The 56,589-nt window shown below is 64.4% G+C and carries 54 protein-coding genes and 2 tRNA genes (2 of these 56 running past the window's edge); 42 read left to right on the top strand and 14 right to left on the bottom strand.

Annotated elements, in window-relative coordinates; translation table 11 throughout:
* The 4 genes from TK49_RS12575 to aroC all read left to right on the top strand — a co-directional run.
* A protein-coding gene (locus tag TK49_RS12575) for a CBS domain-containing protein (RefSeq protein WP_045787003.1) crosses the window boundary here: on the top strand, nt 1-263 show its 3' portion. The gene continues 193 nt to the left of window position 1, outside the view; only the last 263 of its 456 coding nucleotides appear in the window; the start codon falls outside the window, past its left edge; it ends in the stop codon at nt 261-263.
* Between the two features lie 82 nt (nt 264-345).
* Entirely contained in the window at nt 346-2,253 is a 1,908-nt protein-coding gene (locus tag TK49_RS12570; protein WP_045787002.1) for an MFS transporter, read from the top strand.
* Nucleotides 2,254-2,308: 55 nt separating this feature from the next.
* On the top strand, nt 2,309-2,725 hold the full coding sequence (locus TK49_RS12565; protein ID WP_045787001.1) for an FKBP-type peptidyl-prolyl cis-trans isomerase: 417 nt from the start codon (nt 2,309-2,311) through the stop codon (nt 2,723-2,725).
* A 72-nt stretch (nt 2,726-2,797) separates the two neighbouring features.
* Entirely contained in the window at nt 2,798-3,898 is a 1,101-nt protein-coding gene (gene aroC / locus TK49_RS12560; RefSeq protein WP_045787000.1) for a chorismate synthase, read from the top strand.
* A 64-nt stretch (nt 3,899-3,962) separates the two neighbouring features.
* Here the strand turns inward: aroC and TK49_RS12555 are convergent, their stop codons facing one another.
* On the bottom strand, nt 3,963-5,648 hold the full coding sequence (locus TK49_RS12555; RefSeq protein ID WP_045786999.1) for an electron transfer flavoprotein-ubiquinone oxidoreductase: 1,686 nt from the start codon (nt 5,646-5,648) through the stop codon (nt 3,963-3,965).
* A 222-nt stretch (nt 5,649-5,870) separates the two neighbouring features.
* On the opposite strand from TK49_RS12555, the gene TK49_RS12550 reads away from it, so the two are divergent.
* Nucleotides 5,871-6,656, top strand: coding sequence for an SDR family oxidoreductase (locus TK49_RS12550; protein WP_045787874.1), 786 nt, complete (start codon nt 5,871-5,873; stop codon nt 6,654-6,656).
* A 9-nt stretch (nt 6,657-6,665) separates the two neighbouring features.
* Here TK49_RS12550 and TK49_RS12545 read toward each other — a convergent pair whose 3' ends face one another.
* Nucleotides 6,666-7,211 (bottom strand): LuxR C-terminal-related transcriptional regulator, encoded by a 546-nt coding sequence (locus TK49_RS12545; protein ID WP_045786998.1) that lies wholly within the window; start codon nt 7,209-7,211, stop codon nt 6,666-6,668.
* A 152-nt stretch (nt 7,212-7,363) separates the two neighbouring features.
* Here TK49_RS12545 and TK49_RS12540 point away from each other — a divergent pair, with 152 nt between their 5' ends.
* The 15 genes from TK49_RS12540 (at nt 7,364) to TK49_RS12470 (ending at nt 21,472) form a co-directional block, all read left to right on the top strand.
* Entirely contained in the window at nt 7,364-8,065 is a 702-nt protein-coding gene (locus tag TK49_RS12540; protein WP_045786997.1) for a CoA transferase subunit A, read from the top strand.
* A 10-nt stretch (nt 8,066-8,075) separates the two neighbouring features.
* The gene (locus TK49_RS12535; protein ID WP_045786996.1) at nt 8,076-8,711 is read left to right on the top strand and encodes a 3-oxoacid CoA-transferase subunit B; all 636 of its coding nucleotides are present in this window, start codon (nt 8,076-8,078) and stop codon (nt 8,709-8,711) included.
* Nucleotides 8,712-8,724: 13 nt separating this feature from the next.
* A complete protein-coding gene (locus TK49_RS12530; RefSeq protein WP_045786995.1) occupies nt 8,725-9,504 on the top strand; it encodes a 3-hydroxybutyrate dehydrogenase in 780 nt (259 codons plus the stop codon).
* A 143-nt stretch (nt 9,505-9,647) separates the two neighbouring features.
* Nucleotides 9,648-10,517 carry an alpha/beta fold hydrolase gene (locus tag TK49_RS12525; protein WP_045786994.1) on the top strand — a complete coding sequence of 290 codons (870 nt, stop codon included), beginning with the start codon at nt 9,648-9,650 and terminating at the stop codon, nt 10,515-10,517.
* Nucleotides 10,518-10,548: 31 nt separating this feature from the next.
* Nucleotides 10,549-10,917: a RidA family protein gene (locus TK49_RS12520; protein ID WP_045786993.1), complete on the top strand. Its 369-nt coding sequence runs from the start codon at nt 10,549-10,551 to the stop codon at nt 10,915-10,917.
* Between the two features lie 27 nt (nt 10,918-10,944).
* Nucleotides 10,945-13,182: a RelA/SpoT family protein gene (locus TK49_RS12515; RefSeq protein WP_045786992.1), complete on the top strand. Its 2,238-nt coding sequence runs from the start codon at nt 10,945-10,947 to the stop codon at nt 13,180-13,182.
* A 22-nt stretch (nt 13,183-13,204) separates the two neighbouring features.
* Nucleotides 13,205-13,281: transfer RNA gene (locus TK49_RS12510), tRNA-Val, on the top strand.
* A 366-nt stretch (nt 13,282-13,647) separates the two neighbouring features.
* Nucleotides 13,648-15,555 carry a threonine--tRNA ligase gene (gene thrS, locus TK49_RS12505; RefSeq protein WP_045786991.1) on the top strand — a complete coding sequence of 636 codons (1,908 nt, stop codon included), beginning with the start codon at nt 13,648-13,650 and terminating at the stop codon, nt 15,553-15,555.
* A gap of 28 nt (nt 15,556-15,583) precedes the next feature.
* Nucleotides 15,584-16,120 carry a translation initiation factor IF-3 gene (infC, locus tag TK49_RS12500; protein ID WP_082062890.1) on the top strand — a complete coding sequence of 179 codons (537 nt, stop codon included), beginning with the start codon at nt 15,584-15,586 and terminating at the stop codon, nt 16,118-16,120.
* A gap of 167 nt (nt 16,121-16,287) precedes the next feature.
* Nucleotides 16,288-16,485 (top strand): 50S ribosomal protein L35, encoded by a 198-nt coding sequence (gene rpmI / locus TK49_RS12495; protein ID WP_004636003.1) that lies wholly within the window; start codon nt 16,288-16,290, stop codon nt 16,483-16,485.
* 25 nt (nt 16,486-16,510) lie between these two features.
* Nucleotides 16,511-16,867 (top strand): 50S ribosomal protein L20, encoded by a 357-nt coding sequence (gene rplT / locus TK49_RS12490; protein ID WP_039597500.1) that lies wholly within the window; start codon nt 16,511-16,513, stop codon nt 16,865-16,867.
* A gap of 140 nt (nt 16,868-17,007) precedes the next feature.
* Nucleotides 17,008-18,042: a phenylalanine--tRNA ligase subunit alpha gene (pheS, locus tag TK49_RS12485; protein ID WP_045786990.1), complete on the top strand. Its 1,035-nt coding sequence runs from the start codon at nt 17,008-17,010 to the stop codon at nt 18,040-18,042.
* A gap of 56 nt (nt 18,043-18,098) precedes the next feature.
* Entirely contained in the window at nt 18,099-20,528 is a 2,430-nt protein-coding gene (pheT, locus tag TK49_RS12480) for a phenylalanine--tRNA ligase subunit beta (RefSeq protein WP_045786989.1), read from the top strand.
* A gap of 74 nt (nt 20,529-20,602) precedes the next feature.
* A complete protein-coding gene (locus tag TK49_RS12475; protein WP_045786988.1) occupies nt 20,603-21,016 on the top strand; it encodes an integration host factor subunit alpha in 414 nt (137 codons plus the stop codon).
* Between the two features lie 33 nt (nt 21,017-21,049).
* Nucleotides 21,050-21,472, top strand: coding sequence for a MerR family transcriptional regulator (locus tag TK49_RS12470; protein ID WP_045786987.1), 423 nt, complete (start codon nt 21,050-21,052; stop codon nt 21,470-21,472).
* 89 nt (nt 21,473-21,561) lie between these two features.
* Here the strand turns inward: TK49_RS12470 and TK49_RS12465 are convergent.
* Both TK49_RS12465 and TK49_RS24960 read right to left on the bottom strand, forming a co-directional pair.
* A tRNA-Pro gene (locus tag TK49_RS12465) sits at nt 21,562-21,638 on the bottom strand.
* A gap of 36 nt (nt 21,639-21,674) precedes the next feature.
* Nucleotides 21,675-21,764, bottom strand: coding sequence for an AraC family transcriptional regulator (locus tag TK49_RS24960; protein ID WP_233902577.1), 90 nt, complete (start codon nt 21,762-21,764; stop codon nt 21,675-21,677).
* Here TK49_RS24960 and TK49_RS12460 point away from each other — a divergent pair.
* Nucleotides 21,753-21,995 carry a carboxymuconolactone decarboxylase family protein gene (locus TK49_RS12460; RefSeq protein WP_373271734.1) on the top strand — a complete coding sequence of 81 codons (243 nt, stop codon included), beginning with the start codon at nt 21,753-21,755 and terminating at the stop codon, nt 21,993-21,995. The two genes, TK49_RS24960 and TK49_RS12460, sit on opposite strands and share 12 nt — an antisense overlap.
* 15 nt (nt 21,996-22,010) lie before the next feature.
* On the opposite strand, the gene TK49_RS12455 is transcribed toward TK49_RS12460, so the two are convergent.
* Nucleotides 22,011-22,949 (bottom strand): aldose epimerase family protein, encoded by a 939-nt coding sequence (locus tag TK49_RS12455; RefSeq protein WP_045786986.1) that lies wholly within the window; start codon nt 22,947-22,949, stop codon nt 22,011-22,013.
* A gap of 314 nt (nt 22,950-23,263) precedes the next feature.
* Here TK49_RS12455 and TK49_RS12450 point away from each other — a divergent pair, with 314 nt between their 5' ends.
* From TK49_RS12450 to hpaI, 11 genes are all read left to right on the top strand, one after another.
* Nucleotides 23,264-23,641, top strand: a complete 378-nt coding sequence (locus tag TK49_RS12450) for a hypothetical protein (protein WP_045786985.1) — start codon at nt 23,264-23,266, stop codon at nt 23,639-23,641.
* A gap of 170 nt (nt 23,642-23,811) precedes the next feature.
* Entirely contained in the window at nt 23,812-24,879 is a 1,068-nt protein-coding gene (gene dinB, locus TK49_RS12445; RefSeq protein ID WP_045786984.1) for a DNA polymerase IV, read from the top strand.
* Nucleotides 24,880-25,069: 190 nt separating this feature from the next.
* Nucleotides 25,070-26,503 (top strand): branched-chain amino acid transporter BcaP, encoded by a 1,434-nt coding sequence (locus tag TK49_RS12440; protein WP_045786983.1) that lies wholly within the window; start codon nt 25,070-25,072, stop codon nt 26,501-26,503.
* 551 nt (nt 26,504-27,054) lie between these two features.
* Nucleotides 27,055-27,345, top strand: coding sequence for a DUF1488 family protein (locus TK49_RS12435; protein WP_045786982.1), 291 nt, complete (start codon nt 27,055-27,057; stop codon nt 27,343-27,345).
* 186 nt (nt 27,346-27,531) lie between these two features.
* Nucleotides 27,532-28,290 carry a fumarylacetoacetate hydrolase family protein gene (locus tag TK49_RS12430; RefSeq protein ID WP_045786981.1) on the top strand — a complete coding sequence of 253 codons (759 nt, stop codon included), beginning with the start codon at nt 27,532-27,534 and terminating at the stop codon, nt 28,288-28,290.
* Nucleotides 28,287-29,054: a fumarylacetoacetate hydrolase family protein gene (locus TK49_RS12425; RefSeq protein WP_045786980.1), complete on the top strand. Its 768-nt coding sequence runs from the start codon at nt 28,287-28,289 to the stop codon at nt 29,052-29,054. The genes TK49_RS12430 and TK49_RS12425 overlap by 4 nt, the downstream gene beginning before the upstream one ends.
* Complete coding sequence (gene hpaE / locus TK49_RS12420) at nt 29,051-30,532, top strand: 5-carboxymethyl-2-hydroxymuconate semialdehyde dehydrogenase (protein WP_045786979.1); 1,482 nt, start codon at nt 29,051-29,053, stop codon at nt 30,530-30,532. The genes TK49_RS12425 and hpaE overlap by 4 nt, the downstream gene beginning before the upstream one ends.
* A gap of 42 nt (nt 30,533-30,574) precedes the next feature.
* Complete coding sequence (gene hpaD / locus TK49_RS12415; protein WP_045786978.1) at nt 30,575-31,432, top strand: 3,4-dihydroxyphenylacetate 2,3-dioxygenase; 858 nt, start codon at nt 30,575-30,577, stop codon at nt 31,430-31,432.
* Nucleotides 31,433-31,442: 10 nt separating this feature from the next.
* Complete coding sequence (locus tag TK49_RS12410) at nt 31,443-31,832, top strand: 5-carboxymethyl-2-hydroxymuconate Delta-isomerase (protein WP_045786977.1); 390 nt, start codon at nt 31,443-31,445, stop codon at nt 31,830-31,832.
* 3 nt (nt 31,833-31,835) lie between these two features.
* Complete coding sequence (gene hpaH, locus TK49_RS12405; RefSeq protein ID WP_045786976.1) at nt 31,836-32,639, top strand: 2-oxo-hept-4-ene-1,7-dioate hydratase; 804 nt, start codon at nt 31,836-31,838, stop codon at nt 32,637-32,639.
* 19 nt (nt 32,640-32,658) lie between these two features.
* The gene (gene hpaI, locus TK49_RS12400) at nt 32,659-33,465 is read left to right on the top strand and encodes a 4-hydroxy-2-oxoheptanedioate aldolase (protein WP_045786975.1); all 807 of its coding nucleotides are present in this window, start codon (nt 32,659-32,661) and stop codon (nt 33,463-33,465) included.
* A gap of 6 nt (nt 33,466-33,471) precedes the next feature.
* On the opposite strand, the gene hpaR is transcribed toward hpaI, so the two are convergent.
* From hpaR to TK49_RS12370, 6 genes are all read right to left on the bottom strand, one after another.
* Nucleotides 33,472-33,936 carry a homoprotocatechuate degradation operon regulator HpaR gene (gene hpaR, locus TK49_RS12395; protein WP_045786974.1) on the bottom strand — a complete coding sequence of 155 codons (465 nt, stop codon included), beginning with the start codon at nt 33,934-33,936 and terminating at the stop codon, nt 33,472-33,474.
* 11 nt (nt 33,937-33,947) lie between these two features.
* Nucleotides 33,948-34,757: an exodeoxyribonuclease III gene (gene xth, locus TK49_RS12390; RefSeq protein WP_045786973.1), complete on the bottom strand. Its 810-nt coding sequence runs from the start codon at nt 34,755-34,757 to the stop codon at nt 33,948-33,950.
* 147 nt (nt 34,758-34,904) lie between these two features.
* Entirely contained in the window at nt 34,905-37,007 is a 2,103-nt protein-coding gene (locus TK49_RS12385; protein ID WP_045786972.1) for a M3 family metallopeptidase, read from the bottom strand.
* A gap of 93 nt (nt 37,008-37,100) precedes the next feature.
* A complete protein-coding gene (gene folD / locus TK49_RS12380; RefSeq protein ID WP_045786971.1) occupies nt 37,101-37,970 on the bottom strand; it encodes a bifunctional methylenetetrahydrofolate dehydrogenase/methenyltetrahydrofolate cyclohydrolase FolD in 870 nt (289 codons plus the stop codon).
* 73 nt (nt 37,971-38,043) lie between these two features.
* Entirely contained in the window at nt 38,044-38,679 is a 636-nt protein-coding gene (locus TK49_RS12375; protein WP_045786970.1) for a response regulator transcription factor, read from the bottom strand.
* 68 nt (nt 38,680-38,747) lie between these two features.
* On the bottom strand, nt 38,748-41,249 hold the full coding sequence (locus TK49_RS12370) for a PAS domain S-box protein (protein WP_099050663.1): 2,502 nt from the start codon (nt 41,247-41,249) through the stop codon (nt 38,748-38,750).
* 363 nt (nt 41,250-41,612) lie between these two features.
* On the opposite strand from TK49_RS12370, the gene aceE reads away from it, so the two are divergent.
* The 4 genes from aceE (at nt 41,613) to lpdA (ending at nt 48,620) form a co-directional block, all read left to right on the top strand.
* Nucleotides 41,613-44,303 carry a pyruvate dehydrogenase (acetyl-transferring), homodimeric type gene (gene aceE, locus TK49_RS12365; protein ID WP_045786968.1) on the top strand — a complete coding sequence of 897 codons (2,691 nt, stop codon included), beginning with the start codon at nt 41,613-41,615 and terminating at the stop codon, nt 44,301-44,303.
* 151 nt (nt 44,304-44,454) lie between these two features.
* A complete protein-coding gene (gene aceF, locus TK49_RS12360; RefSeq protein WP_045786967.1) occupies nt 44,455-46,116 on the top strand; it encodes a dihydrolipoyllysine-residue acetyltransferase in 1,662 nt (553 codons plus the stop codon).
* Between the two features lie 93 nt (nt 46,117-46,209).
* On the top strand, nt 46,210-46,782 hold the full coding sequence (locus TK49_RS12355) for an Ntn hydrolase family protein (protein ID WP_045786966.1): 573 nt from the start codon (nt 46,210-46,212) through the stop codon (nt 46,780-46,782).
* 56 nt (nt 46,783-46,838) lie between these two features.
* Nucleotides 46,839-48,620: a dihydrolipoyl dehydrogenase gene (gene lpdA / locus TK49_RS12350; RefSeq protein WP_045786965.1), complete on the top strand. Its 1,782-nt coding sequence runs from the start codon at nt 46,839-46,841 to the stop codon at nt 48,618-48,620.
* 106 nt (nt 48,621-48,726) lie between these two features.
* Here the strand turns inward: lpdA and TK49_RS12345 are convergent, their stop codons facing one another.
* Nucleotides 48,727-49,287, bottom strand: coding sequence for a hypothetical protein (locus tag TK49_RS12345; RefSeq protein ID WP_045786964.1), 561 nt, complete (start codon nt 49,285-49,287; stop codon nt 48,727-48,729).
* A gap of 330 nt (nt 49,288-49,617) precedes the next feature.
* The gene (locus tag TK49_RS12340; protein WP_045786963.1) at nt 49,618-50,196 is read right to left on the bottom strand and encodes a phasin family protein; all 579 of its coding nucleotides are present in this window, start codon (nt 50,194-50,196) and stop codon (nt 49,618-49,620) included.
* A gap of 401 nt (nt 50,197-50,597) precedes the next feature.
* On the opposite strand from TK49_RS12340, the gene TK49_RS12335 reads away from it, so the two are divergent.
* The 5 genes from TK49_RS12335 (at nt 50,598) to pbpG (ending at nt 55,320) form a co-directional block, all read left to right on the top strand.
* Complete coding sequence (locus TK49_RS12335) at nt 50,598-51,560, top strand: histone deacetylase family protein (RefSeq protein WP_257984042.1); 963 nt, start codon at nt 50,598-50,600, stop codon at nt 51,558-51,560.
* Nucleotides 51,557-52,474, top strand: coding sequence for a DMT family transporter (locus TK49_RS12330; RefSeq protein ID WP_045786961.1), 918 nt, complete (start codon nt 51,557-51,559; stop codon nt 52,472-52,474). Before TK49_RS12335 ends, TK49_RS12330 begins: the two co-directional genes overlap by 4 nt.
* 53 nt (nt 52,475-52,527) lie before the next feature.
* Nucleotides 52,528-52,971 carry an acyl-CoA thioesterase gene (locus TK49_RS12325; RefSeq protein WP_045786960.1) on the top strand — a complete coding sequence of 148 codons (444 nt, stop codon included), beginning with the start codon at nt 52,528-52,530 and terminating at the stop codon, nt 52,969-52,971.
* Nucleotides 52,972-52,985: 14 nt separating this feature from the next.
* Nucleotides 52,986-53,693, top strand: coding sequence for a nitroreductase (locus tag TK49_RS12320; protein ID WP_045786959.1), 708 nt, complete (start codon nt 52,986-52,988; stop codon nt 53,691-53,693).
* Between the two features lie 439 nt (nt 53,694-54,132).
* The gene (gene pbpG, locus TK49_RS12315; protein WP_045786958.1) at nt 54,133-55,320 is read left to right on the top strand and encodes a D-alanyl-D-alanine endopeptidase; all 1,188 of its coding nucleotides are present in this window, start codon (nt 54,133-54,135) and stop codon (nt 55,318-55,320) included.
* Nucleotides 55,321-55,393: 73 nt separating this feature from the next.
* Here pbpG and TK49_RS12310 read toward each other — a convergent pair whose 3' ends face one another.
* Nucleotides 55,394-56,191, bottom strand: coding sequence for an IclR family transcriptional regulator (locus TK49_RS12310; protein ID WP_045786957.1), 798 nt, complete (start codon nt 56,189-56,191; stop codon nt 55,394-55,396).
* A gap of 240 nt (nt 56,192-56,431) precedes the next feature.
* Between TK49_RS12310 and TK49_RS12305 the strand changes: the two genes are divergently transcribed.
* A protein-coding gene (locus TK49_RS12305; protein ID WP_045786956.1) for a (Fe-S)-binding protein crosses the window boundary here: on the top strand, nt 56,432-56,589 show its start. 568 nt of this gene lie beyond the right edge of the window; 158 of the gene's 726 nt are visible here — the first part of the coding sequence; the start codon lies at nt 56,432-56,434; its stop codon lies beyond the right edge, outside the window.

The raw sequence follows: 56,589 nt of genomic DNA, 5'->3' as shown, positions 1-56,589 counted from the left end.
CCGTCGGCGACGGCACCACCATCCGCAAGGTGATGGACGACCATCCCGTCACCTGCACCCCCGAAACCGAAGTCAACGAAGTGCGTCGCATCATGCTGGAGCACCATGTGCGCTACCTGCCGGTGCTCGACAGCCGCACGCTCATGGGCGTGATCTCGTTCTACGATGTGGCCAAGGCCGTGCTCGAAGACCAGAGCTTCGAGAACAGGATGCTCAAGGCGTACATTCGCGACTGGCCCGAAGAGAAGGCCAACGAAGACTGACCTGCCGTCTTTTTACTGCACACCGCTGAAACCCGCCCGCCGTTGCGAGCGGGTTTTTTGTTGAACTCCGAATCGTCTGTCGATGAGCCAATCGAGCCAGTTTTCACTGCTGCAGCAGCGTCGTTTTGCACCGTTCTTCTGGACCCAGTTCCTGGGTGCCATGAACGACAACGTCTTCAAGGTCGCGTTTTCCTCGCTGGTGACCTACCACGCCGCCTTGTTCGGCAACGCCGACCCGGCTTCCGCGGCGTTCCTCATTTCAGCCATCTTCATTGCGCCTTTCGTGCTGCTGTCGGCTACCAGCGGGCAGATTGCCGACCGCATGGACAAGGCGCGGCTGATCCGCCTGGTGAAGACGCTGGAAATCGCCATCATGGCGATCGGGTGTGCGGGCTTTGCGCTGCGCCACGTCGAACTGCTGTACCTGTGCACGTTCCTGATGGGCGTGCATTCGACGCTGTTCGGGCCGGTCAAGTACGCGTATCTGCCGCAGCATCTGCAATCGGCCGAACTGGTTGGCGGCAACGGGCTGGTCGAGATGGGCACCTTCGTCGCCATCCTCATCGGCACCATCGGCGGCGGTGAACTCGCCAACTACACGCGCCACGGCGAGCTGGTCGGCCCCCTGCTCACGGGCATCGCCTGCATGGTGATTGCCGTGGCGGGTTGGCTCACCGCGCGCGGCGTGCCGATGTCGCCGGCCTCGCAGCCGGATCTGCGCATCAACTGGAACCCGGTCTCCGAAACCTGGCGCAACCTCAGGCTGGCGAGCAACCAGCGTGCGGTGTTTCTGAGCCTGCTCGGCATCTCGTGGCTGTGGTTTGTCGGGGCGACTTTCCTGACATCGTTCTTTGCGTTTGCGCGCAATGTGCTCGGTGGCGACCAGAACGTCGTGACGCTGCTGCTGGCGGTGTTCTCGGTCGGCATCGGCCTGGGCTCGGTGCTGTGCGAAAAGCTCTCCGGGCGGACGGTCGAGATTGGCCTGGTGCCGTTCGGCTCCATCGGCATGACGGTGTTTGCGGTGGACCTGTATTTCGCCTCGCATGCCGAGGCCCTCGTTGCGCACGATGTGCTGACGGGCATTTCCGGCTTCCTGCAGGACCACCGCCACTGGCGCGTGCTGGCCGACCTGTTCCTCCTGGCGATGTTCGGCGGCTTCTACAGCGTGCCGTTGTATGCGCTGATCCAGAGCCGCTGCGAGCCGACGCACCGCGCCCGCATCATCGCCGCCAACAACATCCTCAATGCGCTGTTCATGATTGCTTCGGCAGTGCTGGCGATGGTGCTCACACGCGCCGGATTCACGATTCCGCAGCTGTTCCTCGTCACGGGCATCCTGAATGCCGTGGTGGCGATCTACATCTACACGCTGGTGCCGGAGTTCCTGATCCGCTTCGTGATGTGGCTGCTGATCCATACCGTCTACCGCGTGAAGGTGGAGGGCGCCGAGCGGATTCCCGATGAAGGGCCGTGTCTACTGGTGTGCAACCACGTGAGTTTCGTCGATGCAGTGGTGGTGGGCGCCTTCGTCCGCCGGCCCGTGCGTTTCGTGATGGACCATCGCATCTTCAAGGTGCCGGTGCTGTCGTGGTTCTTCCGCACCGTCAAGGCGATTCCGATTGCGCCCCAGCACGAAGATCCGCAGATGCTCCAGCGGGCGTACGACAGCATTGCGGCAGCGCTGGCCGAAGGCGAGGTCGTCTGCATTTTCCCCGAGGGCAAGATCACCGCCACGGGCGAAATCAACCCATTCAAGGAAGGCGTGCGCCGCATTGTGGAACGCACGCCGGTGCCGGTGGTGCCCATGGCGCTTCGCGGCCTGTGGGGCAGCTTTTTCTCGCGCAAGGGCGGGGCGGCGATGACGCGCCCATTCCGTCGCGGCATCCTCAATAAGCTGGAACTGTGCATTGGCGCACCGGTGCCGGCGCAGGCGGTATCGCCGGAAGGCCTGCAGCAAGCCGTGCTGGCATTGCGCGGCGAGCGGCGATAGCCGGGGCGCAATTCGCTACACTGCCGGCTCCCTCAATCTCTTTCGTTATCTGCTCATGAAACGCCTTTCCCTGCTCATGTGTGCTTCGTCGCTGGCCCTGGCTTCCGTTGCAGCGCAGGCTGCCGCGCCCGCGTCGAGTGAAACGCTGCCCTCCGGCGTGGTCGTCCAGACGCTGACCAAGGGCACCGGCCCGTCGCCCAAGGCCAGCGATACGGTCAAGGTGCACTACCGAGGCACGCTGACCGACGGCAAGGAGTTCGACAGCTCCTACAAGCGCGGGCAGCCGATCTCGTTTCCCCTGAACCGCGTGATCCCGTGCTGGACCGAAGGCGTGCAAAAGATGCAGGTGGGCGGCAAGGCCAAGCTGACGTGCCCGGCGGCCACGGCCTACGGCGAGCGCGGCGTGCCCGGCACGATTCCGCCCAACGCCACGCTGAACTTCGAGGTCGAGCTGCTGGGCATCGGCGGCTGATCGATCGGCTTACAATATCCGTTTTCCGATGTTTCGCGCCGCGGCAACCGCGGCGCTCTTCCGAGCACGATCATGTCTGGCAATACCCTGGGCCTGCTGTTTTCCGTCACTACCTTCGGCGAGTCGCATGGCCCTGCCATCGGCGCCGTCATCGACGGCTGCCCGCCCGGCATGGCGCTCAGCGCAGAAGACATCCAGCCCGACCTGGACCGCCGCAAGCCCGGCACGTCGCGCCACGTCACCCAGCGCAAGGAAGATGACGTGGTCGAAATTCTGTCCGGCGTGTACGAAGGCAAGACGACCGGCACGCCGATCTGCCTGCTGATCCGCAACACCGACCAGCGCAGCAAGGACTACAGCAACATCGCCGAGACCTTCCGCCCAGGCCACGCCGACTACACCTACTGGCACAAGTACGGCATCCGCGATCCGCGCGGCGGCGGCCGGTCTTCGGCACGGCTGACGGCCCCGGTGGTGGCCGCCGGTGCGGTGGCCAAGAAGTGGATGCGCGAGAAGTTTGGCGTGGAAATCCACGGCTTCATGTCGCAGCTGGGCGATATCCAGATCCCGTTCGTCGACTGGAACGAGGTGCCGAACAACCCGTTCTTCGCACCGAACGCCGACATCATCCCGGAGCTCGAAACGTACATGGATGCGCTGCGCAAGGACGGCGATTCCGTCGGCGCGCGCATTGAGGTTGTGGCGACCGGCGTGCCGGTCGGCTGGGGCGAGCCGCTGTTCGATCGCCTGGACGCCGACATCGCGCACGCCATGATGGGCCTGAACGCCGTGAAGGGCGTCGAGATCGGGGCAGGTTTCCATGCCGTGGCGCAGCGCGGTTCGGAGCACGGTGACGAGCTGACGCCGGACGGTTTCGTCGGCAACAACGCCGGCGGCATCCTCGGCGGGATTTCGACGGGGCAGGACATTTCGGTATCGCTTGCGATCAAGCCGACGTCGAGCATCCGCACGCCGCGTCGCTCGATCGACAAGGCAGGCGATCCCGCCGTGGTCGAGACCTTCGGCCGCCATGATCCGTGCGTCGGCATCCGCGCCACGCCGATCGCCGAAGCGCTGCTGGCGCTGGTGCTCATCGACCACGCGCTGCGCCATCGCGCGCAATGCGGCGATGTGTCGGTCCAGACGCCGGCCATTGCCGCGAAGGCGCCTTGAACCGTTCCGCGCGGGCAACAAAAAAGACGGCTTGAAGCCGTCTTTTTTGTTGGTGCGTCCTTCTTTACATCCCGACGTAGTTCGGGCCGCCACCGCCTTCCGGCGTCACCCACACGATATTCTGCGTCGGGTCCTTGATGTCGCAGGTCTTGCAGTGCACGCAGTTCTGCGCGTTGATCTGCAGGCGCTCCACGCCTTCGTCGTTCTTGACGAACTCGTACACGCCAGCCGGGCAGTAGCGTTGCTCGGGGCCTGCAAACTCCGGCAGGTTGATGCGCGTCGGAACGGTCGGGTCCTTCAGCGTCAGGTGCGCGGGCTGGTTCTCTTCGTGGTTGGTGTTGGAGATGAACACCGACGACAGGCGGTCGAACGTGATCTTGCCGTCCGGTTTCGGATACACGATCTTCTCGCACTCCGAGGCAGGCTTGAGCGACTGGTTGTCCGACTTCGTGCCGTGCAGCGTCCACGGCGGGCTGGCGACGCCGATCTTGGGCAGCAGCCATTGCTCGATGCCGGTCATGATCTTGCCCAGCGTCGGGCTCTTCTTGAACCACAGCTTGAAGTTGCGCGACTGGTCGAGTTCTTCCTTCAGCCAGCTCTTCTCGAACGCGGCCGGGTAGGCCGACAGCTCATCGCCCGAACGGCCGGCGGTCACGGCTTCGAATACGGCGTCGCCGCAGAGCATGCCGCTCTTGATGGCCGCGTGGCTGCCCTTGATGCGTGCGGCATTCAGGTAACCAGCGTCGCAGCCAACCAGCGCGCCGCCCGGGAATACCGTCTTGGGCAGAGCCTGCGGCGTGCCGTTGTTGATGGCGCGAGCGCCGTACCCGATGCGCTTGCCACCTTCGATGTGCGCGCGGATGGCCGGATGGGTCTTCCATCGCTGCATTTCTTCGAACGGGCTCATCCACGGGTTCTTGTAGTCAAGGCCGATGACGAAGCCCAGCGTGACCTTGTTGTCTTCCAGGTGGTACAGGAAGCCGCCGCCGAAGGTATCGTCTTCGATCGGCCAGCCGGCGGTGTGGACGACGAGGCCGGGCTTGGCCTTGGCCGGGTCGATTTCCCAGAGCTCCTTGATGCCGATGGCGAAGGTCTGCGGGTCTTTGCCGGCGTTGAGCTTGAATTTCTCCAGCAGCTGGCGGCCCAGGTGACCGCGCGCGCCCTCGGCGAAGATCGTGTACTTGCCGAGCAGCTCCATGCCCAGCTGGAAGTTCTCGGTCGGCTCGCCGTCTTTGCCGATGCCCATGTTGCCGGTGGCGACGCCGCGCACGGCGCCGTTGTCGTCGTACAGGACTTCAGCGGCGGCAAAGCCGGGGAAGATCTCCACGCCGAGCGCCTCGGCCTGCGTTGCCATCCACTTGACCACGTTCGACAGCGAGATCACGTAGCAGCCATCGTTGTGGAAGTTGCGCGGCACGAGCCAATCGGGCGTACGCTTGGCGTCGGTTTCGCTCAGGAAGAGCACGTCGTCGCCCGTGACCGGCTGGTTCAGCGGGGCGCCATCGGCTTTCCAGTTGGGCAGCAGTTCGGTGATGGCACGTGGGTCCATCACGGCGCCCGACAGGATGTGGGCACCCGGCTCCGAACCCTTTTCCAGCACGACGACGGACACATCCTTGCCCGTCCCGGCGGCCAGTTGCTTGATGCGGATCGCGGTCGCCAGGCCGGCAGGGCCGCCGCCGACGATCACGACGTCATACTCCATGGACTCTCGCGGGCCGTATTGTTCGAGGAGCTGCTGCTGGTTCATAGGTGTCTCTTCGCTGCTTGGGGACAGTTAGGGGCGTTTGCTTATTGGTATGACGGATTGCTGCATTAGAATTTTCCGCATTGTCCGGGAGGCGCCCGGATGCGGCAAGAGAAATTTCTGAACGATCGTTCGATTTTTGCTAAGCTGCGCGCAAATCACATTGCCGGCCCGCCGATTCATCAGGTCCGGCGCATGCAAACCAACAGACGGGGATCACGCATCATGGGTTTGTCGATCAATCTGGAAGGCAAGGTTGCGCTGATCACCGGCGCGTCGAGTGGCCTGGGAGCGCGCTTTGCGCACACGCTAGCCGCAGCCGGCGCCAAGGTCGTGCTGGCGTCGCGCCGCGTGGAGCGGTTGAAGGAGCTGCGCGCCGACATCGAATCCAAGGGCGGCAGCGCCCACGTCGTCCGCCTGGACGTGACGGATCCGGACAGTATCCGCGCGGCCATTGCACACGCCGAGACCGAAGCCGGCACGATCGACATCCTCGTCAACAATTCGGGCGTTTCGACCACGCAGCGGATGGTGGACGTGACGCCCGACGATTTCGATTTCATCTTCGACACCAACACGCGCGGCGCCTTCTTCGTGGCGCAGGAAACGGCCAAGCGCATGATCGCGCGGGCCAAGGGAGCGGAGAAGAACGGCTCGCCGCTGCCGCAATCGCGCATCGTCAACATCGCCTCCGTGGCGGGGCTGAAGGTGCTGTCGCAGATCGGTGTGTACTGCATGAGCAAGGCCGCCGTGGTCCACATGACCCGCGCCATGGCGCTGGAGTGGGGCCGCTACGGCATCAACACCAACGCCATCTGCCCGGGCTATATCGATACCGAGATCAACCATCACCACTGGGAAACCGAGGCCGGGCAGAAGCTCGTGCAGATGCTGCCGCGCAAGCGCGTTGGCAAGCCGGAAGACCTGGATGGGCTGATTCTGCTGCTGGCGTCCGACCAGTCTGACTTCATCAACGGCGCCGTCATCAACGCGGACGACGGCATGGTCTGAGCGGCCCGCTCAGTGCCCCATCAGCCGCTGCACGAGCTCCAGCGACGTGTTGGCGGCGTACTTCTTCATCAGGCGCGCGCGGTAGATTTCCACCGTGCGCGGGCTGATCTCCAGCTGCTTGCCGATCTGCTTGCTGGTTTTCCCTTCCACCAGCTGCGCGGCGATGTCGCGTTCGCGTGGCGTCAGGGCCGCGGTGACGGGGCGGTGCGAGGAAAGATCCTCGAAGGTCCAGATGCCTTCGCCCAGCGGCTTGGCGCGATCGAGCGCGCGGCCCGTGACGTGGCACCAGAACAGCTCGCCGTTGGCGCGCTTCATGATGCGCTCGTCTGAATAGCTGCCGCGCGCGTTCATGACCGGGATGATGCGCGCGCCGGTGCGCTCGTATTCATCGTGTGTCGGATAGAGCAGCTCAAACGATTGCCCGATCATCGCCGTGCGCGCGTGGCCGAAGATGCGCGCGGCCTCGTCGTTGACATCGAGCATGACGCGCTCGCGGGACATCACCATGCCCACCGGGGCAAGCTGGAATGCAGTCTGATAGTCGAGAGCGGGCATATGTATTCGTACGTATTGCTGCGTCGCGCGACGCTTGCGTATTCTCGCCAGATTGTATCGTTACTATTTTCCGGCGCTGCATCGCACAAACCCCAACTGGGCGATCGGTCAAAACCCTGCCGGATGTGTTGGACCACCAAGGAGAAGCACGCATGAACAAAATCTTCGCCAGCGCCAATGAGGCGCTCGCGGGCGTCGTCAAGGACGGCCAGACCATCGCCGTGGGCGGCTTCGGCCTGTGCGGCATTCCGGAAGCGCTGATCGCCGCGCTGCGCGACTCGGGCGTCAAGAATCTGACCTGCATCTCGAACAACGCGGGCGTCGATGGTTTTGGCCTCGGCCTGCTGCTGGAAACCCGCCAGATCAAGAAAATGATTTCGTCCTACGTGGGCGAGAACAAGGAGTTCGAGCGCCAGTACCTGGCCGGTGAACTCGAGCTCGAATTCACGCCGCAGGGGACGCTGGCCGAAAAGTTGCGCGCTGGCGGTGCGGGCATCCCGGCGTTCTTTACCAAGACCGGTGTCGGCACGATCGTGGCCGAGGGCAAGGAGCTGCGCGAGTTCGACGGCGAGACCTACGTCATGGAGCGCTCGCTCGTGCCGGATGTGTCGCTGGTCAAGGCGGCCGTGGCCGACAAGTCCGGCAATCTGCGCTTCAACCTGACCGCACGCAACTTCAACCCCGCTGCGGCCACGGCCGGCAAGATCTGCATCGTCGAAGTTGAAAAGATCGTGGAATTGGGCGAGCTTGCGCCGGACGACATCCACCTGCCTGGCATCTACGTGCACCGCATCGTGCTGAATGCCACGCCCGAGAAGCGCATCGAGAAGCGCACCATCCGCGCAGCCAACTAAGGAGACCGACATGGCCTGGACCCAAGACCAAATGGCGGCACGCGCTGCCCAGGAACTGCAAGACGGCTTCTACGTGAACCTCGGCATCGGCATCCCGACGCTGGTTGCCAACCATACCGGCGACAAGGAAGTCTGGCTGCAGAGCGAAAACGGCATGCTCGGCATCGGTCCGTTCCCCACCGAAGACGAAGTCGACGCCGACCTCATCAACGCCGGCAAGCAGACCGTGACCACGCTGCCCGGCAGCGCCATCTTCGGCAGCGACCAGAGCTTTGCGATGATCCGCGGCGGCAAGATCAATCTGTCGATTCTCGGCGCGATGCAGGTCAGCGAAACGGGTGATCTCGCCAACTGGATGATCCCGGGCAAGATGGTCAAGGGCATGGGCGGCGCGATGGACCTCGTGGCGGGTGTCAAGCGCGTGATCGTGCTAATGGAGCACACCGCCAAGAAGAAGGACGGCACCGAAGACCTGAAGATCCTGCCCAAGTGCACCTTGCCGCTGACCGGCGTGGGCGTGGTCGATCGCATCATTACGGACCTGGGCGTCATCGACGTGACGGAGCAGGGCCTGCGCCTGGTGGAAACCGCGCCGGGCGTGTCGCGCGAAGAGATCCAGGCCAAGACCGGCGTGAACCTGCTGTAATCCGGAGACCACGATGCTGCAAGGAAAAACCGCCCTCGTCACGGGCTCGACCAGCGGGATCGGCCTGGGCATCGCCTGCGCGCTGGCCGCGCAGGGTGCCAACATCATCATGAACGGCTTTGGCGATGTGGAAGCGCCCAAGGCCCAGATCGCGTCTGCAGGCAAGAACGCCATCCGCATCGGCTATCACGGCGCCGACATGAGCAAGCCGGCCGAGATCGAAGCGATGTTCGCCTATGCCGAAGCCGAGTTCGGCGGCGTGGACATCCTGGTCAACAACGCCGGCATCCAGTACGTGGCCAACGTGGAGGATTTCCCGGTCGAGCGCTGGGACGCCATCATCGCCATCAACCTGAGCTCGGCGTTCCACACCACACGGCTGGCCATCCCGGGCATGAAGCGCAAGAACTGGGGGCGCATCATCAACATCGCTTCGGCGCATGGCCTGGTGGCGTCGGCGCAGAAGTCTGCATACGTGGCGGCCAAGCACGGCATTGTCGGCTTGACCAAGTCGGTGGCGTTGGAGACGGCCCAGACCGGCATCACCTCCAACGCGATCTGCCCGGGCTGGGTGCTGACACCGCTGGTGCAGAAGCAGATCGACGCGCGTGCAGAGAAGGAGGGCATCCCTGCGCTGCAGGCCAAGAAGGAGCTGCTGATGGAAAAGCAGCCCTCGGGCGAGTTCGTCACGCCCGACCAGCTCGGCGCGCTGGCGGTGTTCCTCTGCAGCGACGCGGCCGAACAGGTGCGCGGCGTGGCCTGGAACATGGATGGCGGCTGGGTCGCGCAATAAGCGTTCCGGTGCGTTCAAGAAGCCTCGCCGCGGCGAGGCTTTTTTGTTGCCCGCGACCGCATGCGCTGTTGCGCCGCCGCATGCTCGCCGGGCCGCGTACAATCGGGCCTTGTTCTCCAGCCGTTCATGTGTAGGAGTTGTCCATGGCCGTTTTGCCGCGCCTTGCTTTCGTGCAGTGCCTGAGCCCGTCTGGCTTGCACCGGATGGCGTATCACGAGTGGGGCGACCAGCAGAATCCGCGCGTGCTGGTGTGCGTGCACGGCCTGACGCGCACCGGCCGCGATTTCGACGTGCTGGCGCGGGCGCTGTGCAACGACTATCGCGTCATCTGCCCCGACGTGGTGGGGCGCGGGCGTTCCGATTGGCTGGCTGATCCCAAAGGCTACGTGCTGCCGCAGTACGTATCCGACATGGTGACGTTGCTGGCGCGGCTCAATGTCGAATCGGTTGACTGGTTCGGCACGTCGATGGGCGGGCTGATCGGCATGGGCCTCGCGGGCCTGCCGAACTCGCCGATCCGCAAGCTGCTTCTGAACGATGTGGGGCCGCGTGTGACCGAGTCGTCGTTGGCGCGCATTGGCGACTACCTTGGTCTGAACGTCCGCTTCAAGACGTTCGACGAAGGGCTGGCGTATCTGAAGACCATCAGCGCGTCGTTCGGGCCGCACTCGCCGGAGCAATGGCGCGAACTCAATGCCGCGATTCTCAAGCCACAGGGCGGCGAATGGATCCTGCACTACGATCCGCGCCTGGCCGAGGCGTTCAAGAGCACGACGCCCGAGATGATCGCCGCCGGCGAGGCCATGCTGTGGAAGCTGTTCGAGGCGATTCCGGGTGACGTGATGGTCGTGCGCGGCGCGCAGTCCGACCTGCTCACGCGCGAAACCGTCGAAGCCATGATGCAGCGCGGAAAGCACGTGAACACGGTGGAGATTCCCGACGTCGGGCATGCGCCCACCTTCATCCAGCCGGACCAGGTGGCGATCGCCCGCAAGTTCTTCCTCGGTCAATGACCGTTTGTCTGAACCCGATTCGATTTGCAAGATGAGCACTGAACTGAAGCGTTACAACGTCGAGCATCGCTATTCCGACGCCGCGGTTTTCAACGGCGTCGTCTATGTGGCCGGCCAGGTGCCGGAGACCACGCTGGACGCCGGCATCGCTGAGCAGACGGCCGAGGTGCTCGCCATCATCGACCGCGTGCTGGCCGCCAATGGCAGCGACAAGACACGCATCCTGATGTGCCAGATCTTCCTGAAGGACATCACCGAGATTGGCGAGATGAATAAGGTGTGGGACCAGTGGGTCGCCGCCGATTCCAAGAATTCGCCGCCGCGCGCCACGGTGCAGGCCGCGCTGGCCAACCCGAAGTACCGCATCGAAATCGTCGTGACGGCTGCACAGAAGACCTGAGCCCGTCGCGTCACAGCAGGACGCATCATGGAGAACAAGACCGACCGGCCGGCCGAGGCGGCCGGGCAGGTGGCAACCTCGGCGGCAGAACAGGTTGCACGGGCGATCGAATACCTGGCGGCCAACGCGGGCGATCATGTGACGCTCACCGGCGAGCCGCTGGAGTCGCACGCGCGCGGCACCATTGCCGTACTCGAGGCGCTGCGTGTCGATACGCCGTCGCTGCAGGCGGCCGCGCTGTTCCTGTTGCCCACACTGGCCGTGGACGGCGAAAAAACGCTCGAGCCCGCATTCGGCGCCGAGGTGGCCAAGCTCGTGCACGATGTGCGGCAGTTGCTGCGCATCGGCGCAATCGCGGGCGTCGCCAGTCCCAACGATGCCAGCATCACGCGCAAGAATGAAGCCGAAGCGCGCCGGGCGCAGGTCGAGGCGCTGCGCAAGATGTTGCTCGCGTTTGCGCAGGACATCCGCGTGGTGCTGATCCGGCTGGCGTCGCGGCTGCAGTCGTTGCGCTGGCTGGCGCAGAACAAGCGCCCCGCGCCCGACGGCATGGCACGCGAGACGCTCGACGTCTACGCGCCGCTGGCCAACCGCCTCGGCATCTGGCAACTCAAGTGGGAGCTCGAAGACCTCGGCTTCCGCTTTGAAGACCCCGACACCTACAAGCGCATCGCGCGGCTGCTCGATGAAAAGCGCATCGAGCGCGAGAAGTTCATTGGCGAGGCCATTGCGAAGTTGCAGAAGACACTGCACGACGCCGGCATCCAGGCCGAGGTGAGCGGCCGGCCCAAGCACATCTACAGCATCTGGAAGAAGATGCGCGGCAAGGAGCTCGACTTTGCCGACCTGTACGACGTGCGCGCGTTTCGCGTGATCGTCGACGACATCAAGGAGTGCTACACGGTGCTCGGCTTCGTGCACCACATGTGGCAGCCGATCCCGAAGGAGTTCGATGACTACATCTCGCGCCCGAAGGCCAACGGCTACATGTCGCTGCACACGGTCGTGATCGGCGACGACGGCCGCGCGCTGGAGGTACAGATCCGCACGCGCGAGATGCATCACTTTGCGGAGTACGGCGTCGCCGCGCACTGGCGTTACAAGGAGGCCGGCAGCAAGGGCTACACCGGCCAGTTCTCGGCGAGCGAGCGCTACGACGAGAAGATCGCCTGGCTGCGCCAGCTCCTCGCCTGGAAGGATGATGCCGAGCACACCGTCGCGCATGAAGACTCTCCGTGGGAGCAGCTCAAGCACACCGAGCTGGACGACCACATCTACGTGCTGACGCCGCAGGCCCGCGTCATCGCCTTGCCGCAAGGCGCGACGCCGGTCGACTTTGCGTATTACCTGCACAGCGATCTGGGCCATCGTTGCCGGGGCGCGCGCGTCGATGGCGCCATGGTGCCGCTGAACACGCCGCTCAAGAACGGGCAGACGGTGGAGATCGTCACCGTCAAGCAGGGCGGGCCGTCACGTGACTGGCTCAACCCCGAGCTGCGCTATCTGGTGAGCAGCCGCGCCAAGACGAAGGTGCGCGCCTGGTTCAATGCGCTCGAGCTGGAAGAGACGCTGGCGCAGGGCCGCGCACTCATCGACAAGACGCTCCAGCGCGAAGGCAAGACGGCGGTCAACCTGGAGGACCTCGCGGCCAAGCTCGGCTTCAAGTCGCCGGATGACCTGTACGCCGTTGTCGCCAAGGACGAGCTGAGCCTGCGCCGCGTCGAGGCCGTCCTGCGCTCCGACGGCGCGCCGCCGCCTCTGCCGGTGGACGATGAGGCGTCGATCACCAAGAAGAGCAAGGCCACCAGCGTCGCGCGCGGCGCCAAGAGCGGGGTGCTCGTTGTTGGCGTGGATTCGCTGCTCACGCAGATGTCGCGCTGCTGCAAGCCCGCGCCGCCGGACCCGATCGTCGGGTTTGTCACGCGCGGGCGGGGCGTGTCGATCCACCGGCAGAGCTGTGCGACGTTCCAGCAGCTCGCCGCACGCGCGCCGGGGCGGGTGATCCAGACCGAGTGGGGCCAGCGCAGCGATTCGGTGTACCCGATCGATATCCACGTGGAGGCGCTGGACCGCCAGGGGCTGTTGCGCGATATCTCGGAAATCCTCTCGCGCGAGAAGATCAACGTGACAGGCGTGCGCACGCTCTCGAGCAAGGGCGTTGCCAAGATGCAGTTCACGGCCGAGGTGGCGGAGGCCACACAACTGCAGCGCGCCCTCACATTAATCGAGGAAGTTACGGGGGTATTGTCAGCGCGGCGAAAGTGATGGTATAGTTTCGTCTTTCGGCAGGCTCGTAGCTCAGCTGGTTAGAGCACCACCTTGACATGGTGGGGGTCGTTGGTTCGAGTCCAATCGAGCCTACCAACGCATTTAGCAGGACGCGTCGGGTAGGGTGTGCAAGCCGTCATCCCTCGGTTCGTTCCGTACAACTGCATACAAGGCGAAACATGATCCAGGCACCGCGAACTACCACCGCTTCGGAGCGACAGTAGTCAAGGTGCGGTTTTCGCCCTTTGCGGTCTGCCCAAGCGGTAGTCAGCGCAAATGAAAACGCGGCCTTGGCCGCGTTTTTTTTCGTCCGCGTTTTGGTGTCGTGCGCGGCGACCCGGCTGAAAGCGCTTCGAAGCACCCGATTCGACAACCTGCCACGCCACCCGGCGAGGCGCACCACAGAATGACGACCGCCGCGAGCCCTAAAAAGAGCGCGACGGTGACTCCACAGGAGCAAGCATGATCGCAATCACGTTGCCGGACGGTTCCCGGCGTGAGTTTCCGGGCCCCGTCACGGTCGCCGAAGTGGCGCAGAGCATCGGTGCGGGCCTGGCCAAGGCCGCATTGGCTGGCCGCGTGGACGGCCAGCTGGTCGACACGAGCTACACCATCGACCGCGACGCCAAGCTGGCCATCATCACCGACAAGGACGCCGACGGCATCGACGTGATTCGCCATTCGACCGCGCACTTGCTGGCCTACGCCGTCAAGGAGCTGTATCCCGACGCACAGGTCACGATCGGTCCGGTCATCGAAAACGGCTTCTACTACGACTTCGCCTACAAGCGTCCCTTCACGCCGGAAGATCTCGTCGCCATCGAAAAGAAGATGGCCGAGCTGGCCAAGAAGGACGAGAAGGTCACGCGTGAAGTCTGGAGCCGCGACGACGCCATCAAGCTGTTCGAAGGCATGGGCGAGAAGTACAAGGCCGAGATCATCGCGTCGATCCCGGAGGATCAGGAAATCGGCCTGTACCGCGAGGGCAACTTCGTCGACCTGTGCCGCGGCCCGCACGTGCCGTCCACCGGCAAGCTGAAGGTCTTCAAGCTCATGAAGGTGGCCGGGGCCTATTGGCGCGGCGACCACAACAACGAGATGCTCCAACGCATTTACGGCACGGCCTGGGCCAAGAAGGAGGACCAGGACGCCTACCTGCACATGCTGGAAGAGGCCGAAAAGCGTGACCACCGCAAGCTCGGCCGCGAACTCGACCTGTTCCACATCGACGAGTACTCGCCCGGCACGGTGTTCTGGCACCCCAAGGGCTGGACGCTGTGGCAGGAGGTCGAGCAGTACATGCGCCGCGTGTACCGCGAGAACGGCTACCAGGAAGTGAAGGGGCCGCAGATTCTCGACAAGTCGCTGTGGGAAAAGACCGGCCACTGGGACAAGTACCGCGAGAACATGTTCATCACGGAATCGGAAAAGCGCGAATACGCGCTCAAGCCGATGAACTGCCCCGGCCACATCCTCATCTACAAGCAGGGCATCAAGAGCTACCGCGATCTGCCGCTGCGCTTCGGCGAGTTCGGCGCGTGCCACCGCAACGAGCCCTCGGGCGGCCTGCACGGCATCATGCGCGTGCGCGGCTTCACGCAGGACGACGGCCATATCTTCTGCACGGAAGACATGATCCAGTCCGAAGTGACGGCCTTCACGACGCTGCTGCAGAAGGTCTACAAGGATTTCGGCTTTACCGAGATTCTGTACAAGTTGTCGACGCGCCCTGAAAAGCGCATCGGCTCCGACGAGAGCTGGGACCGTGCTGAGGCGGCCCTGGCTGAAGGTCTGCGTGCGTCCGGCTGCGAGTTCGAGTATTTGCCCGGCGAAGGGGCGTTCTACGGGCCGAAGATCGAATATGTGCTCAAAGATGCACTTGGTCGGCAATGGCAATGCGGCACGATCCAGGTCGACCCGAACCTGCCGGAGCGCCTGGACGCCGAGTTCGTCGGCGAGGATGGCGCGCGCCACCGCCCGATCATGCTGCACCGGGCCATCGTCGGCAGCCTCGAGCGCTTCATCGGTATCCTGATCGAGCAATACGCCGGCGCGCTGCCGACCTGGCTTTCGCCGGTGCAGGTGGCGGTGCTCGCCATCACCGATTCGCACGCCGAGTATGCACAATCCGTTGTGCAATCCCTGCAAAAACAAGGATTTAGGGCGATCGTCGATTTGCGGAACGAGAAGATTGGGTATAAAATCCGCGAGCATTCCATGCAGAAGGTCCCCTACCAGGTTGTGGTGGGCGACAAAGAGCGGGATGAAAATCAGGTGGCCGTGCGTGCCCGTGGCAACGTCGATCTAGGCTCCATGCCGCTGTCGGCGTTCGTTGAGCGACTGCAGAACGATCTCGCCAACAAGTCATGAGCTGGGCACGGCTTGTTTTTTTGCTTCTTTGAGGACATTCAACATCGCTACCGATAAATCTCACCGCATCAACCGCGAAATCACTGCGCCGGAAATCCGGCTGACCGGGGTTGAAGGGGAACAGATCGGCATCGTCAAGCTGCAGGAAGCTCTGCGCATGGCGGAAGAAAAGGACGTCGATCTGGTCGAGATCGCGCCGACTGCGCAGCCGCCAGTCTGCCGCCTGATGGACTATGGCAAGTTCAAGTATCAGGAGCAGAAGAAGGCCCACGAGGCCAAGCTGAAGCAGAAGGTCATCCAGGTGAAGGAAGTCAAATTCCGCCCGGGTACCGACGATGGTGACTACGACGTCAAGCTGCGCAACCTGAAGCGCTTCCTGGAAGACGGGGATCGCACCAAGATCACGCTGCGTTTCCGTGGCCGCGAAATGGCTCACCAGGAAATCGGCATGCGCATGCTCGAGCGCCTGAAGACTGACCTGGAGGAATTCGGTCAGGTCGAACAGATGCCGAAGATGGAAGGTCGCCAGGCCGTGATGATGTTGGCGCCCAAGAAGAAAAAGTAATGCAGTGGCGGCTGGACGATTCCGGCCGCGCTGAGCAGGTTCCTGACGGAAACGTCGGAAAACGCGATGGTCTGCAAAGCCCGTCGCGATACAACAAGTGAGTCCGGGTCATGCAAGTGTCGGCGCCAGCCGTCCACCTGGCTTCATGTCAAAAACGGAGTTGTTCCATGCCGAAGATGAAGACGAAGAAAAGCGCCTCCAAGCGCTTTACTGCCCGTCCTGGTGGCACGATCAAACGTGGCCAAGCCTTCAAGCGTCACATCCTGACCAAGAAGACCACCAAGAACAAGCGTCACCTGCGCGGTACCGAGGGCGTCCATGAGACGAACCTGAAGTCCGTTCGCGCAATGATGCCGTACGCCTAACCCCTGACTACGAAAGGAGAATTCCATGCCTCGAGTAAAACGTGGGGTCACAGCGCGGGCCCGTCACAAGAAGGTTATCAACGCTGCCAAGGGTTACCGCGGCCGCCGCAATAACGTCTATCGCATCGCCAAGCAGGCGGTCATGCGTGCTGGCCAGTACGCCTACCGCGATCGTCGCAACAAGAAGCGCGTGTTCCGCGCCCTCTGGATTGCACGTATCAACGCTGGCGCCCGCGAGCATGGTCTGACCTACAGCAAGTTCATGAACGGCCTGAAGAAGGCGTCCATCGAACTGGACCGCAAGGTGCTGTCGGACATGGCCATTCACGACAAGGTGGCATTTGCCGCCATCGTGAACCAGGTGAAAGCCAACGTCGCCTGAATTGGATTGGCCGGGCAGGCCGCTGGAATTGCCCAGCAGCGTGCCGGCTGGTCACCCTGACGGGGCTCTCACCGAGCCCCGTTTTTTATTCCGCGCATTCCGCGGACCGAATCCTCCGAATTCTTTTCGCTCGCCTTCCCATGTCACTGGATCTGGATCAAGTCGTCGCCGATGCCCAAAACGCGTTTGCCTCCGTGCAGGACAACGCCTCGCTGGAAAACGAGAAGGCGCGCTTTCTCGGCAAGTCCGGCGTGCTGACCGACTTGCTCAAGGGCCTCGGCAAGCTCGATCCGCAGACGCGCAAGACCGAAGGCGCGCGCATCAACCAGGCGAAAAGCCGCGTGGAAGAAGCGTTGAACGCGCGCCGGCAGGCCCTGGCCGATGCGCTCATGAACGCCCGCCTCGCGGCCGAGGCCATCGATGTGACGCTGCCCGGCCGCGACGTGGCCGAGGGCAGTCTGCACCCGGTGATGAACACTTGGGAGCGAGTCGCCAAGATTTTCGGTTCGATCGGTTTCGATGTGGCCGACGGCCCTGAAATCGAATCCGACTGGATGAACTTCACGGCGCTGAACAACCCGGACAACCATCCGGCGCGCTCGATGCAGGACACGTTCTACATCGACGGTCGCGACAGCGAAGACAAGCTCCTGCTGCTGCGCACCCATACGAGCCCGATGCAGGTGCGCTATGCCCGCATGCACGTCGAGAAGTACAAGCACCTCGACCGCATTCCGCCGATCAAGGTCATTGCGCCGGGGCGTACGTACCGCGTCGACAGCGACGCCACACACTCGCCGATGTTCCATCAGGTCGAAGGCCTCTGGATTGCAGACAACATCAGCTTTGCCGACCTGAAGGGCGTCTATACCGATTTCCTGCGCAACTTCTTCGAGCGCGACGACATCCAGGTGCGCTTCCGCCCGTCGTATTTCCCGTTTACCGAGCCGTCGGCCGAGATCGACATGGCATTCGGCAACGGTAAATGGCTGGAGATTTCCGGCTCCGGCCAGGTGCACCCGACCGTGGTGCGCAACATGGGCCTGGACCCCGAGCGCTACATCGGCTTCGCGTTCGGCTCCGGCCTGGAGCGCCTGACGATGCTGCGCTATGGCATCAACGATCTGCGCCTGTTCTTCGAGGGCGACGTGCGTTTCCTGCGCCAGTTCGCATAAACCTCGTTCGCTGATTCTCGTCGCCCCGTCCATCGAATTCTTCTTTTCGTCGCGCCATGCAATTTCCGGAATCCTGGCTTCGCAGTTTCGTCAATCCGCCGATCACCACCGATGAACTGTCCCATCGTCTGACGATGGCGGGTCTTGAAGTGGAAGAGGTCGACCCTGTCGCGCCGCCGTTCACGAAGATCGTGGTCGGCCATGTAGTGGAGGTGAACAAGCATCCGGACGCCGACCGCCTGAATGTGTGCAAGGTCGATGCGGGCACGGGCGAATTGCTGCAGATCGTCTGCGGTGCGCCGAACGTGTCGGTTGGCATCAAGGTGCCCTGTGCGCTGGTGGGCGCCGAGCTGCCGCCGGGCGAAGATGGCAAGCCGTTCAAGATCAAGGTCGGCAAGCTGCGTGGCGTGGAGAGCTACGGCATGCTGTGCTCTGCCCGCGAGCTGAAGCTGTCGGAAGACCACGGCGGTCTGCTGATCCTGCCGGAAGACACGCCGGTGGGCGAGGACATCCGCAAGGTGCTCGATCTGGACGACCAGATCTTTGTCATCAAGCTCACGCCCAACAAGGCCGACTGCCTGTCGATCCATGGCGTGGCGCGTGAGGTGTCCGCGCTGACGGGCGCGCCCATCACGGTGCCGTCGATGGCGCCCGTGGCGGTGACGCTCGCGGACAAGCTGCCGGTCAAGGTGGAGGCGCCGGACCTGTGCGGTCGTTTTTCGGGCCGCATCATCCGCGGTGTGAATGCGCACGCGAAGACGCCGGCCTGGATGGTGTCGCGCATCGAGCGCGCGGGCATGCGCAGCGTGTCGGCGCTGGTCGATATTTCGAATTACGTGATGCTGGAGCTGGGCCGTCCGTCGCACGTGTTCGACCTGGACAAGATCCACGGCGGCCTGACGGTGCGCTGGGGCAAGGCTGGCGAACAACTGAAGCTGCTCAACGGCGAGACCATCACCGTCGATGAGAAGGTCGGCGTGATTGCGGACGAGCAGGCCATCGAAAGCCTCGCCGGCATCATGGGCGGCGACAAGACCGCCGTCACGCTGGACACGCAGAACATTTACGTCGAAGCCGCATTCTGGTGGCCGGAAGCCATCCAGGGCCGTGCGCGCCGCTACAACTTCTCGACCGATGCCGGCCACCGCTTCGAGCGTGGCGTTGACTATGCCACCACCGTCGAACACATCGAGCGCATCAGCGCGCTGATCCTCGAGATCTGCGGCGGCCAGGCAGGCCCGATCGATGACCAGATCGTCAACCTGCCCAAGCGCGAGCCGGTGCGCATGCGCGTGGCCCGGGCGGCGCGCGTGCTGGGCATCGCCCTTTCGCATGAAGTCGTGGCCGATGTGTTCAAACGTCTGGGCCTCACGTTCAGCGTGGAAGGTGATGTGTTCATCGTCGAGCCGCCGTCGTATCGCTTCGACATCGAGATCGAGGAGGACCTCATCGAGGAGGTCGCGCGCATCTATGGTTTCGAGCAGATTCCGGCCAAGCCGCCGGTTGCCGAAAACGCCATGCGCCCGACCAACGAAGCGCGGCGCACGATGCATGATGTGCGTCACGCCGTGGCCGCGCGCGACTATCACGAAGTCGTCAACTTCGCCTTCGTCGAGACCGCTTGGGAAACCGACTTCGCCGGCAACAGCAACCCGATTCCGCTGCTGAACCCGATCGCCAGTCAGTATTCGGTGATGCGCAGCACGCTCATCGGCGGCCTCGTCGACAAGGTGCGCTACAACCTGAACCGCAAGGCTTCGCGCGTGCGCATGTTCGAAGTCGGCCGCGTGTTCCATCGCGATGCCAGCGTTGCGGATGGCGGTCTGTCGGTGGCGGGCTATGCACAGCCGATGATGGCCGGGGGTATTGCCTACGGCCCCGCGAAGGAAGAGCAGTGGGGCGTGCAGACGCGCGGCGTTGATTTCTTCGACGTGAAGGGCGATGTCGAATCGCTGCTGTGGCCGCTCCAGGCGCGTTTCGAACGCGCTGAGCATCCCGCGCTGCATCCGGGGCGCTCTGCACGGGTGGTGCTGAATGGCCGCGCGATCGGCTGGATCGGCGAGCTGCATCCGCGCTGGTTGCAGAAGTACGATCTGCCGACCGCACCCGTGGTCTGGGAACTCGAGTTGGAGGCCATCACTGCCGTCGGTCTGCCGACGTATCGCGAAGTGCCGCGCGTGCCCGCCGTGACGCGCGACATCGCGCTGGTCGTGCGTCAGGATGTGGCGGTGCAGGACCTGGTCGACACGTTCGAAAAGGCGGCGGTTGGCACCCCGTGGCAGCGTTATCTGCAGGGCGTCGTGCTGTTCGATGAGTTCCGCCCGAAAGCGGCGACGGCGGCCATTGGCGCGCAGGAGAAAAGCCTTGCCTTCAGAATTACGTTGCAAGATACTGACAGCACCCTCCAGGACGACATTGTCGAGGCCGCCACACAGCAACTGATTCGGGCGGCCGGCGATGCATTCGGCGCGCGCCTGCGCGCCTGACGTCTTTGACGTCCGCGCTGCGCTACAGACACGAACGAACCTCTGTATCCGAGCTCGATCACGCAAGCGAATCTATGAACGATCAACACGCGCCCGCGTTGGCGGCTTCCCTGGGCGACCCGCTCGGTTCTTCTTCGGCACTCGCCGAGACGCGGGATGCGCGCGGCCACGATGTGCCGACACTCACCAAGGCCGAACTCGCCGAGATGCTGTTCGAGCAGGTCGGCCTGAACAAGCGCGAGTCGAAGGACATGGTCGAGGCGTTCTTCGACGTGATTCGCGAGGCGCTCGAGCAAGGCGACAGCGTCAAGCTGTCCGGCTTCGGCAACTTCCAGTTGCGCGACAAGCCGCAGCGCCCCGGCCGCAATCCGAAGACCGGCGAGATCATCCCGATCACCGCACGCCGTGTCGTCACGTTCCATGCGAGCCAGAAGCTCAAGGCGCTTGTCGAAGAGCGCGCCGAGCCGCTGCCGGTGAGCGCTGCGTAATTCCCTTCATTCCGTTTCTTTCGCCAGCCCTTCATGGCCGCCGATAAACACACGGAGCGGGTCAACCTGCCGCCCATTCCTGCCAAACGCTACTTCACGATTGGTGAGGTCAGCGATCTGTGCGCCGTGAAGCCGCACGTGCTGCGCTATTGGGAGCAGGAATTCACCCAGCTCAAGCCGGTCAAGCGGCGCGGCAATCGCCGGTACTACCAGCATCATGAAGTGCTGCTGATCCGGCGGATTCGTGAACTGCTGTATGAGCAGGGCTTCACGATCAACGGCGCGCGCAACCGGTTGGATGAACTGCGGCATGGCGCAGCGCCGGCCGAGACCGAAGCGCCGGAGAAGGAAGTCGCCGCCCCACAGCGGCCCGCCATCGGCGGTTCAGTCGATGTGAAGGGATTGCGCCAGGCGCTGATGGCAGTGCTTGATGTGCTGCGGCCGGACAAGCCGTAGACGGATACCGCCTTCCCACACATCGCCGACGCCGGATAGGCGGACATGAAAAAGCCCGCGTAACGTCATCCGTTACGCGGGCTTTTGTTTGGTCGGGGCGAGAGGATTTGAACCTCCGACCACCTGCACCCCATGCAGGTACGCTACCAGGCTGCGCTACGCCCCGAAGCCTGAAAGTATAACAGAGGCACCTCATCGGTGACTAGTGGGTTGCGCGCCGATACCTTGCCGGCGTCATTCCGAGTTGCTGTTGGAATGCCTTGTTGAATGCGGCTTCGGATTGGTAGCCCACACGTGCGCCGATCTCTCCGACGCTCTGGCGCGTGTGCGTCAGCTGATCGTGGCGGTGACCACGCGCTGCGATGGCTGTATCACGGTGCACACGGCGCAGGCGCTCACGCATGGCGCGACACATGACGAGATTGCGTATGCGCTGAGCGTGGCGATCTCGCTCAATGCCGGCGCGGCCCTGGTCTATTCGGCACGCGTGATGGACGCCGTGCAGGCGTATGAAAACGCCTGAGCGCCGAGCCGCACACTAGCGCGCGATCCGCAGGCGGCAGGTAGCCTGCCGTGTCTCGCCAGGGGCGAGCAGATGCAGGCCCTCGCCGTGATGGATCGCGTTGGGCAGGCCCATCCACGGTTCAACGCAGTAGAAGTCAGACGTGGCGTTTTCCGTCCACGTGGTGATGGCGTGCCAGGGCACCGGCGCGCCGTCGACCTCGAAGCGGATGCGGCGGCCAAGCGGCGCTTCGCCGTGCGGCGGAATGACCAGCGTTGCAGCGCCAGCGTCATCGAGCAGGTGATAGCGGTCTTGCAGCGCCGGGTCGTCGAGCTGGTAAGTCCTGCGCCCGGGCTCGGGGCGGTCGAGACTGCCATCGGGCAGTTGGCGTGACAGCCGTGCCGGCGGCATCAGCAGCTCGGTCGCGCCGCGCAATGCATGCGGCAGCGCCAGGTAGAAATGATGGCCGGCGTAGAAAGGCATCGGGGCATGCGCGTCACCTTCGTTCCGATGCTTGACCGAGAAGGTCGCCTCGAGCCCATCGTCAATCAGCCGGTACGTCACGCGAAACTCAAAGGCGAACGGATAGCCTTGACGTGTCTCGGGGCTGTCGCGCAGCAACAGAACGATGTGCGCGTCGCTTGCGTCTTCCACCTCGAACGGCAAGTCGCGTGCGAAACCGTGTTGCGGCAGGGCGTGAAGTTGCCCGCGCGCGTCGCGCCAGCGGCCGGTCTCCCCTTCTGCGAAGTGCCGGCCGATGAAGGGAAACAGCAGCGGATTGCCGCCACGGACCTTGGCTGCGTTCGACCAATTGGCCGGCTCGGGCCAGAAGAGAATGTCTTCGCCGCGATGGCGCCAGCGCACGAGCCGCCCGCCGGCATCGGGTGCCAGCAGCAGCATGGACCCATTGGCGTGCGACTCACCGATGCGGATGAGCGTGCGGTCTTGAAAGCGGGCGGTGGGCAGGTCGTACATAGGCGGGCGAGGTGGCTTGTTGGCATGGGAATCGCGTACTAGATTGTCAATGCGTTTTGCCCGGAGGGAAACCATGTCCGTCAATTGCGTGCTGCCCGCACATACCGTTCCCCCGCCCGACGAGCCGTCGCCACCGGGCATTCCACCAGATCTGCCATCGCCCGATGAACCCCCGCCGCCCGTCGAGCCACCGGAGATGTTGCGGACGTAATCTGCTGTTACCAATCGTCACAGCTTTGTGGGAAGCGGTTCGTAAGATAAGCGCCAGTTCTCGCGTAACTGCGCGTTTCTACAACGACGATACGAGCCCAAACATGTCGATTCTTCCGCGTCTGACCCTGTGCGCAGTCCTGGCGGCCTCCATGGCCGGTTGTGTCGTGGCGCCGCCGCAGCCCACGCGTACGGTGGTGGTGCGCGAGCCGGTTCCGGTCGCGGCACCTGCACCGGTGGATCCGCGCGCGCGCTTCGACCAGGTGCAAGGTCGCCTCGCAGAAGAATTCCACCGCATCGACGTTCGCCAATCAGAGGGCTACATCGATCCGTATCGCGCGGATGGCCTGCGCGATCGCCTGCGCCGCATCCGCCAGGAAGCCAACGACATGGCCAGCCAGCATCGCGGTGGCTTGTCCGGCGACGAGCAGCGCGCCCTGAATGACGAACTCGGCGCCGTGGCGCACGATATCGGCCGCTAAGCCGCTTTTCCGATCCCTTCATTCGCCGATGTTGCGTTGCAGTATCGGCGAAATGCATTGTTGCGCCGCGTTGCGTGCGCGACCCGCGGAAGCTGATACGCTTGCGTTCCTCCTGAACGAGCAAGCCCGACGCCGCTGCCGCCTCCCGCAGCCGGTTCTGGCCTTGTGCCGTGCGAAAGATCATCCACTGCGACTGCGATTGTTTTTACGCCGCCATCGAAATGCGCGACGATCCGCGCCTCGTCGGCAAGCCGCTGGCCGTCGGTGGGCGGCCGGAACGGCGCGGCGTGGTCGCGACTTGCAATTACGAAGCACGCAAGTTCGGCATCCATTCGGCGATGCCCATGGCGCAGGCCGTCAAGCGTTGTCCCGATTTGCTGATCGTGCCGCCGTCCATGGAGAAGTACCGCCAGGTCGCGCGCCAGATCTTCGCCATCTATCACAGCTACACGCCGCTGGTCGAGCCGCTGTCGCTCGACGAGGCTTATCTTGATGTGACTGACAGCCCGATGCTCGCCGGCAGCGGCACCCGCATCGCTGAAGACATCCGCCGCCGCGTGCGCGAAGAGATCGGCATTACCGTGTCGGCGGGCGTTGCGCCCAACAAGTTCATCGCCAAGATCGCCAGCGACTGGAACAAGCCCGATGGCCTGTTCGTCGTGCGGCCGGAGCAGGTGGACGCCTTTGTGGCCGCGCTGCCTGTGGACCGCCTGTTCGGCGTGGGCAAGGTGACGGCGGCCAAGCTGCGCCGCCTCGGTGCCGAGACGTGCGGCGACCTGCGCGCCTGGGGCACCGACCGGCTGCAGCAGCATTTCGGCGTCTTCGGATTTCGCTTGCATGACCTGTGTCGCGGCATCGACCACCGGCAGGTGCAACCTTCGCAGATCCGCAAGTCCGTCAGCGTGGAAGAAACCTACGCCACCGACCTGCGCACGCTCGACGATTGCCAGCGCGAACTGGCGATTCTGGTCGAACAGCTGGCCGCGCGCGTCGAGCGGGCCCGCGCCGGCAACATGATCCACAAGACCTACGTCAAGATGCGCTTCGCCGATTTCCGTGGCACGACGGTGGAGTGCATCGCACCGCAGGTGTCGCTGCCAGTGTTCACGAAGCTGCTGACACAGGGCTTCGAGCGTCGCCGGATGCCTGTGCGGCTGCTGGGGGTGGGCGTGCGGCTGTATGAGTCCGACGCGCATGCGCGCCAGCAGCCGCTGTTCGAAGATTTTGCTGCGGGGTAACGATTGCGCCTCCGGTTCCAGCAACCGGATGGGAATTGTCCTATTTTCTGTCTGCATTGCGGCGATAGAAGGGCGGAATGTCGCCTGCGGGTAAAATGCCCGCTTTTTTGCATAATCCGCCGCCGCGCGCCACACGTGCGCGACAGTGCATTCCGTCACATTCGGGTGCACGCAGACAGGAGACGCAGTAATGAGTTTGTTCCGTACCAAGAACGTGGATCACATGATCCGCACCGGCCACAGCGATACCGGCCTGAAGAAAGTCCTCGGTCCGCTGGATCTCACCTTCCTCGGCGTTGGCGCCATCATTGGCACCGGCATTTTCGTGCTGACGGGCACCGGGGCGCTCACGGCGGGCCCCGCACTGACGCTGTCGTTCATCGTCGCGGCGCTGGCGTGCGGGTTTGCCGCGCTGTGCTATGCAGAATTCGCCTCGACCATTCCCGTGTCCGGCTCCATTTATACGTACGCCTACGCGACCATGGGCGAACTGGTGGCCTGGATCATCGGCTGGGACCTGATGCTCGAATACGGCCTGGCCACATCCGCGGTTTCGGTGGGCTGGTCCGGCTATTTCCAGTCGCTGCTGTCAGGCTTCGGCCTGCATCTGCCGGTGGCGCTCACCGCTGCACCCGGCGCGATTCCGGGCGTGCAGACGCTGTTCAACCTGCCGGCGCTGGTGATCATGCTGCTGATCACGACGCTGCTGTCGTTCGGCATTCGCGAATCGGCGCGTGCAAACAACATCATGGTGGCGATCAAGGTGACGGTGGTGCTGCTGTTCATCGCGGTGGGCGCACGCCATGTGCAGCCGGCCAACTGGCAGCCGTTCATGCCGTTCGGCATGGAAGGCGTATTCGGGGCGGCGGCCATCGTCTTCTTCGCCTTCATCGGCTTCGATGCCGTGACGTCCGCGGCTGAAGAGGTGCGCAATCCCAAGCGCGACCTGCCCGTCGGTATCATCGGCTCGCTGGCGGTCTGCACGATCCTCTACGTGCTCGTGGCGGCCATCATGACGGGCATCGTGCCGTTCGCGAAGTTTGCAGGCGTGGATCACCCCGTGTCTCTCGCATTGCAGGTGGCGGGCGAAACCTGGGTGGCGGGGTTTGTCGATCTTGGCGCCATCATCGGCATGACGACCGTGATCCTGGTGATGGCCTACGGCCAGACGCGCATCATCTTCGCCATGTCGCGCGATGGTCTGCTGCCCAAGCGTCTGTCGCACATTCATCCGCGCTATTCGACGCCGTTCCTGAATACGTGGGTGGTCGGCATCGTGTTCGCGGTGATTGCCGCCTTTGTGCCGCTGAACGTGCTGGCAGAGCTGATCAACATCGGCACGCTCGCCGCGTTCTCCCTGATCGCCGTGGCCGTGCTGGTGCTGCGCCGTACGCGTCCGGACCTGCATCGCGGCTTCCGCTGTCCTGGGGTGCCGGTGGTGCCGTTGCTGGCGATCGGCATGTGCCTGTTCCTGATGAGCCATCTGCAGGCCGTGACGTGGATTGCCTTCGGGGTGTGGGTCGTCATCGGCCTGCTCGTGTACTTCGGGTATGCCCGCCGCCGTTCGCTGCTGCATGTGTCGGAGCAAGGTGGTGGTGCACCGGCCTCCGAGACGGTGCACTGACTTCTGCGCCAAAAGGGCGCCGCGGCGTGGAGCGCCTGCACAGGCTTCACGCCGCCTGCATCGCCGGATGCGCCGGCCGTCCATTCCCTCACAGCATAGGGTGGCGGACGCGCCCGGCGCACGCATCGAAACACGTCGATGCGGCTCGCAGGGTATTTCGTTGCATCCCGTGAAATTTCGGTGGTGTCGCCGGCCTGACGACATGACGATGTCGTAAAACCTGCAACTGGGAGCGCCGAGCGTTCCACCAGCAGACTGCATGCAATGGATTTTGTGATTGCGACTTTGCTTTGCAGTGCCGTCTTGGCCCCGACAAAAAAGCATAACGGCGCAGGTGCCCCGCGAGCCCTGATGCCGCCTGGGGTCGCCCCCTGTGAGGCTCGCCAGGATGCCACGAACGCGCAAACGGTGCTCGCACGCGCGTCCCAAGCTGTGGTTAAAATGATCTGTGCAGCCAGACAAATGTCTGACGAAACCCTGCCGGCCCCCCCGCACGGTTTCCACGCAACAGCGTGTGCGTTGTTGTCCATTGCAATCGGAGGGCTTTGACGATGGAAATCAAGTTCGAAAAGAAAGAGGCGTACGACATCAACAATGAAGGCCTGCTGTTCGACGCGCTCGTCGACGGCGAAAAGGTGACTTGCGTGGCAACGCGCGAGGCGCTTTGGGAAGGCCTGGAAGGTGATCAGGTGTTGTCGCTTCAGGCGGCCTTCGAGGCCGGCCAAGAGCGGATTCAGGATGCTGCCCGTGTGCTCATCGCCGATGGCGTACAGCGCGCCAACGGGCTGACCGATTTGCCGCAGCCGGTCGTGGTCAAGCGCGTGCATGTTGCCGTGGCGTGAGTCCGATCGATTGCCTCGATAGACATCGGCATGACCGATGTCCCCACGGTGGACATCGCCTCCGCCGTCAAACCAAAGCCGGCCCGCGTGGCCGGCTTTTTCATGGCGCGCATTTTCCCGGGTTGACATCGCGCCAATCCGCTCACATGATTAACATGTTAATAATATGGGGCGCTGGAGGCGGATGTGCGGCGAGGCAAGGTGAGGTTGTCAGACGGCCGGCAGCAGGACTGGGTGCAGGCCGACGGCACGCAGCCGGCCAGGGGTCCGGGGCCAGTGCAATGGCTGCCGCCGGTCGACGGCGCGGTGGTCGGCACGCTGCTCAACTTTCGCGGTGAGTTGGAGGCGCTCGGCGACGCGCTCGCCGAGCCGCCATACCAGGCGCCTCCCAACGCGCCGGTGCTGTATCTCAAGCCCGCCAATACACGCGTTGGCCATAACCAGTATGTCGTGCTGCCGCCTGATGTCGACGGCATCTGGGTCGGCGCATGCCTTGGCGCGGTCATCGGCCGGACAGCCACACGCGTGCGCGTGCCGCACGCTGCCGAGTGCATTGCCGGCTATACCATCGTCAACGACCTGACGGTGCCGCACGCAAGTTATTACCGGCCGCCGGTCCGGCACAAATGCCGGGATGGCTTCTGCCCGATCGGGCCGTGGGTGGTGGACCGCGAAGACCTGCCGGATGCCGACGCGCTGGACATCACCGTGCGGATCAACGGCGAGATCGCACAGCGCGCGAACACGTCGACGCTCGTGCGGCCCATCGCGCAACTGCTCGCCGACGTGACGGCGTTCATGACGCTGGAAGCCGGCGATGTGCTGCTCGCGGGCATCCCCGAGAACCCGCCGCTGGCGCGCGCCGGTGATCGGATCGATGTCGGCATCGCACACATCGGCACGCTGACGACACATCTCCTGCGGCAGGCGGAGGCGGTCCAATGAAACACGCCCGCATTGCGTATGACGGAGCAGTCCACCACGCGGGAGCCGTCCCCGGGGACGACACCCGCCTGCGGCTGAGCGACGGGCGCGTGCTGCGCGAAACAGAAGTCGTTTGGCTGCCGCCCATTGAACCGCGCACCATCTTTGCGCTGGGTCTGAACTATGCCGATCACGCCAAGGAACTCGCCTTCAAGGCGCCCGCCGAGCCGCTCGCGTTCCTGAAAGGCTCCAATACGTTGATCGGCCACCGTGCGCATACCGTGCGTCCGGCCGGCGTCGCATTCATGCACTACGAGTGCGAACTCGTGGTCGTCATCGGCAAGGCCGCGCGCAACGTGCCGCGGGAGCACGCGTACGAATATGTCGCCGGCTATACCGTGGCCAACGACTACGCCATCCGCGATTACCTCGAAAACTATTACCGCCCGAACCTGCGCGTGAAGAGCCGCGACACCTGCACGCCCCTCGGCCCGTGGCTCGTCGACCGCAACGATGTGCCCGACCCGATGAACCTCGCGCTGCGCACGACCGTCAACGGCCGCGTCACGCAGCAAGGCAGCACGCGCGACATGATCTTCGACATCCCGGCGCTGATCGCGTGGTTCTCGAGTTTCATGACATTGGGCGCGGGCGACATGATCCTGACCGGTACGCCGGAGGGCCTGGCCGATACGCAGCCGGGCGATGAAGTCGTCACCGAGATCGAAGGCATTGGGCGATTGGTCAGCACCATCGTCGCTGAACAGAGCAAGGAGACCGCATGACTGCCATCAGCATGGACCCCGTCAAACATTGGATCGACGGCAGGCAGGTCGACAGCGCCGAGCGGTTCGTCACGACCAACCCGGCCACGGGGGAGGCCATCGCCGAGGTGGCTTCCGGCGGCGAGGCGGAAATCCACGCGGCCGTGGCAGCGGCGAAGGCGGCGTTTCCGGCCTGGGCGAACACGCCCGCCAAGCAGCGCGCCAGGCTGATGCGCCGGTTGGGCGAACTGATCGAGCAGAACGTGCCGCAGCTGTCGGCACTGGAAACGATGGATACCGGCCTGCCGATCGCGCAGACGCGCAAGCAGCTCATTCCACGCGCTTCCGAGAACTTCCATTTCTTTGCGGAGGTCTGCACGCAGGTCAATGGCACGACGTATCCGGTGGACGACCAGATGCTGAACTACACGCTGTACCAGCCGGTGGGCGTGTGCGCGTTGATCTCGCCCTGGAACGTGCCATTCATGACGGCCACCTGGAAGGTCGCGCCGTGTCTGGCGCTGGGCAATACGGCGGTGCTGAAGATGTCGGAGCTCTCGCCGCTGACGGCGGACCAGCTTGGCCGCCTGGCGCTGGAGGCGGGCATTCCGCCGGGTGTGCTGAACGTGGTGCAGGGTTATGGTGCCACGGCGGGCGATGCCCTGGTGCGCCACCCCGGTGTGCGCGTGGTGTCCTTCACGGGCGGAACCGTCACCGGCAAACGCATCATGGAGCGCGCCGGGCTGAAGAAGTTCTCGATGGAACTGGGCGGCAAATCGCCGGTGCTGATCTTTGACGATGCGGATCTGGACCGGGCGCTGGACGCGTCGCTCTTCACGATCTTTTCGATCAACGGCGAGCGCTGCACGGCCGGCTCGCGCATCTTCGTGCAGGAAACGGTCTACGACGATTTCGTCGGCAAGTTTGCCGAGCGTGCCAAGCGGCTGATCGTGGGAGACCCGGCCGACGAGCAGACCAACGTCGGTTCGATGATCACGCGCGCGCATTGGGAGAAGGTGACCGGCTACATCCGCCTGGGGGAGCAGGAAGGCGCGAGGATCCTGGCCGGGGGCGCGGACAAGCCCGCTGGTCTGCCCGCCCATCTGCAGCACGGCAACTTTGTCGCCCCGACGGTGCTGGCCGATGTCGACAACCGCATGCGCGTGGCGCAGGAAGAGATTTTTGGCCCCGTGGCGTGCCTCATCCCGTTCAAGGACGAAGCCGACGGCCTCAGGCTCGCCAACGACGTGGAGTACGGCCTGGCGTCGTACATCTGGACGCAGGACGTGGGCAAGGTGCACCGGCTGGCGCGCGGCATTGAGGCAGGCATGGTCTTCGTCAACAGTCAGAACGTGCGCGACCTGCGACAGCCGTTTGGCGGCGTGAAGGCATCCGGCACCGGACGCGAGGGCGGCGAGTACAGTCTCGAAGTGTTTGCCGAAATCAAGAACGTCTGCATCTCGATGGGCAGCCACCACATCCCGCGCTGGGGCGTCTGACGCATCAGCCGACCAACCAAGAGAAGGGCGCAAGGAGACACCATGGGCAAGCTGGCCTTGGCCGCGAAGATCACCCACGTGCCGTCGATGTACCTGTCGGAGCTGCCCGGCAAGCACCACGGCTGCCGCGCCGCGGCCATCGAGGGGCACCGGATCATCGGGCAGCGCTGCCGCGATCTGGACGTGGACACCATCGTCGTGTCGGACGTGCACTGGCTGGTCAACGCCGGGTATCACGTCAACTGCAATGCGCGCTTCGAGGGCGTCTACACCAGCAACGAGCTGCCGCATTTCATCCAGGACATGCGCTACGCGTATCCGGGCAACCCGGCGCTCGGGCGGCGGATTGCCGAGACAGCCACGGCGCGCGGCGTGTTCACACGCGCGCATGAGATCGACAGCCTCGAACTCGAGTACGGCACGCTGGTGCCGATGCGCTACATGAACGGCGACCAGCACTTCAAGGTCGTGTCGGTGGCCGGCTGGTGCGCCTGGCACAAGCTGGACGAGAGCCGCCGCTTTGGCGCCGCGCTGCTCGAAGCCATTGAAGCCAGCGACAGCACCGTCGCATTCCTCGCCAGCGGATCGCTGTCGCACCGCTTCAATGACAACGGAAGCCCCGAAGGCGCCATCCACCAGATCAGCCGCGAGTTCTACCGCCAGGTCGATCTGCGCGCGGTGGATCTGTGGAAACAGGGCGACTGGAAGACGTTCTGCGCGATGCTGCCCGATTACGCATCGCTGTGCGAAGGCGAGGGCGGCATGCACGACACGGCGATGCTGCTCGGCCTGCTCGGCTGGGATGCCTACGACCGGGGTGTGGAGATCGTCACCGAGTACTTTGCCAGTTCCGGCACGGGCCAGATCAACGCGATCTTCCCGGTGCCGGCGCGGTCATGAGGAGGCTGCCATGCCGCACGTGATTGTCGAATACACGGCCAACCTGGGCGACGATGCCCGCATTCCTGAACTTCTGCAGACCATCAACGAGACGCTGATCGCGCAGAACGGCGTGTTTCCGACGGGCGGCATCCGCTCGCGCGCGCTCCAGCTGACGGACTACCGCGTGGCCGACGGCAAGGAGGACGACGCCTTCGTCCATGTCGCGCTCAAGATCGGCGCGGGTCGCCCGCCCCAGATCAAGAAGGCGGCTTGCGATGCCTTGTTCGAGGCCATCAAGGCGCATTTCGCCGAGGCCTTTGCGCGTCGCTATCTGGCGCTGTCCATGGAGCTGACCGAATTCGACGAAGGCGGCAGCTACAAGCACAACAACATCCACGCACGTTTCCGCAAGGCCTGATCCATGCTCGACACCACGACCGTCCAGACCATCGCGCGGCGCCTGCACCAGGCCGAGACCGAGCGCAGGCAGATCCGCCAGGTGTCGCTCGACCATCCCGGGATCACAATCGAAGACGCCTACGCGATCCAGCGCGAATGGGTGGCGATGAAGCTGGCAGAGGGCCGGCGCCTGAAGGGGCACAAGATCGGCCTGACCTCGCGCGCGATGCAGCAGTCGTCGCAGATCGACGAGCCGGACTACGGCGCGCTGCTCGACGACATGTTCTTCGCGGAGGGCGGCGACATTCCCGCCAGCCGCTTCATCGTGCCGCGCGTCGAGGTGGAGCTGGCCTTCGTGCTCGGCAAGCGGCTGCAGGGGCCGGGGGTGACGCTGTTCGACGTGTACGACGCGGTGGATCACGTGATTCCCGCGCTGGAGATCATCGACGCGCGTTCGCAATCGATCGATCCGGACACGGGCCGCCCGCGCAAGGTGTTCGACACGATCGCCGACAACGCTGCCAATGCCGGCGTGGTGATGGGCGGGCGGCCGATCCGCATGCGCGACGTGGATTTGCGCTGGGTCAGCGCCATCTTTTCGCGCAACGCCGTCATCGAGGAGACGGGGGTGGCGGCGGGCGTGCTGAACCATCCGGCCAACGGCGTCGTATGGCTCGCCAACAAGCTCGCGGCGCACGGCGTGGCGCTGGAGCCGGGGCAGGTCATCCTCGGTGGTTCATTTACGCGGCCGGTACCCGCGCGCCCGGGTGATACATTCCACTGCGATTACGGCCCGCTCGGCAGCATCGCCTGCCATTTCGTCTGACCCTGACAGGATTCCTGCCATGCAACTTCCGGTGAACCACTTCAAGCGCGCGCTGGCCGAACGGCGCCCGCAGATCGGCCTGTGGCTCGCGATGACGCATCCGTATCCGGCCGAGATCGTGGCCGGGGCCGGCTTCGACTGGCTGCTCATCGACAACGAGCACGCGCCCAACCAGCTGCAGTCGACGCTTGCCCAGCTGCAGGCTCTTGCGCCGTATCCGACGCATCCGATCGTGCGGCCGGCCTGGAACGATCCGGTCGAGATCAAGCGGCTGCTCGACATCGGCGCGCAGACCTTGCTGGTGCCCATGGTGCAGAACGCCGACGAAGCGCGCGCCGCGGTGCAAGCGATGCGCTATCCGCCCAACGGCATGCGGGGTGTGGGCAGCGTGCTGGCCCGTGCGTCGCGCTGGAACCGCGTCGACGACTACCTCGCCCAGGCGGATGCGCAGATGTGCACGCTCATCCAGGTCGAAACCGCCGAGAGCCTGACGCATCTCGACGCGATTCTCGCTGTTGAAGGCGTGGACGGCGTATTCATCGGCCCGGGCGATCTGGCGGCGTCGATGGGGCACCTGGGTGAGCCGGGCCATCCGGAAGTCCGCAAGACCATCGACGATACGATCGGCCGCATCGTGGCATCCGGCAAGGCGGCAGGCATCCTGTCGGCCGACCAGGCGCGGGCCCGGCATTACCTGTCGCTTGGCGCGACGTTTGTTGCGGTCGGCACCGATGTGACGTTGCTGGCCCGCAGCGCCGAACAGCTCGCGCAGGCGTTCAAGGGCGAGGGCGCGGCCAAGCCGCAGGCGGCCGGCACCGTGTATTGACGGCCGTTACTCTTCGCCGGTGAAGCGGGCCATCGGGGTGTGCGTTTCCATGAGATGGATCGCCTCGTCGATGGCCGTATAGAGGGCTTCCAGCCTCTCTCGCCCCAGCTGCGCCTCGATGCGCGCGTACTGGGCGTCCACCTGCGGTTCCACGTCGGCCAGGAACTGGCGGCTCTTCGCCGTGAGCGAGATCACCTGCCGGCGCTGATCCACCGACGACTTCGTCCGCACGATCATCTCCGACTGCTCCATGGCCGCCAGCATGCGCGTCAGGCTCGGGCTCAGGATGAGGCACGCATCGGCGAGCTGATTCGGCTCCATGTCGCCGGTGTCGTTGAGTGTGCGCAGCACGCGCCATTGCTGCTCGGTGATGCCGTACTCGCGCAAGATCGGCCGAAAGCGCGCCATGAAGGTTTCACGGGCACGCAGCAGCAGGTGCGGCAAATTGCGACGTTTGAAAGCGGAAGCCATGCCCCGCACCCTCACGCGCTGCGCAGTGCGGCGACCACCGGCGTGTGGTCGGACGGCTGCTCCCAGGTGCGCGGCACGCGGTCGATATGGCACGACTCGCACAGCTTGGCCAGCTCGGGGGACAGCATGATGTGGTCGATGCGCAGGCCGGCGTTGCGCTTGAAGGCAAAGAGCCGGTAGTCCCACCACGAGAAGAGCCTGTCTTCCTGATCGAACATGCGGAAGGCATCGACGAGCCCGGCGCCTTCCAGCGCACGAAACGCGGCCCGCTCTTCCGGCGACACCAGGTTCTGGCCCTCCCACTTTTTCGGGTCGTGCACGTCGCGGTCGTCCGGGGCGATGTTGAAATCGCCCAGCAGCATCAGCCGCGGATGGGCGGCCATTTCGGTTTTCAGCCAGTCCTGCAGCGCGGCCAGCCAGCGCATCTTGTAGGCCATCTTGTCGGAGCCGAGCGCCTGGCCGTTGGGGAAGTAGGCAGAGATCACGCGCACCGGGCCATCCGCCATGTCGTACGTGGCGGCCACGATGCGCTGCTGTTCGTCCTCGAAGCCGGGGATGTTCTTGACCACGTCGCGGCCCTCGGGCACGGCGGCCTTGCGCGAGAGGATGGCGACGCCGTTGTACGTTTTCTGGCCCGTGAACAGGGACGCATAGCCGGCGGCGTCAAGCTCGGCCAGCGGGTAGCGGTCATCGGGCAGTTTGAGCTCCTGGAGGCAGAGCAGATCGATGGGCGTGGCGTCGGCTTCGCGCTGGGCCAGCCATTGGAGCACGTGCGGCAGGCGAACCTTCAGGGAGTTAACGTTCCAAGTGGCGACACGCATGGGAGGTCAGGTCCTTGCAAATGGCGACGGCGCGCGCGGCGCCGCCCAGGGGTGCGTTATTGTGCCATCAAGCACCCTGCATCCAGATGGAAACGCCGCTTCGGCGCGAGGCGCGAAGCGGCGTCCTGATGACGACGGTGCGGCGTGTCAGGCCGCTTCAGCGACCATGCCGCCGTGGCGCAGCAACGCGTCGATGCTGGGCGCCCGGCCACGGAACGCGGTGAACGACTCGATCGCCGGGCGGCTACCGCCCACGGCCAGCACTTCGCGGCGATAGCGCGCGCCGGTTTCGGCATCCAGCACCGAGCCGCTCAGCTTGCTGGCTTCTTCGAACGCCGCGTAGGCGTCTGCCGAGAGCACCTCGGCCCACTTGTAGCTGTAATACCCGGCCGCGTAGCCCCCCGCAAAGATGTGGCTGAACGTGTTCGGCCAGCGCGAGAGTTCGACCTGCGGCACCACGTGGAAGCGGTTGTTGATCTGGCGGGACAGCTCCAGCACCGAGGTCGAACCCTTCGGATCGAAGTCGGTATGCAGGTGCATGTCGAACGCCGAGAAGACGATCTGGCGCAGTGTCGCCATGCCGTTCTGGAAGTTCTTCGCGGCCAGCATGCGGTCGTACAACGTGCGCGGCAAGGGCTCGCCGGTGTCCACGTGGCGCGTCATGCGCGAGAGCACCTCCCACTCCCAGCAGAAGTTCTCCATGAACTGCGAGGGCAGTTCCACTGCATCCCATTCCACGCCGTTGATGCCGGACACGCCGAGTTCATCCACCTGCGTGAGCATGTGGTGCAGGCCGTGGCCGAACTCGTGGAACAGCGTGATGACCTCGTCGTGCGTGAACAGCGCCGGCTTGTCGCCGACCGGGCCCGAGAAATTGCAGGTGAGGTAAGCCACCGGGGTTTGCACCCGTGCGTCGTCGAGCAGCTTGCGACCCCGTGCGTCGTCCATCCATGCACCGCCGCGCTTGCCGTCACGTGCGTACAGGTCGATGTAGAACTGCGCGAGCAACTCGCCCTGCGCCGATTCCACGCGGAAGAAGCGCACGTCCGGATGCCACACCTCGGCCTGCTCCGGACGGATCTGCACGGAGAAGAGCGTCTGCACGACATCGAACAGGCCGTCCAGCACGGCGGGTTCCGGGAAGTACTGCTTCACCTCCTGCTCGGAGAACGCGTAGCGCGCCTCGCGCAGCTTTTCCGACGCGTAGGCCATGTCCCACGGCTCGAGCTTGTCGATGCCGAGGTTGTCGCGGGCGAAGGCCTGGAGTTCGGCCCAGTCCTTTTCAGCGAAGGGGCGCGCGCGGTCGGCCAGCTCGCCGAGGAAGCGCAGCACGTCTTCGGGCGAGTCGGCCATCTTGGGCACGAGCGAGAGCTCGCCGAAGTTGCGGTAGCCGAGCATGCGCGCTTCTTCTGCACGCAGGGCAAGCTGCTCGGCCATGTTGGCGGTGTTGTCCCACTCGGGTTTGCCGCCGCCGTATTGCGCGCCGAGTTCCGACGCGCGCGTGACATTGGCTTCGTACAGCGTGCGGCGCAGTGCGCGGTCATCTGCGTACTGCAGCACCGGGAAGTACGACGGGAAGTGCAGGGTGAACTTCCAGCCCTTAGCATCCGGATTGTCGCGGCGGGCCGCTTCGCGTGCGGCCTGCTTGGCGTCTTCGGGCAGGCCGGCCAGGCGGGCTTCGTCGTCGATCAGCAGGGCGTAGGCGTTGGTCGCATCGAGGACGTGGTCGCTGAAGGCCTTCGTCAGTTGCGCCTGCTGCTCCTGGATGGCAGCGAAACGGGGCTTCTGGTGTTCGGGCAATTCGGCGCCGCCCAAGCGGAAGCCGCGCAGTTCGTTGTCGAGCAGCTTCTTGCGTGCCGGCGACAAGGTGGCGTATTCGGCGCTTTCGGCAATCGCCTTGTACTTTTCGAAGAGCTCCAGGTCTTGGCCCAGGCCCGACCAGAATTCCGTTACGCGGGGCAGGTTGGCGGCGTGCGCTTCGCGCAGCGCAGGCGTGTCCGCCACCGCGCTCAGGTGGCTGACGATGCCCCAGGCGCGGCCGAGCGGTTCGGTGGCCTCTTCCAACGTGGCGACGACCGTCTTCCAGCTGACCGGCGTGGCCGGGTTCTTGACCTGCGCGACTGCCGCGGCGGCCCGCTCGAGCAGCACGTCGATGGCCGGGGTGATGTGTTCCGGGCGGATGTCCGCAAAGCGCGGCAGACCGGAAAAATCGAGCAGCGGGTTGTTGGCTTGGAGCGAAGTGTCGGTCATGGCGGGCTCAAAAGAGAAATGCGCGGGACAAAAAAAGCGTCCAATCCGGAAGGTTGGGACGCTTTCCTCGATTCCAACAGGATCCGGTGAAGCTTACGCCGCCAGCGTGGCTCCATCGGCGGCACGCTCGGCGGCTTCCAGCGTGTTGATCAGCAGCATGGTGATCGTCATGGGCCCCACGCCGCCCGGCACCGGTGTGATGTAGCCAGCGACTTCCTTCACGCCGGCAAAGTCGACATCGCCGCACAGTTTGCCGGCCTCGTCGCGGTTCATGCCCACGTCGATGACGACGGCGCCGGGCTTGACCATGTCTGCGGTGATGATGTTGCGGCGGCCCACGGCGGCCACGATGATGTCGGCCTCGCGCGTGTGGGCGGCGAGATCACGTGTCTTGCTGTTGCAGATCGTGATGGTCGCGCCGGCCTGTAGCAGCAGCATCGCCATCGGCTTGCCGACGATGTTCGAGGCGCCCACCACCACCGCGCGCGCGCCGCGCACCGGGTAGTTGATCGATTCGAGCATCTTCATGCAGCCGTACGGCGTGCACGGGCGGAACAGCGGGGCGCCGGTCATCAGCGCGCCGGCGTTGGCCACGTGGAAGCCGTCGACGTCCTTCTCGGGCGCGATGGCTTCGAGCACCTTGTGGCTGTCGATGTGCTTGGGCAGCGGCAACTGCACGAGGATGCCGTGGATGCGCGGGTCGCGGTTCAGCGCGTCGATGCGGCCGAGGAGGTCGGCTTCGGTGAGGTCGGCCGGGTAGCGGTCGAATACGGAAAGGAAGCCGTTGTCCTCGCACGCCTTGATCTTGTTGCGCACGTAGACCTGGCTGGCGGGGTCTTCACCGACGAGGATGACGGCGAGACCAGGCTGGTGGCCGCGCGCAGTGAGGGCGGCGGCGCGTTGTGCGGCTTGCGCGCGGAGTTGCTTGGCAAGCGCGTTGCCGTCGATGAGTTGGGCAGTCATGGCTGGACGGAGGAGGGAGAGGGCAAACCGCGATTATAAATCGGCGCCCACCCCGCCACCGCCCGATGTGCGCTCAGCTATTGCGCGACAGTGCCAGGCGCAGCAGATCCGCCACGGTGTTCACGTTGAGCTTTTCCATGATGTTGGCGCGGTGCGCCTCCACCGTCTTGATGGAAATGCCCAGGTCGTCGGCGATCTGCTTGTTCAGCCGGCCTGCGACGATGCGTTCGAGCACCTGCTGCTCGCGCGTGGTGAGCTTGCTCAGGAGGTCCTTCGCTGCCTTCTGCTCGCGCGCGGCGGAGTCTTCGGTGCGTGCCTTGCTGAGCATGCGCTCCACCAGCTCGCGCAGCTCCGATTCATCGAAGGGCTTTTCGATGAAGTCGACGGCGCCTTTCTTCATGGTCGACACGGCCATCGGCACGTCGCCGTGACCGGTCACGAAGACGATCGGCATGCGGCTGTTCTCGGCCAGCAGGCGGTCCTGCAGTTCGGGGCCGCTCATGCCCTGCATGCGCACGTCGAGAATCAGGCAGCCGACCCCCTCGCCGCGCTTGTCGTCGACCAGGAATTCTTCAGCGCTGCGGTACGTGCGCACGGTGTAGCCGTTGCCTTCGAGCAGCCACGTCAATGAGTCACGCATGGCTTCATCGTCATCGACGACGAACACGGTTTCGTTGCGCGGGGCAACTGCAGCGGGCGTTGTACTCATGGAGTCGTCCTCGGTCTACGTTCTGTGTTTTACGTTCTGAAAGCGATGGCGTGCGAATCACGGCCGATCTACAGCGGATTCAGCGGCAGGATGATTTTAAACGTACAGCCGATGCCGTCGGCGTTGTTTTCCACCCAGAGCCGGCCGAGATGGGATTCTATGATGGACCGGCAGATGTTGAGCCCCATCCCCATGCCGTCGGATTTGGTACTGAAGAACGGTTCGAACAGCCGTTCCTTGGTGCTGTCGTCCACGCCCGGGCCCTGGTCGATGACCTCGATCAGCACGGAGTTTTCCGGGTCGTCGATCAGGTTGGCGTGCAGGCGCAGCACGCTCGCGGCGCGCAGGCGCGGATGCGCCGCCATGGCTTCGGCGGCGTTCTTGAGCAGATTGACGAGCACCTGCTCGATCAGCACCGGGTCGACATACAGCGGCGGCAGGTCGGCCGGCAGGCGCGTGAGGATCGTGATGCCACGCCGTGTGGCTTCGAGTTCGGCCAGGCCGACGGCATCGGCCACGATCTCGCGCAGGTCGGCTTCGCGCCGCTGCGGCTGGCTGCGCTTCACGAACCCGCGGATGCGCTGGATGATGGTGCCCGCGCGCACGGCCTGCGCGGACGTCTTCTCCAGCACCGGAATCAGCTCTTCGGCGGTGCTGCGCCCGCTCTTGAGGCGGCCGACGGCGCCCATGCAGTAGTTGTTGATGGCGGCCAGCGGCTGGTTCAGTTCGTGGGCGAGCGACGAGGCCATCTCGCCCATGGTCGTCAGGCGGCTGGTGAACTGCAGGCGCTCCTCGTGCTGGCGCGTCATCTCTTCGGCGGCCTTGCGCACGGTGATGTCGGTGGCAATCTGCATCTGGGCGAGGTGGCCGTCCACCCACTGGATGTAGCGCCGGCGCACCTCAAACCACTTCTGCATCGACGGCACGTAGATTTCGCGCGCGTCGGCGGCGTGCGGCGTCAGCTCGGACGCGGGCAGGCCGGCGTAGGCGTCCACCAGGTCCAGTGCATCGCTGGAGACGTCTTCCGTGCTGACGTCGTGCCCGGACAGCTGCAGGTGACCGAAGGCCTCCCAGCCAAACAGCTGGCGGTAATAGCGGTTGGCGAACAGCAGCTCCGCCTTGTCGGTGGACAGCACGGACACGGCGGCATCCAGGCTTTCCAGCACCGTGGTAAAGCGGTCATGCGCGGCGGCGAGGTCTTCACGTGCGCGCTTGGGCTCGGTGATGTCGGTAATGGAACTCATCCACCCCGTGTGCCGGCCGCGTGCGTCGATCAGCGGCGAAACGTACATCCGCGCATAGAAGCTCGTGCCGTCGCGGCGCATCATGCGCAGCTCCATCCCGTTGGCGGGCGCCTTGCCGCGCAGCGTCAGCTCGATGTGCTTCTGCATTTCGCCGATCTCATTCGGCGGCCAGTACGGAAACGGCGGCATGCGGCCGACCAGCTCTGCCTCGGTCCAGCCGATCATGCGGCAGAACGCCGGGTTCACGTAGGTGATGCGGCCATTGAGATCGAGCGCGCGCATGCCGATCACCATGGAGTTTTCCATGGCGCGGCGGAACGACGTCTCCGCCAGCAGCGCCCGTTGCGCCTCGGAGCGCCGACTCGTGTGGCGCCACACGCTCCACAGGCTCCAGATGACGAAGCACGACAGCCCGGCCACCAACCACATCAGCATGTTATTGGGCAGGTTGGACGGCGCCGGATACGCTTCGGCCCGCAGCGACAGCGAATGCCCCGGCGGATCGAGCAGCACTTCGTACGAGGCCGCGGCCTTCGGCACGGGCCGCAGCGACGTGCTGGCGCGCACCACGTTGTTCTTGTCGACCAGCGAGAACCGGTAGCGGTCGGTCAGCTCGCCGGGCAGCAGTTGCGTGAGGATGCCGGTGACCGAATACATGGCGCCCACGGTGCCGAGGAACTCGTTGTCACGCACGATCGGCACTTCCATCAGCATGAAGCTCTCGCCGCGCTCGTTCTGGATTGGGCGCGAGTACACGGCCCGCTGGGTCTCGCGCGCGGCATCGTAGGCGGACTGGATTTCGGGCTCGAGCGGGTGGTCGCGCGTCTCGCGCACCCGCCCGGCGAACTCGGAGTTGGACGGAAACGCCCAGCGCGGGCGCCGCGTGGCGTCCAGCCAGTTGATGAAGACGAGCTCGGGATTCTCGCGCAGCAGTTGCCGCGCGGCGTCGCGGTAGGCGCTCGGGTCGAGCTGCGCGGCGCCGATGTCACGCGCCAGCGCGGCCACCTGGTCCTGGTTGCTCTGCAGGGACAGCCGCACCTTCTGCTCGGCCCAGGCCGCGTCCCGGTAGAGGGCATCGCGCTGTTGCTGCACTTCGGTGGCGTGCAGCTGGTACAGGATGAAGATCATCGCGCCGGCAAACAGGACGATCGCCACCAGCGGGATGAACATGAACCAGTTCGTCGTCCATAGCCGGCCCAGCCGCGTCAGCCACAGGCGCCGCGGCACGTTCGGGCGCACGCCGTCTTCGGGGGGCAGTTCGGGCGCAGCGGCGGCCGGCGGCTCCGGTGCGGCCGAATCCTGCGAGGCGTGGGAGGGGGCAAGCATGATGGGCGGGCGAACGCCGGAACTCTGCGGAGGTAGGGAAGTGGGCATCTGTGCAACTGCGCAAAACCAAGTGTAACGGCAATTAGCGTGCTGGTCGCTTGGGGAAACCGCTTGGTGAGATGCGCGCAGCATGCGGCAAATGCTGCGGTGCAATGTCAAAACTGCTTTGTTCTGCACTGCGGCAATATTCCGCATTATAAAAAACCATATCGCAATTTGAAAATTCCGCTTGTGCTGGCTTTGGGGGTACCCATAGAATCAGCGCAAAAGTCGGGGCGGCCCGTGTGCGCGTGCGAACGTGTGTGCCGGCGGGGCGCCTCTCAAGAGACGCATCAAACGTTACTGCTACCCAAGGAGACCGCCATGTCGGCCGTACCAGAGCAAGTCCTGGGCGCCACGCGCGCCAGCGACGTCGATCCCCAGGAAACCAAGGAATGGCTGGAGGCGCTGCAAGGCGTCATCGGCGCAGAAGGCCCGCAGCGCGCGGCGTTCCTCCTCGACAAGCAGATCGAGTACGCCCGCATCAACGGCGTGACCTCGCCGCTGCACGCAGAAACTCCCTACATCAATACGATTCCGGTCGAAAACCAGGAGCGCATTCCGGGCGACCAGGAAATCGAACACCGCATCCGCTCGTACACGCGCTGGAATGCCATGGCGATGGTGCTGCGCGCGAACAAGGACACCAACGTCGGCGGCCATATCTCGTCGTTCGCCTCCGCTGCCACGCTGTATGACGTCGGCTACAACCACTTCTGGCACGCCCCGTCGGACAAGCACGGCGGCGACATGGTCTTCGTGCAGGGGCACTCGGCGCCGGGCGTGTACTCGCGCGCGTTCCTGCTGGGCCGCCTGACCGAAGAGCAGCTCGACAACTTCCGCCAGGAAGTGGATGGCAAGGGCATCTCGTCGTATCCGCACCCGTGGCTGATGCCGGATTTCTGGCAATTCCCGACCGTGTCGATGGGCCTGGGCCCGATCATGGCGATCTACCAGGCGCGCTTTACCAAGTACCTGGCCAGCCGCGGCCTGATCCAGAACTGGGAAAACCGCAAGGTCTGGGCGTTCCTGGGCGACGGTGAAACCGACGAGCCGGAATCGCTCGGCGCGATCGGCATGGCCGGCCGTGAAAAGCTGGACAACCTCGTCTTCGTGATCAACTGCAACCTGCAGCGCCTGGACGGCCCGGTGCGCGGCAACGGCAAGATCATCCAGGAGCTCGAGAGCGAATTCCGCGGCGCCGGCTGGAACGTGATCAAGGTGATCTGGGGCAGCCGGTGGGATCAGCTGCTGGCGCGCGACACCAAGGGCCTGCTCATGCAGCGCATGATGGAATGCGTCGACGGCGAATACCAGACCTTCAAGTCGAAGAACGGCGCCTACGTGCGCGAGCATTTCTTCAACACGCCGGAGCTCAAGGCCATGGTGGCCGACTGGTCCGATGACGACATCTGGGCGCTGAATCGGGGCGGCCATGATCCGCACAAGATCTATGCGGCGTTCAAGGCGGCAACCGACCACAAGGGTCAGCCGACCGTCATCCTCGCCAAGACCATCAAGGGCTACGGCATGGGCGAAGCCGGTGAAGCGATGAACATCGCCCACCAGCAGAAGAAGATGCCGGTGGAGGCAATCCGCAAGCTGCGCGACCGCTTCAACATTCCGGTGCCCGACGACCAGCTCGAGCACGTCCCGTACGTCAAGTTCGAAGAGGGCTCGAAGGAGCTCGAATACATGCGCAAGGCGCGCATGGATCTGGGCGGCTATCTGCCCGCGCGTCGCCAGAAGGCCGACCCGCTGCAGATCCCGGCCCTGTCGGCGTTCGATGCGCTGCTCAAAGCCACGGGCGAAGGCCGCGAAGTCTCCACGACGATGGCCTTCGTGCGCATTCTGAACATCCTGCTCAAGGACAAGAACATCGGCAAGCACGTCGTGCCCATCGTGCCGGATGAGTCGCGCACGTTCGGCATGGAAGGCCTGTTCCGCCAGGTCGGCATCTGGAACCAGGAAGGCCAGAAGTACGTGCCGCAGGATCACGACCAGTTGATGTTCTACAAGGAATCGCAGACGGGTCAGGTGCTGCAGGAAGGCATCAACGAAGCCGGTGCCATGTGCGACTGGATCGCGGCCGCCACGTCGTATTCGACGCATGGCGTGGCGATGATCCCGTTCTACATCTACTACTCGATGTTCGGCATCCAGCGCATCGGCGACCTGTGCTGGGCCGCCGGCGACATGCGCTCGCGCGGCTTCCTGCTGGGCGGCACCTCGGGCCGCACGACGCTCAACGGCGAAGGCCTGCAGCACGAGGATGGTCACTCGCACGTGTACCACGCTGCCATCCCGAACTGCATCTCGTATGACCCGACGTTCCAGTACGAACTGGCGGTCATCGTGCAGGACGGCCTGCGCCGCATGTATGTCGAGCAGGAAGACGTCTACTACTACCTGACGGTGATGAACGAGAACTACGAGCACCCCGAAATGCCGGCGGGTGCCGAGGCCGACATCATCAAGGGCATGTATCTGTTCAAGAAGGGCGTCGAGAACAGCAACGCACCGCGCGTGCAGCTGCTGGGCTCGGGCACGATCTTCCGCGAGGTGATTGCCGCGGCTGAACTGCTCAAGAAGGATTGGGGCGTCGAGTCGGACCTGTGGGGCTGCCCGAGCTTTACCGAGCTGGCCCGCGAAGGCAACGCCACCGCCCGCTGGAACCTGCTGCACCCGACCGAAACGCCGCGCGAGTCGCACGTCGAGAAGATGCTCAAAGGCGTGCGCGGCCCGGTGATCGCTTCGACCGACTACGTCCGCACCTTCGCCGAGCAGATCCGCGCCTTCGTGCCGCGCCGCTACGTGGTGCTGGGCACCGACGGCTTCGGCCGCTCGGATACCCGCGAGAAGCTGCGCCACTTCTTCGAGGTGGACCGCTACTGGGTGACGGTCGCGTCGCTCAAGGCGCTCGCCGATGAGGGCGTGCTGCCGCGCGAAAAGGTGGCCGAGGCACTGAAGAAGTACAACCTCGACCCGAACAAGCCCAACCCGATGACCGTATAACGGAGCCGCCGGGCGCGCTGGTTGCGCCCCGGCCGGGCACTGCCCTGGCAGGCTCCCGCGACGTGCATTTGCCTGCACGATGCGGTAGCCTGCGGGGCAATGTGTGCTCGCCGCCGGACGCGCCCGCCGCCAGACCTCTGGAGACAGAAGAATGAGTCAAGTCGTAGAAATCAAGGTGCCGGACATCGGCGACTACAAGGATGTCCCGGTGATCGAAGTGCTGGTCAAGGCGGGCGATACAGTCAATGCCGAGGACTCCCTCGTTACGCTGGAATCGGACAAGGCGACCATGGACGTGCCGTCGCCGAAGAGCGGCGTCGTCAAGGAAGTGAAGGTCAAGGTGGGCGACACCGTGTCGGAAGGCTCGCTCGTGCTGCTGCTCGAGGAGCAGGGCGCGGCTGCGGCTCCGGCACCCGCACCCCAAGCTGCACCGGCTGCTGCTACACCGGCGCCTGCCCCTGCTGCGCAAGCTCCGGCTCCGGCGCCGGCCGCAGCGGGCGGCGGCACGATCGAGGTGAAGGTCCCGGACATCGGCGACTACAAGGACGTGCCGGTCATCGAGATCAGCGTGAAGGTGGGCGACAAGGTGGAAGCCGAGCAGTCGCTGATCACGCTCGAATCGGACAAGGCGACGATGGATGTGCCGTCGCCGGCCGCCGGTACAGTGAAGGACATCCGCGTGAAGGTCGGTGACGCCGTGTCGGAAGGGACACTGATCGTCGTGCTGGAAGGTGCGGGCGGCGCTGCGGCCGCTGCCCCGGCCCCGGCACCGGCACAAGCGCCTGCACCGGCTGCGGCTGCGCCGAGCCCGGCCCCTGCGGCCGCGCCCGCTGCTCCGGCTGCCGCGCCGGCCACGTACACCGCTGACACCGTCGGTACGGTGGGCAAGGCTGCCCACGCCAGCCCCTCGGTGCGCAAGTATGCGCGTGAGCTCGGCGTGGACGTCAACCTCGTCGGCGGCACCGGCCCGAAGGGCCGCATCACCCAGGAAGACGTGCAGCGCTACGTCAAGAGTGTGATGAGCGGCCAGGCAGCTGCCCCGGGCAAGGCTGCGGCGGCCGCACCGGCTGGCGGCGGCGAACTGAACCTGCTGCCGTGGCCGAAGGTGGATTTCACGAAGTTCGGCCCAGTCGATCCGAAGCCGCTGTCGCGCATCAAGAAGATCTCGGGCGCGAACCTGCATCGCAACTGGGTCATGATCCCGCACGTCACCAACAACGACGAAGCGGACATCACCGATCTGGAAGCGCTGCGCGTGCAGCTGAACAAGGAAAACGAAAAGGCCGGCGTGAAGTTCACGATGCTGGCGTTCGTGATCAAGGCAGTCGTTTCGGCGCTGAAGAAATTCCCGACCTTCAACGCCAGCCTGGACGGCGACAACCTCGTCTTCAAGCAGTACTACCACATCGGGTTTGCGGCGGACACGCCCAACGGTCTGGTCGTGCCGGTGATCCGCGATGCGGACAAGAAGGGCCTCATCGACATCGCCAAGGAGATGGCCGAGCTGTCGAAGGCCGCGCGTGAAGGCAAGCTCAAGCCGGACCAGATGCAGGGCGGCTGCTTCTCGATCTCGTCGCTGGGCGGCATTGGCGGTACGCATTTCACGCCGATCATCAACGCGCCGGAAGTGGCCATCCTCGGCCTGTCGCGCGGCTACCAGAAGCCGGTGTGGGACGGCAAGCAGTTCGTGCCGCGCCTGACGTTGCCGCTGTCGCTGTCGTACGATCACCGCGTGATCGACGGCGCGGAGGCCGCACGCTTCAACGCGTACCTGGCGAGCGTGCTGGCGGACTTCCGCCGCGTCAGCCTGTAAGCCCGGGCGGGTTCGGCACGCATCTGGCTTCGGGCCTGTGCGTGCCGACCCACATGGGCTTGCGGCGGTCGGCGAACTTCTCGCGAGGGCGACATGACGACGTGCGTGGTGGTCAAGAAAGACGGCGAAGTGGCGATTGCAGCCGATTCCCTGGTGACGTTTGGCGATACCCGCCTGGCGCGCGGCTACGAGCAGAACCAGAAGATCTTTCAGGTGGGCGATTCGTTGATCGCGCTGGCGGGCACGACGGCCCACTTTCCGGTCATGCGCAGCCTGCTCACGGGCCTGGCCGATGAGTGTCGCCTCGGCTCGCGCGACGACGTCTTCCGAACCTTCCTCAAGGTGCACGAAAAGCTGAAGGACGAGTACTTCGTCAACACCAAGGAAGACGACGACGACCCGTATGAGTCGTCGCAGATCACGTGCCTGATCGCCAACCCGACCGGCATCTACGGCGTCTATTCGTACCGCGAGGTGTTTTCGTTCGACCGCTTCTGGGGCATCGGCTCGGGGCGCAATTTCGCGCTGGGCGCCATGTCGGCGGTGTTCGATCTGCCCGGCAAGAGCGCCGCAGATATTGCGCAGGCCGGCGTGTCGGCGGGCGTGGAGTTCGACAAGAGTTCGGGTGGCCCGATCGAGGTGCACACGGTACGTCTGCAGGATTGAAAGCGTCGGCGGCCAGGGCAATGCCCGCAGCCGACGACAAGAACAAGGAGTCAGGAATGAGCGTGGTGGAAATCAAGGTGCCGGACATCGGCGATTTCGATGCGGTGGAAGTCATCGAAGTGCTGGTCAAGGCGGGCGATGCCGTCGAGAAAGAGCAATCGCTGATCGTGCTGGAATCCGACAAGGCCAGCATGGAGGTGCCGTCGGACGTGGCCGGCAAGATCGTCGACGTGAAGGTCAAGGTGGGCGACAAGGTCAGCAAGGGTACGGTGATTGCCACGGCGGAAGCAGGCGCTGCCGCAGCGCCCGCACCCGCGCAGGCACCGGATCCGGCCGCTGCGCCCGCCGCGGCTGCGGCGGTATCGGCCCCCGCACCGCAAGCGGCCAAGCATGCCGGCGGCGCCGATATCGAATGCGAGATGCTCGTGCTGGGCTCGGGCCCGGGCGGCTACTCGGCAGCGTTCCGCAGCGCAGACCTGGGCATGAACACGGTGCTGGTCGAGCGCTTCTCCACGCTCGGCGGCGTCTGCCTGAACGTCGGTTGCATTCCGTCGAAGGCGCTGCTCCACACGGCCGCCGTCATGGAAGAAGTCAAGGCGATGGCTGCACACGGCATTGTCTATAGCGAGCCCAAGGTCGACATCGACCAGTTGCGCAAGCACAAGGAATCCGTGATCGGCAAGCTGACCGGCGGCCTGGCCGGCATGGCCAAGGCGCGCAAGGTGCAGGTCGTGCGCGGCGTCGGCACGTTCCTCGATCCGAACCATCTGGAAGTCCAGCTGACGGGCGGCGACGGCAAGGCCACGACGGGCGAGAAGAAGGTCATCCGGTTTGCCAAGGCCATCATCGCCGCGGGCAGCGAGGCCGTGAAGCTGCCGTTCATTCCGGAAGATCCGCGCATCGTCGATTCGACCGGCGCGCTGGAACTGCGCCAGGTGCCCGGCAAGATGCTGGTGATCGGCGGCGGCATCATCGGCCTGGAAATGGCGACGGTGTACAGCACACTGGGCGCACGCATCGACGTGGTGGAAATGCTCGACGGCCTGATGCAGGGCGCCGACCGCGACCTCGTCAAGGTGTGGGACAAGATGAACAAGGGCCGCTTCGACAAGGTCATGCTCCAGACCAAGACGGTCGGCGTGGAAGCGAAGCCGGACGGCATCTACGTCAAGTTCGAAGGCGATGCCGCGCCGGCCGAGCCACAGCGTTACGACATGGTCCTCGTGGCCGTGGGCCGCAGTCCGAACGGCAAGCGTATCGGCGCCGAGAAGGCTGGCGTGGCCGTGACGGACCGCGGCTTCATCAATGTGGACAAGCAGCAGCGCACCAATGTGCCGCACATTTTCGCGATCGGCGACATCGTCGGGCAGCCGATGCTGGCACACAAGGCCGTGCATGAAGGCCATGTGGCCGCCGAAGCCGCACACGGCGAGAAGGCGTATTTCGATGTCAAGCAGATTCCGTCGGTGGCCTATACCGATCCAGAAGTGGCTTGGGCGGGGCTGACGGAAGAGCAGTGCAAGGCGCAGGGCATCAAGTACGGCAAGGGCGTGTTCCCCTGGGCCGCCTCCGGCCGCGCCATCGCCAATGGCCGCGACGAGGGTTTCACGAAGGTGATCTTCGACGAAGAGACACATCGCATCATCGGTGGCGGCATTGTGGGCACGCACGCGGGCGACCTCATCAGCGAGATCTGCCTGGCCATCGAAATGGGCGCAGACGCCGTGGACATCGGCAAGACCATCCACCCGCACCCGACGCTCGGTGAATCGGTGGGCATGGCGGCGGAAATCTATGAAGGCGTGTGTACGGACGTGCCACCAGCGCGTAAGCGTTAATGCAATTAACCGCCTTGTTTTTCAGAGCGCCATAAAACAGGCTGGCAAAGCGAGAAGGGCTGCTCCGTTGTGGGCAGCCCTTTTTTTGGCGCGTCTGGTGTCGCGCTCAATGACGCGGTTCAATGGGCCGGCGGTGGCGGCGCAGCAGGCGCAGTGCGGCTGTCAGGCGGCGCCAAGCCTGATGCACGAGACCGTCCCGGTGCATGCGCAAGTCAGCAAGCCGTGCTTGCAGCATTTTCCATGTCGGTGTGGCTTTCAGGGCGGTCACCATTCGGCGTTTCCAGGCGAGGAACGCGGTTTCCCAACGCGCATACCAGGCCAGCGTATGCAGTTGCGGCCGCACGGCGCAGTAGATCCGTACGCCGAGCCCTGTGCTGACGACTTTGGCCAGCACCAGCACCAACGTCCCCGCAATCAGATGGCCGCGGGCCAGCACGTAGATCGCTGCCAGCTTGAAGGGAAGCAGCGCCAGCATGGGCAACGCAAAGGCGCAGAGCGCCTCGATGGGTTGCAGCGCAGCGAGCCGCCGTTCCGCGGCCTGCACCAACGGATGCGCGGAGAGCCGGGCGGTGAGACGCAGCATGACCTTCCAGATCCATTCCTCGAACAGCAGGATGAGCGCTGCGATCAGGATCAGGCCGCGTTTGGCCAAGGATTCGCGAGACATCGTGATGGGGACAGGGGCGGCGAGCCGCAATACCGAATGGAGCGCCGCGCTGCCACAAAAGTTCGCAATTTGAAGGTTGCGCTACGTTTGCAGCACACAAAAAACCCGGCCGAAGCCGGGTCAAAGGTACTCACTGATCACCACTGAGGACTGGTTTTCAGCAGCGGTACCGAGGAGACAATCTGACGAACACGCTGCAATGGACTGGCCAGCCGGCGCCGGAGTTCCGCGCAAATGCGCGCAAACAGGGCGTCTGGAAGACGGGCTCGATGCACCAAAGCAAAACGGGCCTCCCGAAGGAGGCCCGCTTGTCAGACGCAGTTGACCGGATCAGGCAGCGGTCGTGGTCTTCTTGCCGGCCGCGGCACGTGCCTGGGCCGAAGCTTGGGCAGTGGCCTTGCTGGCGGCGTTGGCGGCAGCGTGGAAGTTGCTCTCAGCCAGTTCCACGGCTTGCTTGGTGGCCTTCTGCACCGAGTCGTAAGCATTGTTGGCAGCCGACAGAGCCGACTTCACGAGGGCCACCGCCGATTCCGAACCGGCCGGAGCGTTCTTGGACACGTTGTCGACCAGCGCTTGCAGCTTGCGGCTGTTTTCTGCGATTTGCAGCTCAGCGGCCTTGCTGAACTCGCTTTGCGTGTCCGAAGCGATTTCGTACAGGTGGCGGCTGTAGGCCAGCACCTTCTCAGCCAGCGGCTGGACGGCGGCGGTCTGCACCGACAGCAGTTCCTGGGCGTCCTTGGCGGACAGGGCCTTCTTGGCGTGTTCGACGTTCTCAGCCAGGGTAGCCTTGACGACTTGCAGGTTCAGTTCGACCAGCTTTTCGACGCCTTCAAATGCCTTGTTGGTCAGGCCGAAGAAGGTTTCCAGGTTGGCCTTGTGCGCCGCAGCGATCTGTTCCTGAGTCAGCATGTTGTCTCTCCAAATACAAAGGTGGGTCGGGAAATCAAAATCAAAATTTAGATCGCCCAGATGTACAAAGCGTGACGTTCAGCGTCGGGCCGTCCAGGCGACATCGCGATGGATCAGGGATGGTGCATCGCAACAATTTCATTGTTGTTGAATGCCAAACGAGTGTCAAGCATTCTTTGTGCATCGCACAAAAATCGGATTTTGCCGATTTTTCGTGCGCGGGAATTGCGCAGAGAACCGTTTGGCGTGATTTTTTGTGGCAGAAAAATGCGCGTTTATGGTGCGCAATCGAACGGGAAAGGGCGTCGGAGCGACAATCTCGTCTCAAAAAACAGGCGAGGGCGCACCGGGTTAGCATGCGCTGGACTGCCGATTACGTTGTAGTGGGATCCCAACTTCACATGCGCGCGTTCTATACCGATCATTTTGTGTTGCCGCTGCCGCCGGGGCACCGCTTCCCGATGCGTAAGTACAGCGAGTTGCGGCAGCGGGTGCTCACCCAGGTGTCGGGGGTGCAGATGCAGGAGGCTCCCCGCGCTGATGACGATGCGCTGCTGCTGGCGCATGCGGCCAGCTATATTGAGGCTGTCAGCGGCGGCACGCTCGACCCGGCGCGCCAGCGCGAGATCGGTTTCCCGTGGTCGCTCGAGATGGTCGAGCGCAGCCGCCGTTCGGCTGGCGCGACGATGGCCGCATGCGAGGCCGCCATGGTCGACGGCATCGCCGTAAATCTGGCAGGCGGAACACACCACGCCTATGCCGACAAGGGCGGTGGCTTTTGCGTGTTCAACGACGCGGCGATCGCTTCACGCTGGATGCAGCGCAGGCCGGGCAGAACCCCCGAGGACTTTCCGGTCGCGATCATCGACCTGGATGTGCATCAGGGCAACGGTACGGCATCGATCCTGCGCGACGATCCTTCGGTCTTCACCCTGTCCGTGCATGGCGAGAAGAATTATCCGTTTCGCAAGGAAGCGTCCGATCTGGACGTGGGTCTGCACGACGGCTGCTGCGACGACGATTATCTGCAGGCCCTGACCGGCGCCCTCGATATCCTGGCGGGCCGGTTCAAGCCGCGCCTCATTATTTACCTGGCGGGGGCGGATCCGCACGAAGGCGACCGCCTGGGGCGGCTGAAGTTGACCCTGGACGGCCTGGCACGGCGCGACCAGGAGGTGTTCGATTTTGCGTATCAGCGGTGCATTCCGATTGCCGTTACCATGGCGGGCGGCTACGGCAACAATATTGACGACACCGTGGCTGTCCACGCGCAGACGATTGCGCTGGCCGCCCGGCACGCACAGCGCTGGGCCGCCCGCGAAAGCGCTGCGGCTGCATCGACCTCTCTTCCGCTTTCCGCATGACACAAGCGTATTCCGTTGCGCCCGCGCAGGCGCGCGATTCCCTGTTCGTCGCCGCCATGCCATGGCTCTTCGTGCTGATCTGGAGCACGGGCTTCATCGTGGCCAAGTACGGGATGCCGTACGCCGAGCCGATCACCTTCCTGTTCCTCCGCTTTGTCGGCGTGCTGGTGTGCCTGCTGCCGCTGGTGTGGCTGGCGCGCGTGCCATTACCACGCAAGGCGGGCACGGGCGAGACCGATTGGGCCACCGTCGGCCACATCGCCGTGGCGGGTGTGCTGATGCAATGGGGATATCTGGCGGGCGTATGGGCGGCGGTCAAGCTCGGTATGCCTGCCGGGATGACCGCGCTCATCGTCGGCATGCAACCGATTCTCACGGCGCTGTACGTGTCGATGCGCGGCGAGCGTGTCTCGGGCCGCCAATGGCTGGGCCTGTTGTGCGGCATTGCCGGCGTGGGCCTGGTGGTGGCCAACAAGCTGCATCTGGCCGGTGTGGGCGTGACGACGCTTGCCCTGTGTGTGGGCGCGCTGCTGTCGATTACCGTGGGCACGCTGTATCAGAAGCGCCATTGCCCTGTGTTCGATCTGCGCATGGGCACGTGCATCCAGTTTGGCGCCTCCGCGCTGCTCTGCCTGCCGTTCATGTTCTTGTTCGAGACCCGCGACGTGCATTGGACCGTGCAGATGATCGGCTCGCTCGTGTGGTCGGTTCTGGCGCTGTCGATTGGCGCGATCTCGCTACTGTTCGTGCTGATCCGCAAGGGCGCGGCCACCCGGGTGACGTCGTTGCTGTATCTGACGCCGCCCACGACCGCCGTGATGGCGTGGGCGCTGTTCGGCGAGCGGTTTCCGCCGCTCGCGGCACTCGGCATGGTCGTTGCCGCATGCGGCGTGGCCCTCGTCATCCGCAAGTGACCTCGCCCGGGCCGCTGGTATCCTCATCACATTCGATTGCCCCGCTGACACCCATGAGCACGCCACGCCAGACGCGCGACGACTACCGCCATTTCCACACCATCACCACGCGGTGGATGGATAACGACGTCTACGGCCACGTCAACAACGTCGTCTACTACAGCTACTTCGACACCGTGGTGAACGCGTATCTCATCGGCGAGGGCGTGCTGGACCCGGAGCGCAGCGAGACCATCGGCCTCGTCATCGAGACGCAATGCAATTACTTCGCGCCGCTGTCGTTTCCGGATCCGGTGGTGGCAGGGCTGCGCGTGGCGCGCCTGGGGAACACGAGCGTGCGCTACGAGGTGGGCCTGTTCCGCGCAGACGCGCATGAAGCCGCTGCACAGGGCCACTTCGTGCACGTGTATGTCGATCGCGAAACGCGCCGGCCGGTGCCGTTGCCCGGTGCGTTGCGTGCGGTGCTTGAGCCGCTCGTCTCCAGCGCCGTCGCCTGAGCGTTTGCGTCGCCATGAACGACCGCCGACCCACCGCTGCTGAAGTCGAGCTCGTCGATCGCGCCATCACCTCGCGCCGTTCAGTTCGCGCGTTCCTGCCGACGCCTGTGGCACGCGAAGACATTGAAGCGATTCTGGACGTGGCGCGCCGCGCGCCCTCCGGCAGCAACACGCAGCCTTGGAAGGTGTACGTGCTGACGGGCGAATCGAAGGCGCGCCTGTCGGAATCCGTGCTGGCGGCATACGACCATCCGGAAGTCGACACACTGCATCGCGAGGAATACCCGTACTACCCGCGCACGTGGGTCGATCCGTATCAGAGCCGCCGCCGCAAGGTCGGCTGGGATCTGTACGGCCTGCTCGGCATCGGCCGCGCCGACAAGGAGCGCATGCACGCCCAGCACGCGCGCAATTTCCGCTTCTTCGACGCGCCGGTCGGCATCATCTTCACCATCGACCGCGTGATGGAGCAGGGCAGCTGGCTCGATTACGGCATGTTCCTCGAAGCCATCATGGTGGCGGCCCGTGCGCGCGGCATCGATACATGCCCGCAGGCCGCATTCACCCAATTTCACCGCGTCATCCGCGAGCAACTCGGCCTGCCCGACGAAGAGATGGTCGTCTGCGGCATGTCGATGGGCTATGCGAACCCGACGGCCATCGAGAACACCCTCGTCACCGAACGCGCGCCTGTCTCGCACTTCACCCGTTTCCTCGGCTGACGTCGCAATCGGTGCCGCCTGCGTGCTACAGCGCACATCGTCGCGCAAAGCGAGAATTGGCGCGGAAAAGTCCTCGAAATATGTCAACAGATTCGACCGATGTGTCGTTAGACTTTCCATCATGCGATACCGCGTACGAAGCGCGCGTGTCGTGAGGCACGGTCCGGGCAAATTGTCAGCCGCAATTGTTGTTGACAGACGCGAGGGAATCTCGTGGCGATTTCCGACTCCGTTCTCATTGCACGCAGAGCGTCATGTGCTGTTTGCGCAACTTTTTTCGCCCTTTTCGTCCTGCCTTGGCAGGAGATTGCGTCGAAATGATGACCGAATGATAAGGCTCCCGAGGTCAAACTTTAACGGCGTGAGCTAAGTCCTTCATCTTGCTAAGAATTTTGTTTTTGCCTACACTTGCGCCATCTCACGCGCGGGTGATCGAACCATGTCACGGTCTGTTTCCTCATTTTTTCGACGTCTCGGCTTCGTTTCGCTGATGACCGTCGCGCTCGCCGCCGCGTCCATCACGACCGCTCACGCGGCCACGTCGTCCAAGAAGCCTGCTGCCAGCAAGACCGCCAAGACGAAAGGCAAGGCCGTTGGCAAGCACAAGGCCGGCGCCAACGTTGCAGCTGCAAGCAGCGACGAAGCCGCTACCACCAAGGTCCGCAAGGTCGTCACCGTCAAGGGCAAGCGCCGCGTGATCGTGGTCGAGCGCGGCGCGCGTCCGGTGCGCGCCGCTTTCGTGCCGGCAGCCCCCACGCTCGGTGAGGCCATGGGGCTGCGCTCCACGCCCGATGCACTGGCGCTGCGTTCGTCCGTTGCGCTCGTGATGGACCAGAACACCGGTGAGGTGCTGTTCCAGAAGAATTCGTCGGCGGTGCTGCCGATTGCGTCCATTACCAAGCTGATGACCGCGCTCGTCGTGATGGATGCGCACCAGCCGATGGACGAACTGCTCGAGATCACCGAGGAGGATCGCGACTACGAGCGCAATACCGGCTCGCGCCTGCGCTTTGGCACGATGCTCACGCGTGAAGACCTGCTGCTGCTGGCGCTGATGTCGTCGGAGAACCGTGCAGCGTCGGCCCTCGGCCGCAACTATCCGGGCGGCCGTCCGGCCTTTGTTGCCGCCATGAACCGCAAGGCGCGCGAACTCGGCATGAACGACACGCACTACGTCGATTCGAACGGCCTGTCGAGCAGCAACGTGTCGAGCGCGCAGGATCTGGCCAAGATCGTGATGGCTGCCTACAAGGTACCGCTCATCCGCCAGTTCACGACCACGACCGAGCACACCGTCAACGTGAACGGCCGCTCGCTGCATTACGTCAACACCAACCGCCTCGTGCGCGGCGGCGACTGGGACATCGGCCTGCAGAAGACCGGTTTCATCAACGAGGCGGGCCGCTGCCTGGTCATGCAGGCCAATGTGCACGGGCGCAACGTGGTGATGGTGTTCCTGGATTCCGCCGGCAACCTGACGCGCTTTGCCGATGCCACGCGCGTGCGCCACTGGCTGGAGCGTAATCCGCATGTCGAGCCGGCCACGCAGGCAGCTGCGCCGCTGCGCAATGTTCCGGTGTCGACGCAGCCGCCGGCCGTCCTGGCTTCCGAGCAGCACGGCGCCTGATCTGCCGCATGCCCCAACAAAAAAGCGCGTTCGAGGACGCGCTTTTTTGTTGGGCCGACACCTGCACGGCGCGCTATTCGACGCGCGCTGCCGGTTCTTCGTGCGTGTAGCCCATCCCCTTGGAAATCTGCAGGGCGGTGTCCTTGAGGTTTTCCAGCCAGCTGTCCTGCAGCCGGTCGGCCGGCGCGGACAGCGACAGACCTGCCACCAGCCGGCGCGAATCGTCATAGATGCCGGCAGCGATGCAACGCACACCCAGCTCCAGTTCTTCATTGTCGCGCGCGTAGCCGTTCGTGCGGACCCAGTTCAGCTCACGTTCGAGCTTGGGCAGGTCCGTGATCGACGTGCGCGTGTGGCCCGACAGGCCCGTGCGTGTGGCATAGGCTCGCACTCGGCCGATCTCGTCGGCGGCCAGGAACAGCTTGCCGACCGAGGTCAGATGCAGCGGAGCGCGGCCGCCGATGGCGCGCACCACCTGCATGCCCGAGCGCTCCGAATAGGCGCGTTCGATGTAGACGATCTCGTCGCCCTGACGTACGGAGAGGTTGACCGTCTGGCCGGTCAGGCGGTGCAGCGCGCGCATTGGCGCCAGCGCGGCTTCGCGCACCGACAGGCGTGCCTTGACGAGGTTACCCAGCTCAAGCAGTCGCATGCCGAGGCGGTAGCTGCCAGGGTCGGACCGATCGACAAAGCGGCAGGCCACCATGTCGTTCAGGATGCGGTGGGCGGTGGACGGGTGCAGGCCAGTGCTGGCCGACAATGCCTTGAGGCTCACAGGGTCGGCATGTTCGGCCAACGCGTCGAGCAGCATCATCATGCGTTCGATGACCTGGATGGACGTCTTGCCAGGGTCCTTGTCTGCTTCTGCCATGGGTGCAGTGGGTTGCGGATGCGATGCAAAATTTTATCCCACCATGTGAAAACGCGCACCCTCCCATCGCGTGATCCCGTCTATTTTCGAGGGCATTCTCGACTGTGCCGAAGGTGTGCCTGCGTAGGGCAGGTGAAGTGCACTCACGACCAGCATGAACAAGTTCTGTGCCGTGCGAGCCGCCCGGGACGGACATCCGGGCGCATAATGGCGGCTTCCAGAAGAGACATGAGAGTTCCCATGCGCGTAGGTCTGTTCGTCACTTGCCTGGTCGATCTGATGCGGCCCGACATCGGGTTTTCGGTGTTGAAGCTGCTGGAGAAGGCGGGTTACGAAGTGATCGTGCCGCCCGCGCAGACGTGCTGCGGCCAGCCGGCCTACAACTCTGGCGACCGACC

Source organism: Ralstonia mannitolilytica, from assembly GCF_000954135.1.
Classification (GTDB): Bacteria; Pseudomonadota; Gammaproteobacteria; order Burkholderiales; family Burkholderiaceae; genus Ralstonia; species Ralstonia mannitolilytica.
Note: the sequence above shows the minus strand (reverse complement) of the source record. Positions and strands in the feature narration are given on the sequence as shown.

Bases quoted from the DNA above. Each gene is read 5' to 3' on its own strand.
- TK49_RS12570 (WP_045787002.1), top strand. From the start codon at position 346: ATGAGCCAATCGAGCCAGTTTTCACTGCTGCAGCAGCGTCGTTTTGCA.
- TK49_RS12565 (WP_045787001.1), top strand. From the start codon at position 2,309: ATGAAACGCCTTTCCCTGCTCATGTGTGCTTCGTCGCTGGCCCTGGCT.
- aroC (WP_045787000.1), top strand. From the start codon at position 2,798: ATGTCTGGCAATACCCTGGGCCTGCTGTTTTCCGTCACTACCTTCGGC.
- TK49_RS12555 (WP_045786999.1), bottom strand. From the start codon at position 5,648: ATGAACCAGCAGCAGCTCCTCGAACAATACGGCCCGCGAGAGTCCATG.
- TK49_RS12550 (WP_045787874.1), top strand. From the start codon at position 5,871: ATGGGTTTGTCGATCAATCTGGAAGGCAAGGTTGCGCTGATCACCGGC.
- TK49_RS12545 (WP_045786998.1), bottom strand. From the start codon at position 7,211: ATGCCCGCTCTCGACTATCAGACTGCATTCCAGCTTGCCCCGGTGGGC.
- TK49_RS12540 (WP_045786997.1), top strand. From the start codon at position 7,364: ATGAACAAAATCTTCGCCAGCGCCAATGAGGCGCTCGCGGGCGTCGTC.
- TK49_RS12535 (WP_045786996.1), top strand. From the start codon at position 8,076: ATGGCCTGGACCCAAGACCAAATGGCGGCACGCGCTGCCCAGGAACTG.
- TK49_RS12530 (WP_045786995.1), top strand. From the start codon at position 8,725: ATGCTGCAAGGAAAAACCGCCCTCGTCACGGGCTCGACCAGCGGGATC.
- TK49_RS12525 (WP_045786994.1), top strand. From the start codon at position 9,648: ATGGCCGTTTTGCCGCGCCTTGCTTTCGTGCAGTGCCTGAGCCCGTCT.
- TK49_RS12520 (WP_045786993.1), top strand. From the start codon at position 10,549: ATGAGCACTGAACTGAAGCGTTACAACGTCGAGCATCGCTATTCCGAC.
- TK49_RS12515 (WP_045786992.1), top strand. From the start codon at position 10,945: ATGGAGAACAAGACCGACCGGCCGGCCGAGGCGGCCGGGCAGGTGGCA.
- thrS (WP_045786991.1), top strand. From the start codon at position 13,648: ATGATCGCAATCACGTTGCCGGACGGTTCCCGGCGTGAGTTTCCGGGC.
- rpmI (WP_004636003.1), top strand. From the start codon at position 16,288: ATGCCGAAGATGAAGACGAAGAAAAGCGCCTCCAAGCGCTTTACTGCC.
- rplT (WP_039597500.1), top strand. From the start codon at position 16,511: ATGCCTCGAGTAAAACGTGGGGTCACAGCGCGGGCCCGTCACAAGAAG.
- pheS (WP_045786990.1), top strand. From the start codon at position 17,008: ATGTCACTGGATCTGGATCAAGTCGTCGCCGATGCCCAAAACGCGTTT.
- pheT (WP_045786989.1), top strand. From the start codon at position 18,099: ATGCAATTTCCGGAATCCTGGCTTCGCAGTTTCGTCAATCCGCCGATC.
- TK49_RS12475 (WP_045786988.1), top strand. From the start codon at position 20,603: ATGAACGATCAACACGCGCCCGCGTTGGCGGCTTCCCTGGGCGACCCG.
- TK49_RS12470 (WP_045786987.1), top strand. From the start codon at position 21,050: ATGGCCGCCGATAAACACACGGAGCGGGTCAACCTGCCGCCCATTCCT.
- TK49_RS12455 (WP_045786986.1), bottom strand. From the start codon at position 22,949: ATGTACGACCTGCCCACCGCCCGCTTTCAAGACCGCACGCTCATCCGC.
- TK49_RS12450 (WP_045786985.1), top strand. From the start codon at position 23,264: ATGTCGATTCTTCCGCGTCTGACCCTGTGCGCAGTCCTGGCGGCCTCC.
- TK49_RS12440 (WP_045786983.1), top strand. From the start codon at position 25,070: ATGAGTTTGTTCCGTACCAAGAACGTGGATCACATGATCCGCACCGGC.
- TK49_RS12435 (WP_045786982.1), top strand. From the start codon at position 27,055: ATGGAAATCAAGTTCGAAAAGAAAGAGGCGTACGACATCAACAATGAA.
- TK49_RS12425 (WP_045786980.1), top strand. From the start codon at position 28,287: ATGAAACACGCCCGCATTGCGTATGACGGAGCAGTCCACCACGCGGGA.
- hpaE (WP_045786979.1), top strand. From the start codon at position 29,051: ATGACTGCCATCAGCATGGACCCCGTCAAACATTGGATCGACGGCAGG.
- hpaD (WP_045786978.1), top strand. From the start codon at position 30,575: ATGGGCAAGCTGGCCTTGGCCGCGAAGATCACCCACGTGCCGTCGATG.
- TK49_RS12410 (WP_045786977.1), top strand. From the start codon at position 31,443: ATGCCGCACGTGATTGTCGAATACACGGCCAACCTGGGCGACGATGCC.
- hpaH (WP_045786976.1), top strand. From the start codon at position 31,836: ATGCTCGACACCACGACCGTCCAGACCATCGCGCGGCGCCTGCACCAG.
- hpaI (WP_045786975.1), top strand. From the start codon at position 32,659: ATGCAACTTCCGGTGAACCACTTCAAGCGCGCGCTGGCCGAACGGCGC.
- hpaR (WP_045786974.1), bottom strand. From the start codon at position 33,936: ATGGCTTCCGCTTTCAAACGTCGCAATTTGCCGCACCTGCTGCTGCGT.
- xth (WP_045786973.1), bottom strand. From the start codon at position 34,757: ATGCGTGTCGCCACTTGGAACGTTAACTCCCTGAAGGTTCGCCTGCCG.
- TK49_RS12385 (WP_045786972.1), bottom strand. From the start codon at position 37,007: ATGACCGACACTTCGCTCCAAGCCAACAACCCGCTGCTCGATTTTTCC.
- folD (WP_045786971.1), bottom strand. From the start codon at position 37,970: ATGACTGCCCAACTCATCGACGGCAACGCGCTTGCCAAGCAACTCCGC.
- TK49_RS12375 (WP_045786970.1), bottom strand. From the start codon at position 38,679: ATGAGTACAACGCCCGCTGCAGTTGCCCCGCGCAACGAAACCGTGTTC.
- TK49_RS12370 (WP_099050663.1), bottom strand. From the start codon at position 41,249: ATGCTTGCCCCCTCCCACGCCTCGCAGGATTCGGCCGCACCGGAGCCG.
- aceE (WP_045786968.1), top strand. From the start codon at position 41,613: ATGTCGGCCGTACCAGAGCAAGTCCTGGGCGCCACGCGCGCCAGCGAC.
- aceF (WP_045786967.1), top strand. From the start codon at position 44,455: ATGAGTCAAGTCGTAGAAATCAAGGTGCCGGACATCGGCGACTACAAG.
- TK49_RS12355 (WP_045786966.1), top strand. From the start codon at position 46,210: ATGACGACGTGCGTGGTGGTCAAGAAAGACGGCGAAGTGGCGATTGCA.
- lpdA (WP_045786965.1), top strand. From the start codon at position 46,839: ATGAGCGTGGTGGAAATCAAGGTGCCGGACATCGGCGATTTCGATGCG.
- TK49_RS12345 (WP_045786964.1), bottom strand. From the start codon at position 49,287: ATGTCTCGCGAATCCTTGGCCAAACGCGGCCTGATCCTGATCGCAGCG.
- TK49_RS12340 (WP_045786963.1), bottom strand. From the start codon at position 50,196: ATGCTGACTCAGGAACAGATCGCTGCGGCGCACAAGGCCAACCTGGAA.
- TK49_RS12335 (WP_257984042.1), top strand. From the start codon at position 50,598: ATGCGCGCGTTCTATACCGATCATTTTGTGTTGCCGCTGCCGCCGGGG.
- TK49_RS12330 (WP_045786961.1), top strand. From the start codon at position 51,557: ATGACACAAGCGTATTCCGTTGCGCCCGCGCAGGCGCGCGATTCCCTG.
- TK49_RS12325 (WP_045786960.1), top strand. From the start codon at position 52,528: ATGAGCACGCCACGCCAGACGCGCGACGACTACCGCCATTTCCACACC.
- TK49_RS12320 (WP_045786959.1), top strand. From the start codon at position 52,986: ATGAACGACCGCCGACCCACCGCTGCTGAAGTCGAGCTCGTCGATCGC.
- pbpG (WP_045786958.1), top strand. From the start codon at position 54,133: ATGTCACGGTCTGTTTCCTCATTTTTTCGACGTCTCGGCTTCGTTTCG.
- TK49_RS12310 (WP_045786957.1), bottom strand. From the start codon at position 56,191: ATGGCAGAAGCAGACAAGGACCCTGGCAAGACGTCCATCCAGGTCATC.